The 57,671-nt window shown below is 42.8% G+C and carries 48 protein-coding genes and 3 pseudogenes (1 of these 51 running past the window's edge); 26 read left to right on the top strand and 25 right to left on the bottom strand.

Going from position 1 to position 57,671, the window contains the following annotated elements:
• Window positions 1-193 carry the 3' portion of a hypothetical protein gene (locus ATG66_RS15425; RefSeq protein WP_098416155.1) on the top strand. 755 nt of this gene lie to the left of the window's left edge, so only the last 193 of its 948 coding nucleotides appear in the window; its start codon lies beyond the left edge, outside the window; its stop codon occupies window positions 191-193.
• 111 nt (window positions 194-304) lie between these two features.
• Here the strand turns inward: ATG66_RS15425 and ATG66_RS15420 are convergent, their stop codons facing one another.
• From ATG66_RS15420 to ATG66_RS15410, 3 genes and pseudogenes are all read right to left on the bottom strand, one after another.
• Window positions 305-991 carry a hypothetical protein gene (locus ATG66_RS15420; RefSeq protein ID WP_098416154.1) on the bottom strand — a complete coding sequence of 229 codons (687 nt, stop codon included), beginning with the start codon at window positions 989-991 and terminating at the stop codon, window positions 305-307.
• An 11-nt stretch (window positions 992-1,002) separates the two neighbouring features.
• Window positions 1,003-2,001, bottom strand: a pseudogene (locus tag ATG66_RS15415) (hypothetical protein).
• Between the two features lie 2 nt (window positions 2,002-2,003).
• The gene (locus ATG66_RS15410; protein WP_098416153.1) at window positions 2,004-2,450 is read right to left on the bottom strand and encodes a restriction endonuclease subunit S; all 447 of its coding nucleotides are present in this window, start codon (window positions 2,448-2,450) and stop codon (window positions 2,004-2,006) included.
• A gap of 54 nt (window positions 2,451-2,504) precedes the next feature.
• On the opposite strand from ATG66_RS15410, the pseudogene ATG66_RS15405 reads away from it, so the two are divergent.
• Window positions 2,505-3,583: pseudogene (locus ATG66_RS15405) on the top strand (IS3 family transposase); the annotation flags it as partial.
• An 8-nt stretch (window positions 3,584-3,591) separates the two neighbouring features.
• On the opposite strand, the gene ATG66_RS15400 reads toward ATG66_RS15405, so the two are convergent.
• From ATG66_RS15400 to ATG66_RS15390, 3 genes and pseudogenes are all read right to left on the bottom strand, one after another.
• Window positions 3,592-4,769, bottom strand: a protein-coding gene (locus tag ATG66_RS15400) for an IS3 family transposase (RefSeq protein ID WP_098413858.1) whose coding sequence is annotated in 2 segments (ribosomal slippage) — window positions 3,592-4,511 and window positions 4,511-4,769 — 1,179 coding nt in all. Because the reading frame shifts where the segments join, the coding sequence is not laid out codon by codon here.
• Window positions 4,770-5,092: 323 nt separating this feature from the next.
• Window positions 5,093-6,313 (bottom strand): annotated as a pseudogene (locus ATG66_RS15395) (restriction endonuclease subunit S); the annotation flags it as partial.
• Window positions 6,313-7,803, bottom strand: a complete 1,491-nt coding sequence (locus ATG66_RS15390) for an N-6 DNA methylase (RefSeq protein ID WP_098416152.1) — start codon at window positions 7,801-7,803, stop codon at window positions 6,313-6,315. The gene ATG66_RS15390 and the pseudogene ATG66_RS15395, both read right to left, overlap by 1 nt.
• A gap of 163 nt (window positions 7,804-7,966) precedes the next feature.
• Here ATG66_RS15390 and ATG66_RS15385 point away from each other — a divergent pair, with 163 nt between their 5' ends.
• Window positions 7,967-8,365 (top strand): hypothetical protein, encoded by a 399-nt coding sequence (locus ATG66_RS15385; protein WP_098416151.1) that lies wholly within the window; start codon window positions 7,967-7,969, stop codon window positions 8,363-8,365.
• Window positions 8,366-8,532: 167 nt separating this feature from the next.
• On the opposite strand, the gene ATG66_RS15375 is transcribed toward ATG66_RS15385, so the two are convergent.
• Entirely contained in the window at window positions 8,533-8,682 is a 150-nt protein-coding gene (locus ATG66_RS15375; RefSeq protein ID WP_098416150.1) for a hypothetical protein, read from the bottom strand.
• Between the two features lie 74 nt (window positions 8,683-8,756).
• On the opposite strand from ATG66_RS15375, the gene ATG66_RS15370 reads away from it, so the two are divergent.
• Complete coding sequence (locus ATG66_RS15370; protein WP_098416149.1) at window positions 8,757-9,125, top strand: elongation factor Ts; 369 nt, start codon at window positions 8,757-8,759, stop codon at window positions 9,123-9,125.
• 82 nt (window positions 9,126-9,207) lie between these two features.
• Here the strand turns inward: ATG66_RS15370 and ATG66_RS15365 are convergent, their stop codons facing one another.
• The 4 genes from ATG66_RS15365 to ATG66_RS15350 all read right to left on the bottom strand — a co-directional run bounded on the left by ATG66_RS15365 (window position 9,208) and on the right by ATG66_RS15350 (window position 14,749).
• Window positions 9,208-10,536, bottom strand: a complete 1,329-nt coding sequence (locus ATG66_RS15365) for an MATE family Na+-driven efflux transporter (protein WP_098416148.1) — start codon at window positions 10,534-10,536, stop codon at window positions 9,208-9,210.
• Between the two features lie 3 nt (window positions 10,537-10,539).
• The gene (locus ATG66_RS15360) at window positions 10,540-11,826 is read right to left on the bottom strand and encodes a hypothetical protein (RefSeq protein ID WP_098416147.1); all 1,287 of its coding nucleotides are present in this window, start codon (window positions 11,824-11,826) and stop codon (window positions 10,540-10,542) included.
• 56 nt (window positions 11,827-11,882) lie between these two features.
• Entirely contained in the window at window positions 11,883-14,327 is a 2,445-nt protein-coding gene (gene hsdR, locus ATG66_RS15355) for an EcoAI/FtnUII family type I restriction enzme subunit R (protein WP_098416432.1), read from the bottom strand.
• A gap of 191 nt (window positions 14,328-14,518) precedes the next feature.
• Complete coding sequence (locus ATG66_RS15350; RefSeq protein ID WP_074544459.1) at window positions 14,519-14,749, bottom strand: helix-turn-helix domain-containing protein; 231 nt, start codon at window positions 14,747-14,749, stop codon at window positions 14,519-14,521.
• Between the two features lie 149 nt (window positions 14,750-14,898).
• Here ATG66_RS15350 and ATG66_RS15345 point away from each other — a divergent pair, with 149 nt between their 5' ends.
• Entirely contained in the window at window positions 14,899-15,408 is a 510-nt protein-coding gene (locus ATG66_RS15345) for a DNA repair protein (RefSeq protein WP_257145757.1), read from the top strand.
• A gap of 534 nt (window positions 15,409-15,942) precedes the next feature.
• On the opposite strand, the gene ATG66_RS15335 is transcribed toward ATG66_RS15345, so the two are convergent.
• The gene (locus ATG66_RS15335; protein WP_098416431.1) at window positions 15,943-16,134 is read right to left on the bottom strand and encodes a helix-turn-helix transcriptional regulator; all 192 of its coding nucleotides are present in this window, start codon (window positions 16,132-16,134) and stop codon (window positions 15,943-15,945) included.
• Window positions 16,135-16,233: 99 nt separating this feature from the next.
• Here ATG66_RS15335 and ATG66_RS15330 point away from each other — a divergent pair, with 99 nt between their 5' ends.
• Window positions 16,234-17,421 carry a helix-turn-helix domain-containing protein gene (locus ATG66_RS15330; protein ID WP_098416144.1) on the top strand — a complete coding sequence of 396 codons (1,188 nt, stop codon included), beginning with the start codon at window positions 16,234-16,236 and terminating at the stop codon, window positions 17,419-17,421.
• 938 nt (window positions 17,422-18,359) lie between these two features.
• Here ATG66_RS15330 and ATG66_RS15325 read toward each other — a convergent pair.
• The 3 genes from ATG66_RS15325 to ATG66_RS15315 form a co-directional block, all read right to left on the bottom strand.
• On the bottom strand, window positions 18,360-19,145 hold the full coding sequence (locus ATG66_RS15325) for a hypothetical protein (RefSeq protein ID WP_098416143.1): 786 nt from the start codon (window positions 19,143-19,145) through the stop codon (window positions 18,360-18,362).
• 397 nt (window positions 19,146-19,542) lie between these two features.
• Entirely contained in the window at window positions 19,543-20,178 is a 636-nt protein-coding gene (locus tag ATG66_RS15320) for a hypothetical protein (RefSeq protein WP_098416142.1), read from the bottom strand.
• The gene (locus ATG66_RS15315) at window positions 20,175-21,875 is read right to left on the bottom strand and encodes an RNA-directed DNA polymerase (protein WP_098416141.1); all 1,701 of its coding nucleotides are present in this window, start codon (window positions 21,873-21,875) and stop codon (window positions 20,175-20,177) included. The genes ATG66_RS15320 and ATG66_RS15315 overlap by 4 nt, the downstream gene beginning before the upstream one ends.
• Before the next feature lie 532 nt (window positions 21,876-22,407).
• Between ATG66_RS15315 and ATG66_RS15310 the strand changes: the two genes are divergently transcribed.
• A complete protein-coding gene (locus tag ATG66_RS15310) occupies window positions 22,408-22,647 on the top strand; it encodes a helix-turn-helix domain-containing protein (protein WP_098416140.1) in 240 nt (79 codons plus the stop codon).
• The gene (locus ATG66_RS15305; protein WP_098416139.1) at window positions 22,641-23,969 is read left to right on the top strand and encodes a type II toxin-antitoxin system HipA family toxin; all 1,329 of its coding nucleotides are present in this window, start codon (window positions 22,641-22,643) and stop codon (window positions 23,967-23,969) included. The genes ATG66_RS15310 and ATG66_RS15305 overlap by 7 nt, the downstream gene beginning before the upstream one ends.
• Before the next feature lie 193 nt (window positions 23,970-24,162).
• Here the strand turns inward: ATG66_RS15305 and ATG66_RS15300 are convergent, their stop codons facing one another.
• Entirely contained in the window at window positions 24,163-25,485 is a 1,323-nt protein-coding gene (locus ATG66_RS15300) for a tyrosine-type recombinase/integrase (RefSeq protein WP_098416138.1), read from the bottom strand.
• A 520-nt stretch (window positions 25,486-26,005) separates the two neighbouring features.
• Here ATG66_RS15300 and ATG66_RS15290 point away from each other — a divergent pair.
• On the top strand, window positions 26,006-26,668 hold the full coding sequence (locus ATG66_RS15290; protein ID WP_098416137.1) for a DUF3047 domain-containing protein: 663 nt from the start codon (window positions 26,006-26,008) through the stop codon (window positions 26,666-26,668).
• Between the two features lie 91 nt (window positions 26,669-26,759).
• Here the strand turns inward: ATG66_RS15290 and ATG66_RS15285 are convergent, their stop codons facing one another.
• Complete coding sequence (locus tag ATG66_RS15285; RefSeq protein ID WP_257145756.1) at window positions 26,760-28,064, bottom strand: hemolysin family protein; 1,305 nt, start codon at window positions 28,062-28,064, stop codon at window positions 26,760-26,762.
• A 239-nt stretch (window positions 28,065-28,303) separates the two neighbouring features.
• Between ATG66_RS15285 and ATG66_RS15280 the strand changes: the two genes are divergently transcribed.
• Entirely contained in the window at window positions 28,304-29,491 is a 1,188-nt protein-coding gene (locus ATG66_RS15280; protein ID WP_098416135.1) for a DEAD/DEAH box helicase, read from the top strand.
• 122 nt (window positions 29,492-29,613) lie between these two features.
• Here the strand turns inward: ATG66_RS15280 and ATG66_RS15275 are convergent, their stop codons facing one another.
• Window positions 29,614-31,221, bottom strand: coding sequence for a BCCT family transporter (locus tag ATG66_RS15275; protein WP_098416134.1), 1,608 nt, complete (start codon window positions 31,219-31,221; stop codon window positions 29,614-29,616).
• Window positions 31,222-31,591: 370 nt separating this feature from the next.
• Here ATG66_RS15275 and ATG66_RS15270 point away from each other — a divergent pair, with 370 nt between their 5' ends.
• The 11 genes from ATG66_RS15270 (at window position 31,592) to ATG66_RS15220 (ending at window position 41,341) form a co-directional block, all read left to right on the top strand.
• The gene (locus ATG66_RS15270; RefSeq protein ID WP_098416133.1) at window positions 31,592-33,061 is read left to right on the top strand and encodes a protein adenylyltransferase SelO; all 1,470 of its coding nucleotides are present in this window, start codon (window positions 31,592-31,594) and stop codon (window positions 33,059-33,061) included.
• A 228-nt stretch (window positions 33,062-33,289) separates the two neighbouring features.
• Window positions 33,290-33,907, top strand: coding sequence for a cytochrome c biogenesis heme-transporting ATPase CcmA (gene ccmA, locus ATG66_RS15265; protein WP_098416132.1), 618 nt, complete (start codon window positions 33,290-33,292; stop codon window positions 33,905-33,907).
• 1 nt (window position 33,908) lies between these two features.
• Window positions 33,909-34,577 (top strand): heme exporter protein CcmB, encoded by a 669-nt coding sequence (gene ccmB / locus ATG66_RS15260; RefSeq protein ID WP_098416131.1) that lies wholly within the window; start codon window positions 33,909-33,911, stop codon window positions 34,575-34,577.
• 107 nt (window positions 34,578-34,684) lie between these two features.
• Window positions 34,685-35,434 carry a heme ABC transporter permease gene (locus ATG66_RS15255; protein ID WP_098416130.1) on the top strand — a complete coding sequence of 250 codons (750 nt, stop codon included), beginning with the start codon at window positions 34,685-34,687 and terminating at the stop codon, window positions 35,432-35,434.
• 6 nt (window positions 35,435-35,440) lie between these two features.
• A complete protein-coding gene (gene ccmD / locus ATG66_RS15250; RefSeq protein WP_098416129.1) occupies window positions 35,441-35,647 on the top strand; it encodes a heme exporter protein CcmD in 207 nt (68 codons plus the stop codon).
• Window positions 35,644-36,129: a cytochrome c maturation protein CcmE gene (gene ccmE, locus ATG66_RS15245; RefSeq protein WP_098416128.1), complete on the top strand. Its 486-nt coding sequence runs from the start codon at window positions 35,644-35,646 to the stop codon at window positions 36,127-36,129. Before ccmD ends, ccmE begins: the two co-directional genes overlap by 4 nt.
• A complete protein-coding gene (locus ATG66_RS15240; protein ID WP_098416127.1) occupies window positions 36,126-38,102 on the top strand; it encodes a heme lyase CcmF/NrfE family subunit in 1,977 nt (658 codons plus the stop codon). Before ccmE ends, ATG66_RS15240 begins: the two co-directional genes overlap by 4 nt.
• 1 nt (window position 38,103) lies before the next feature.
• Complete coding sequence (locus tag ATG66_RS15235) at window positions 38,104-38,658, top strand: DsbE family thiol:disulfide interchange protein (protein ID WP_098416126.1); 555 nt, start codon at window positions 38,104-38,106, stop codon at window positions 38,656-38,658.
• A complete protein-coding gene (locus tag ATG66_RS15230) occupies window positions 38,655-39,140 on the top strand; it encodes a cytochrome c-type biogenesis protein (protein WP_098416125.1) in 486 nt (161 codons plus the stop codon). Before ATG66_RS15235 ends, ATG66_RS15230 begins: the two co-directional genes overlap by 4 nt.
• The gene (ccmI, locus tag ATG66_RS15225; protein ID WP_098416124.1) at window positions 39,140-40,357 is read left to right on the top strand and encodes a c-type cytochrome biogenesis protein CcmI; all 1,218 of its coding nucleotides are present in this window, start codon (window positions 39,140-39,142) and stop codon (window positions 40,355-40,357) included. Before ATG66_RS15230 ends, ccmI begins: the two co-directional genes overlap by 1 nt.
• A gap of 210 nt (window positions 40,358-40,567) precedes the next feature.
• Window positions 40,568-41,341 carry an MlaA family lipoprotein gene (locus tag ATG66_RS15220; protein ID WP_098416123.1) on the top strand — a complete coding sequence of 258 codons (774 nt, stop codon included), beginning with the start codon at window positions 40,568-40,570 and terminating at the stop codon, window positions 41,339-41,341.
• Between the two features lie 78 nt (window positions 41,342-41,419).
• Here the strand turns inward: ATG66_RS15220 and ATG66_RS15215 are convergent, their stop codons facing one another.
• The 4 genes from ATG66_RS15215 to ATG66_RS15200 all read right to left on the bottom strand — a co-directional run bounded on the left by ATG66_RS15215 (window position 41,420) and on the right by ATG66_RS15200 (window position 45,891).
• Complete coding sequence (locus ATG66_RS15215) at window positions 41,420-42,718, bottom strand: outer membrane protein transport protein (RefSeq protein ID WP_098416122.1); 1,299 nt, start codon at window positions 42,716-42,718, stop codon at window positions 41,420-41,422.
• A 309-nt stretch (window positions 42,719-43,027) separates the two neighbouring features.
• A complete protein-coding gene (locus tag ATG66_RS15210) occupies window positions 43,028-44,299 on the bottom strand; it encodes an outer membrane protein transport protein (protein ID WP_098416121.1) in 1,272 nt (423 codons plus the stop codon).
• Window positions 44,300-44,591: 292 nt separating this feature from the next.
• The gene (locus tag ATG66_RS15205; protein WP_098416120.1) at window positions 44,592-45,323 is read right to left on the bottom strand and encodes a DUF3379 domain-containing protein; all 732 of its coding nucleotides are present in this window, start codon (window positions 45,321-45,323) and stop codon (window positions 44,592-44,594) included.
• Complete coding sequence (locus ATG66_RS15200) at window positions 45,316-45,891, bottom strand: sigma-70 family RNA polymerase sigma factor (RefSeq protein WP_098416119.1); 576 nt, start codon at window positions 45,889-45,891, stop codon at window positions 45,316-45,318. The genes ATG66_RS15205 and ATG66_RS15200 overlap by 8 nt, the downstream gene beginning before the upstream one ends.
• Before the next feature lie 732 nt (window positions 45,892-46,623).
• Here ATG66_RS15200 and fadI point away from each other — a divergent pair.
• On the top strand, window positions 46,624-47,931 hold the full coding sequence (gene fadI / locus ATG66_RS15190) for an acetyl-CoA C-acyltransferase FadI (RefSeq protein WP_098416118.1): 1,308 nt from the start codon (window positions 46,624-46,626) through the stop codon (window positions 47,929-47,931).
• Window positions 47,931-50,042 (top strand): fatty acid oxidation complex subunit alpha FadJ, encoded by a 2,112-nt coding sequence (fadJ, locus tag ATG66_RS15185; RefSeq protein ID WP_098416117.1) that lies wholly within the window; start codon window positions 47,931-47,933, stop codon window positions 50,040-50,042. The genes fadI and fadJ overlap by 1 nt, the downstream gene beginning before the upstream one ends.
• A gap of 144 nt (window positions 50,043-50,186) precedes the next feature.
• Here fadJ and ATG66_RS15180 read toward each other — a convergent pair whose 3' ends face one another.
• Window positions 50,187-52,964, bottom strand: coding sequence for an insulinase family protein (locus ATG66_RS15180; protein WP_098416116.1), 2,778 nt, complete (start codon window positions 52,962-52,964; stop codon window positions 50,187-50,189).
• A 375-nt stretch (window positions 52,965-53,339) separates the two neighbouring features.
• Here ATG66_RS15180 and sixA point away from each other — a divergent pair, with 375 nt between their 5' ends.
• Complete coding sequence (gene sixA, locus ATG66_RS15175; RefSeq protein WP_098416115.1) at window positions 53,340-53,804, top strand: phosphohistidine phosphatase SixA; 465 nt, start codon at window positions 53,340-53,342, stop codon at window positions 53,802-53,804.
• Window positions 53,805-53,867: 63 nt separating this feature from the next.
• Here sixA and smrB read toward each other — a convergent pair whose 3' ends face one another.
• Window positions 53,868-54,398: an endonuclease SmrB gene (smrB, locus tag ATG66_RS15170; RefSeq protein WP_098416430.1), complete on the bottom strand. Its 531-nt coding sequence runs from the start codon at window positions 54,396-54,398 to the stop codon at window positions 53,868-53,870.
• Between the two features lie 62 nt (window positions 54,399-54,460).
• On the opposite strand from smrB, the gene prmB reads away from it, so the two are divergent.
• Together prmB and aroC are read left to right on the top strand one after the other, a co-directional pair.
• On the top strand, window positions 54,461-55,393 hold the full coding sequence (gene prmB / locus ATG66_RS15165) for a 50S ribosomal protein L3 N(5)-glutamine methyltransferase (RefSeq protein WP_098416114.1): 933 nt from the start codon (window positions 54,461-54,463) through the stop codon (window positions 55,391-55,393).
• Window positions 55,394-55,558: 165 nt separating this feature from the next.
• Window positions 55,559-56,644 (top strand): chorismate synthase, encoded by a 1,086-nt coding sequence (aroC, locus tag ATG66_RS15160; RefSeq protein ID WP_098416113.1) that lies wholly within the window; start codon window positions 55,559-55,561, stop codon window positions 56,642-56,644.
• Between the two features lie 77 nt (window positions 56,645-56,721).
• Here the strand turns inward: aroC and ATG66_RS15155 are convergent, their stop codons facing one another.
• Complete coding sequence (locus tag ATG66_RS15155) at window positions 56,722-57,345, bottom strand: trimeric intracellular cation channel family protein (RefSeq protein ID WP_098416112.1); 624 nt, start codon at window positions 57,343-57,345, stop codon at window positions 56,722-56,724.
• Window positions 57,346-57,671 lie beyond the last annotated feature (326 nt).

Raw genomic sequence — 57,671 nt, 5'->3', positions numbered from 1 at the left:
CGAGGGGAAGTATACTGAAGCTGAGATAGACGAACTCTTTCAACAATATCCAAGCCTCAGCTTAGATTCATCAGAAGTAGATGACTTGGATGAATTTGTCCCATACTTGGTCTCGCTACCGTACCGCGAAATAGTACATGCACACATTCACAACTTAGACCAGTATGAGCTATTCAGGTCAAAGGAAGATTGAGTTGTCTGCTATAAAGCCAATTACTTACCGTCTGTTTCCTTCATGTAATGAACGGATAGTTTGCATCAGGTGGGATATTTTTACATCGACGCTGACACTACTAGTGGAAGTTTAAAATCTGCCGACGAAAGAAACTCCCAGTTTATCAATTTTTTCTAGAGGGTGATAAAGTTGCGCATAATAGTTTTTCTCAGGATCTATTGTTAAATAACTATCATTGTCCACGATTTTAACTTTGTCGATACCTGGGGTACTTAGAGCTGATATATAGCCTATAGGGTAGTCTGGCTCAATACTATAAGCATACCCAGCGTTATCAGTGCAAGATAGGCTTACTATATCAAAAGTGGCTATCATTTTATCTTTCTCGATATTCGATGCTCTGACACCTAGGCGGCAATCTCCCCCATCAAAAACGTGTTCACTTGATGTCGAAGATATTGGAGAAACGGTTGTCACGATCGCAAATGTATAGTCGTGCTCAGTTTTAGCAATGTGCGACTGGGGACTGTTCAGCCATGGCAATGAAAGAAACTTAATCACAGCGGCGGAACTACTTGGAATACTGTAGTTAGATGCTTCCAACTTGGCTAATTTTAAGCGCTTTTCCACAGCACCATCACCTTGTACCGTTACGAGGATCGGCTGCTCATACCCAATAATCTGTTTTATATCTTGCACAAACCGCATCCCCGTATCTTTTGCTTCATAAACATAAGAGGTGGCAGTTAATAGCGCAGCGATAGAGATTACTATTTTGTTTTTGCTAATGATTTCCTTGAGTCTGGTAAAGCCCATTGGTCTCTCCATCAGATATTACTAACTTTTTCTATAACCATGCCACTTTGCTCTGCAAAGTGAATCAATCGAGTGATATTGCTGAGGCTCCACTGGTTGGTGATGGCTATCACTTCATCGTTAGGCAGCGTAATCAGCGTGTCCTCATCACTGTGGAAGCGGCGAATTCTACCTTGAGGGATATTATCCGCTAGGATGGCGATGCGTCGTCTTACTGGTTCGTTAAATGCGTTGAGTACATCATTCAAGCTTTGTGGCTGATGCTTCTCGATCCAGTCAGTGACTAACGCTAGCGCGAGGTGACGCTTTTTATAGGTATGACCGTTATAGCGATACTCTGAGTAATCTTTTTCGCCTTTTTGAACGCTTGTGCGCTGCTCGGCACGCTTCTCGCGGAACTTCACCTGATACTCTTCCACTTCTGGAACAGGGATGATCTGTTCAGCATTAATCAGTACATCTTCTTTGTAGCGATAGGGCGTGAGGCGCACACAACTGATATCGATGCCTTTATCACGCAGCCACAAGACAGAAGTGGTGAGTTCCTTACCGAAGTCTGCTGAGGCTAGAACAATTCGAACATCATTACCAAAGTCATCCAAGCTGTTTTCATCAAGATCGACAAACTCTAGAATGGCTTCGCGGGCATCAATCTCTTGGCCTTCTTTCTTCAGGTACTGGGCATAGTAGTCACATGCTTTATCGAACGTCATGGTAGAGATCATCGCGGCATAGCGCAGCGCTTGAAGTTCCATATGCGCACCGAGTTCATCCCGCTTAAGCTCGATGACGACTAAGTTGGCATTTTTGTCGATGGCTAACAGGTCGATACGGCGGCGGCTGTCTTCCCAATCAGAAAACTCTTCTGATATCACCAAACAATCGGAGCGATGGCATCAATACAGCCTTTCAGCGCTTCTTGTAAATCGTGTCGCTCTTGCAGCCGAGGGCTGCAAGAGTTGCCGATGTTAGCGTGAGAGGTTTTTATTAGAGATATTGTACAGGCTCATAGTTACACCGCTTGTTCAGTCACACTATCAGTAAATTGGAAATGTGCATGCTTTCCTTTTTCTAAAGAAAGTTTGAGCTTATCGCATAGATCAATTAGCTCCTCTACTTTCTTCACAATCAGAGTTTGTTCTCTAATGGGGGGGAGTGGGATTGGTGCCATTTTCAACTTGTCTTGAGATATGTTCATTTGACTTTCTGCCATGCCAGATTTAGCTGATTCCAGATACTCTGAAGTAGCCCCCGCGTTTAGACACAGCGAAACGAAGTTGTTAGACATCCCAAGTTCTATTAGGTGAAAGCGAATAATTTTATCTGAGATCATAAGCTTAGGCCTTGTGGTTTGAACCAAGCAAGATACTCCTACTCTGTTTTTGGGGCCTGCTCTAGTAATCAAAATATCTCCATTCTTTACCTCATATTGAGGTCGAGGTGTAGTGGCATAGTGAATTTGGTCACTTAGTTAGAGGTGATATCATCACCTCATAAGTTAATAGGTGACATTATGACAAAACGTACAAGACGACTGTTTAGTGCCGAATTCAAACTGGAAGCGGCACAGTTAGTGCTCGATCAAAACTACTCCGTAGCTGAAGCTGCTCAAGCCATGAATGTAGGTAAATCTACGATGGATAAATGGGTTCGCCAGCTTAGAGAAGAACGCCAAGGGAAAGCACCGAAAGCTTCACCTATGACTCCTGAGCAAATAGAAATTCGGGAATTAAAAAAGAAGCTGGCTCGCCTTGAAGAGCATAATGAAATATTAAAAAAAGCCACGGCTCTGTTGATGTCGGACTCACTGAACAATTCTTGATAATCAAGAAACTCAAGCAGAGCTACAGCGTAAAAACATTATGCGAAGTCTTCAATGTTCATCGAAGTAGTTATCACTATTGGCTTAAACGCCCAACGGTAATTAATGCTGAAACAGTAAAATTGCGCAGCTTGGTCAGTGAGGCTCACGCTGCAAGTAATGGCTCTGCGGGAGCGAGAACCATTGCAGATATAGTCACAAATCAGGGTGTAAAGCTGAGCCGATACCGAGTAACAAAGCTTATGAGAACGCTTGGTTTAGTGAGTTGCCAAGTGCCAAGACATCGTTACCGAAAAGCTTCACAAGAACATATTGAAGTTCCAAATCACTTAGGTCGTCAGTTTGCGGTTACCGCCCCAAACGAGGTCTGGGCTGGTGATGTGACGTATATTTGGACAGGTAATCGGTGGATGTATTTAGCCGTTGTTATCGATCTTTTTGCCCGAAAAGTGATTGGTTGGTCGATGTCCATATCACCTGATTCTAAGCTAACAGGCAAAGCGCTTTCGATGGCTTATGAGTCACGTGGTAAGCCTAAAGGTGTCATGTTCCACAGCGATCAAGGTAGTCACTATACCAGTCGTAAATACCGCCAATTACTGTGGCGCTTTCAAATAAAGCAGAGTTTATCTCGTCGAGGAAACTGCTGGGATAATGCGCCGATGGAGCGCTTCTTTAGAAGTCTGAAAACGGAATGGGTGCCAACGGTGGGTTATCGTAGCTTTGCTGAGGCTCAACAAGAGATCACTCGCTACATCATTGGATATTACTGTAGTGGTCAACTAAAATTGGCCACGGTTTTAGAGTTTTCCCAATATAATCGTTCTGATTCATTGGGAGTTAGACCTCCGTTATACTGATGTGGCCTGAGTTGGCAGTAATATCCAATGATGTAGCGAGTGATCTCTTGTTGAGCCTCAGCAAAGCTACGATAACCCACCGTTGGCACCCATTCCGTTTTCAGACTTCTAAAGAAGCGCTCCATCGGCGCATTATCCCAGCAGTTTCCTCGACGAGATAAACTCTGCTTTATTTGAAAGCGCCACAGTAATTGGCGGTATTTACGACTGGTATAGTGACTACCTTGATCGCTGTGGAACATGACACCTTTAGGCTTACCACGTGACTCATAAGCCATCGAAAGCGCTTTGCCTGTTAGCTTAGAATCAGGTGATATGGACATCGACCAACCAATCACTTTTCGGGCAAAAAGATCGATAACAACGGCTAAATACATCCACCGATTACCTGTCCAAATATACGTCACATCACCAGCCCAGACCTCGTTTGGGGCGGTAACCGCAAACTGACGACCTAAGTGATTTGGAACTTCAATATGTTCTTGTGAAGCTTTTCGGTAACGATGTCTTGGCACTTGGCAACTCACTAAACCAAGCGTTCTCATAAGCTTTGTTACTCGGTATCGGCTCAGCTTTACACCCTGATTTGTGACTATATCTGCAATGGTTCTCGCTCCCGCAGAGCCATTACTTGCAGCGTGAGCCTCACTGACCAAGCTGCGCAATTTTACTGTTTCAGCATTAATTACCGTTGGGCGTTTAAGCCAATAGTGATAACTACTTCGATGAACATTGAAGACTTCGCATAATGTTTTTACGCTGTAGCTCTGCTTGAGTTTCTTGATTATCAAGAATTGTTCAGTGAGTCCGACATCAACAGAGCCGTGGCTTTTTTTAATATTTCATTATGCTCTTCAAGGCGAGCCAGCTTCTTTTTTAATTCCCGAATTTCTATTTGCTCAGGAGTCATAGGTGAAGCTTTCGGTGCTTTCCCTTGGCGTTCTTCTCTAAGCTGGCGAACCCATTTATCCATCGTAGATTTACCTACATTCATGGCTTGAGCAGCTTCAGCTACGGAGTAGTTTTGATCGAGCACTAACTGTGCCGCTTCCAGTTTGAATTCGGCACTAAACAGTCGTCTTGTACGTTTTGTCATAATGTCACCTATTAACTTATGAGGTGATGATATCACCTCTAACTAAGTGACCAAATTCACTATGCCACTACATACTGCCAACTCAGGCCACATCAGTATAACGGAGGTCTAACTCCCAATGAATCAGAACGATTATATTGGGAAAACTCTAAAACCGTGGCCAATTTTAGTTGACCACTACAAGGTTCCTTGAAGGGACTGAGAACTTTATTTTCATATTCTCTATACTCCATACTCTGAACGGCCGTTGTTTTAAGTACACCCCAAGTTTCGTGGTTTGGAGATGCCTCTGGTGGACAAGCTGGACTCCAACCAGCATCCATTTCACTAATTAATGAGTTCAAGTGACACCACTCCCAGCCACTAGGAAGTTCAAACGGCTTTTCATCTTCACTAATCGGTGGCAGCGCTTTTTGCTTTTTGATTTTCTTATCTTTGACTAACTGTGCCTTTTCTTCCGCAATTCTTTTCAGTAACTCAGCAGCAGGCTCATCGCTTGGATCTTGCGGAACTAGCTTACCCATCACTGCCAGTTGTAGGATGGTTTGCTTAAGCTGGTCGATACTCTCTTCGGTGGTGAATAAGGTATCGAAATGCTCACTGATTCGCGCCCAGTTTTGCATTAACTCGTCAGCATCGGCAGAGTTGGTGAGAGTGTCCAACAGAGTCGTTACCAGCACTTGATGCGCTTCGATACTGTCTTCGGTTTGTTGCTCAAGCTGGTCGCAGAGTGCCATTAATTCATCGACTTTATCAGCAATGTACTCCTGTTCTTCGAGTGGAGGAATCGGAATACAGGTATGTTTTATAGAGTTCAACGATAATTTGGGTTGAGCCATTTGGTTTACCGCATCATTGAACTGTCTCGTTACAAAGCTGGATTGCAAAACAGTTACTAGGTATTTTTTTGAAAGGCCACTGAACACTAGTTTTGCAGCATTTTCTGTTAGACTCATACCATCAAGGTGAGGTGGGATTGTACCAACAGACCCAATCGTACCTGCTATCGTGACGTAGACATCTCCAGTATTAATTGTGTATCGAGATATTTGCTTGAAAACTTCTTCTGAAATATAGCGTAGGTCTGATTCATCTATAGACTGGTTCTTCATGTCAGTAACACGAAGATAAACGAAATCAGTTGGTTGTTCTGAGAGTTTATATCCTTTAGGAACTCGTTTACCTCCCAATACATGCGCTACTTGCCCAACACATATGGTCTCCCAGTGTAATGGGAAGCCTTTTGCCCTATCAGAGGAATAGGTTTCTTTATCTCCACGGATATTCCTTTCTTTGGACAAATTAAATTTTGCAACTATCGCATCTTCAACGTTTTTCTTCGCACTTCCTTTGAAATCTAGGTTTGCCGTGAGTTTCCCTTGTATTGCTAGTTCGATAATGAGTTCACGTAGCTTTTTAATTCCATAAAGCTCCAGTTTCTTGCTGCTACCACGACCAGAGGTCGATCTGGTCTTAACTGCTGAAGTCCAGATATCAATATGCTCGGTGATTAGCTTATTCATAGGTGATTGGTCGACTGCCATTATTGCTCTCCACCTTGCTTTTTACCTTGAATGGTAGAGCTAAGCGCATCACCGAGAATGCCTTTCAGTTGGTCACGCAGTGCTTTGATGTCTTGTTGTTGCTGCTGATAGTTCGCCAGTAACTCTTCAGGATCATGGTTGATTACTTCGTCCTGATACGGGTTTTTAATATCAAGGTTAAAGTTGCGCTCGATAATATCCTCAATCGACACTTTCCAAGCTTGCTTGGTCTCGATGCGGCTAGCGAATCCATCGGCCTCGTTACCCCACCAATCGATCTCTTGCTGGAATTCCTCAAACTTCATCGGTTTGGTTTTGCTGTAGTTCTTCACGCCTTCTGGGTAAGGGTGCTCGTAGAACCACACTTCTTTGGTCGGTTGGCCTTTGGTAAAGAACAGAATGTTGGTCTTAATGCCTGTGTATGGGTTGAACACGCCATTCGGTAAGCGAACAATAGTGTGCAGGTTACACTCTTCCGTCAGCATCTTTTTAATTTTGTTTTTTACACCTTCACCAAACAAGGTGCCATCAGGCAACACCACACCAGCGCGACCCTCTTTATCCAATACTTCGACAATAAGCTGCAAGAACAAGTCAGCCGTTTCACGAGTTTGCATTTCGGCAGGGAAGTTCTTTTCAATCCCGTCCTCTTCGGTGCCGCCAAACGGTGGGTTAGTCGCAATCACATTGATATTGCTATCCCAGTTTGAAAGCGGCTTGTTAAGCGTGTTGCCGTGCTTGATCTGCACAGGGACTTCGATGCCGTGGAGCATCATATTGGTGATGCACAGCAAATGTGGCAGTTGTTTCTTCTCTACACCATGGATTTGCTTTTGCAACGTTTGGTGGTCGGCTGCGCTTGTCACGTAGTTCTCTTTAACGTGATCGAACGAGCAAGCCAGGAATCCGCCCGTACCGCAGGCGGGATCCATAATTTGTTCGCCTAGCTTAGGATCCAGTCTGTTGACGATAAAACGAGTCACCGCGCGAGGGGTATAGAACTCACCTGCATTACCTGCGCTTTGTAGGTCGCGTAGGATTTGCTCGTAGATATCACCAAACAGGTGTCGTTCTTTAGAGTCAGTAAAGTCTATCTCGTTGAGCTTGTTAATCACTTGGCGCAGCAGTGTGCCATTTTTCATGTAGTTGAAAGCATCACTAAAGGCTTCTTTCACCACAAAACCGCGTGGGTTGGTGTCTTTCGGTGCGGTTAGGTTTTTTAACGTCGGGAATAGGTCATCATTGATGAATTCCAGCAGCTCATCACCTGTAATGCCTTGGTTATCTGCCGCCCAGTTGCGCCATAGGTACTTGGCTGGGATGGGTTCGCGGTAATCATCTAACTCGAACTCTAGCTCTTCCTCTTGAGCATCAAACACTTTAAGGAATAAAAGCCAAGACATTTGGCCTAGACGCTGCGCGTCACCATCAACACCCGCATCTTTACGCATGATGTCTTGAATAGACTTGATAACTGAACTGATTGACATGGAGTTCTACTGCTAACTGACTGAAAAAATTGGGGCTGATTATAGCAGAAATGGGTCGAAGAAAATGAACTTATCGCTATGAAACTATGTTTGTAATTGTGGTTTAATAATGAATCAGTGATATAAATGAAATAATAAAAAATATAACTAGGTTGTCTAGAAAATGAAGGTTGAGTGTCCCCATTGTCACACTGACAATGTTATTGAATATGCAGAGAATATCTCGTGTGAGAAGTGTGAAAAAAGCTTCAAAGGCTTTAAATTTAGTAAACGGAAACTGGTGTCTGCCAGTACGGCATTGGTCGTGGGCGTGGTTGGTGGTTATAAGGTGAATGGTGTTTTTGATGAAGAGCGTTACCCATTAGAAGTAGAGTATGCCATCGTTGATACCTGCATAAACTCGTCAAAAAATATGGTGTCGGTGAGTTGGTATGAGAGTAAGCGAGAAACGTGTTTATGCGCCCTTTCACAAACAGAAAAGTCCGTGCCGTATTCCGATTACAAATCTGATCAAAACTTGTTTTTAAGTAACTTCAAGCTGAATGCAAGAAGTTGTTCATAATAGAAAAATGAGGCAGCTAGACTGCCTCATTTATATCTAATGTGTTTAGCGTTTAGGTGTGTTGCCACGACCTTTGCCTGAAGGCTTGCCAGTTGTGCTTGGGTAGTTTGGATTACCTTTCGGCGCAGTCTTTGGTGCAGAACTTGGTTTTGCCATGATGATCACTCCTATTTACCTTGTTTTTGGTTGTGGTCAGCAGCGCGTTGAGCGCGGCCTGTAAAGGAGCCTTTTTCGACTTTTCCGCCATTATTCTTCGCTTCATGTGATTGAATACGAGCAGCGGCTTCAGTGGTCATTGGTGTTTTGTTTTTAGACATAGTATTTTCCTTTTCGTTTATGAATGATTGTCTCCGCTGAGACCATTGCATAGTAACTAGTAGGGTAGGGACAAATGGGGACAACCCAAAAACAAAAGCAAATTCGAACTATGTTGGATGCGTTAGGCTGGAGCCATAAGCAACTGGCCGATGTTCTTTACGAAGAACTTCAGTGTTCTGAATATGAAGACATAGAAGATGCTTCCCCTGACGAAATTCGTAAGTTCAGAGAAGCTCTTAAGAAGCATTTGCAAAGGGACTCTACTCCAGAGAGTCGGCTTGAGCAGTATGTAAAAGTCATTTCAGAGCACCCAGACTTTGTTGCATTGGGGTTGGATGTCGTGGTTCCAAAATACGTTAACCATAGCTGCTTGAGTGACGATTCACTTACAGAGTTAGCAGAGATATCCAGTTGGTTGGATGATAGGGAGCAGGTAGGTTAAAAAACGGCTAAATAGCCGTTCTGTTCTAATTTCTTGAGTTTGTTGGTTGGCCCAGTGAAGTCGAAAGTTAGACAAACTGTTGTCACGATTGGATTTCAGCAGCTTGTATATCATCCGCTTTGCTACGTAGAGCTAGGTACAACACCCAAGTGATTAGCGCATCAGCAGTAATGCCCAAGCCGAACATTATGGCGATTCGTTCAAGCGTAGGTACAAAGATTCCGATTTGATAAAGCACAAAAGCACAACCGTAAAACAAGGTGTTTACGATAAGTGATTGATACAGCATTAAATCCGTGCGTCCAATACCATAAAAGTAACTGTCGATGACATTGTTTAAACTGAAAATCACATAGAACCCAACCATTAGCCAAACTAGACTGGTGATTGATTCTGGGTTCTCTATCCCCATTACATTGGCTATAAAGCTGTTCCAAAGCGGTGCGGTGAGTATCCAAACAGCAATAATTCCTAACGTTATCCAAAGGTAGCCATTGACTCGCTCAGATGTTAATCCATTGTTTGTCGCAGCATCTTGCTTAACCAGTTGCCCTAATGTCAAAACGGGAAGTAGTAGCCAGCCCCAAATAAATTGATTAGCAACCCAGAATGTTCCCGCTTGTTGTACTTGGTTAATAAGCTGAAGAATCATGACAATAAAGGCAGTATTTCGCACGAGTGACTCAAGCCCTGACTTCCATCCAATCTTTGCCCATTCTTTGAGCCATTGCGATTGATCTCCTTTAGAAAACTTGAAGCTCAGAGTGATCCCTGATTTCGATAAATAAATCAGGGCAAATTGTGCGAGAAGACTATTGACTACGATATTACTCAGAGCAATACCATTCACTCCAAACTGAAGGGAGTAAGGTAGTTGACTGACGAAGACGCTGTCACAAAGGACAGTCATGAGCATTTGTACTATTAGGAGACCATACAGCGCCTTTCGTTCATTTCGTAGGACTAGAACCAAAGACAAAAAAGCATAGAAGCTAGAGAGCAAAATAGCGGCAGATTCCAATCGAATGTATTGGATCGTTTGGGTCAATAATTCAGCCTGTTGCTGCATAGCATCTACAAAATTCGGGGCTAGCCACAATACCATTAAGGTCACCACAAAGTAGCAAATTAAGGTAACCAAAAGAGATAGACTGGCTCGTTCGCGAAAAGCTTCATTACTATGAATAACTCTGCCTAGAATAAATGCTAGAGGGATAAGTAATGCTTCGCTGAGGACTTCATATCCTACATTTAGCCATGCAACTTGTGCTGCAATGCTAAAAGTCCATGGGCTAGGGATGCTGCCCAAGAAATGGATTCGTGTAGTTGAGTAGATTAATGGTATTAAGCTTGTCAGAATCAGCACTAGCCACAGTTGGTAGTTGATTGTTTTTATTTGATGATGTTTCAATTTTTAAGCCTTGTTATCTTCACTAGGGATCTCGTGGAGAAAGCGACTCTCCACAGAGAAATAGCCATTACTTTTAATCAGTTGTTTCTTTCTAAGCCGTTCGAACAGTGTGATGAGGTACTGATAAAGTTCAGTATATTGCACTGTACTGATATGAGTTGCTGAGCCTTTAAATACTTGCCATGGGAAGTCAATCAATGTTGTAGCAGCGTGTTTGGGAAGGTAGTTGTGTTTAAACTCACTTAGCAATAAATGTTCTAGCTGAACAGAATAGTGCTGGATGATAGAGCAGTGAAAGTGGTACTTGTAACTGTCGTTGTTAGCGATAAGGTTCGGTAAGGAGCAAAATAAAAAGTAAACCTGAACGGCCAACTCTTTGGCTTGCTTTCGCTCGCTTGTATGTGTTTTGGTAACGGCGTCTAATTGTTCTGCAAGACCAAGTTCACCCTTTAAAATAGTGAAGTGAACGTTGTAGATTTGTGACTCACGATAATAAAGAGAAATGTCAGACAGCGATTGGCCTATAACGATTTCTATAAGCAAACGGTCTTGTGTCCTAAGAGTGATTTTCGACCCCAAAATATCGGTATGAGCCAATTGTTCACCGAACAATCTGAGGAGTCTTTCATGCCAACTCTGAACCGAAATCGATGACTGAATAAATAAATCGATATCGGAGCGCTTTGTTAACTGATTAGCCCCCAAGCTTCCGTAAAGTAGAGCTGTAGGTACGCTTGTATCTGTGCTCAATACTTTATTTAGCTTACTGACCCAAGTGTGTTGAGATAATGGGAAGGCCGCCCAGAAGGCATCAAAGTTATCGGAGAAGTCAAAACAGTAAGACTGCCAAATTTGTCTTTGCCAGTGAGCTTCTAGCTCTGTCGGTATGGTTTTATCTTTCAAAAATCTAATAGTTTCATCAACAGCTTGCAGTTTTTTGTAGGATGATGGGTAAGGGATTTCTGAGTATTTCTCGTCATCAATTGCATTGATGCTCTGCACAATATCTCTAGTGCAACAGATTAATATGCCTGTTTTCCTATCTAATTGATTGGTAAGAAGGCTAGCCGTTTGACCGTATCCTGTAAATTCAACAATCGCGTTTTCCTGTTGTTTAACCGCAGCAAGGAAATGCTCACAAGCAAGTTGCTCACCTTGCTCGGTTCCATCGCCAAAGCGAATTCGATACTCATCTAATGATAAATAAATGAAATCAGGCAAACGTCCTTGTATTTGTTTGCTTAAGGTTGTTTTGCCTGAATTTAGGTTACCAAAAATATAGATATGCATGATGACTTGAGGTCATTAACCAAGCTAAAGAAGCTCTAGCTTGGTTTAGATGGTGATTAGGCAGATTGATAAATCTCAGCTTCCAGTTCAGAAATCGCTTCTAAGTATTGCTCTTTTCCGCCAAAGCACTTTTTGACGATTTCAGCAGGGCGTCCCATCTCGTCAAAAGGCTTAACTTTGAGTACATGAATATTCTCAATCTCTTGAACGCCTTCGTCTGCGTACTTGTCTAGTAAGTTGTTCAACACCTGCTGAGCCGTTTCACCGTACTTAGTGAAGTAGTTGCGCTTTTTGACGTTGTCAGCACGTTCTTTTCTGGTGAGTGCTGGTTGGTCATACACGACATGACAAATCATGTCGAATGGGTCGAGATCTTTGCCGACTTCCAGCTCTAATGCTTCCCAGATGATGCCTTCCTCTGCCAGTTCATCAATGATTGCTTGCTTTTTATCGGCATCTTGCCAGCGCTTAACAAAGTCATCCATTGAGGTGAACTGTTTTGCCATCGTCTTGCGGGTATAGTCTTTGAACGACTCGGTTACGAGTTTACCGTCGGAATCGTAGTATTGAACACGTTCGGCAATGGCTTTCACCGTTACACCGTTGACATGGAACTTTCTAACTCGGTTTTCATCCTGCCAATCATCATCGGAATTGCTACCGTCAGAAGGAGATGAACCTGAGTCGTATGAAGCCTCTGGTTCATGGATGTTTTCAGGGTCTATATCTTCCCCATCAAATGGATCATCTTGTTCAAGCTCATCCTCACCATCGATAATCTCATCGAGTCCTTCAACGGTCTCGAAGTCTTCTGGTTTTGTCTCTTTAACTCGCTCAGGGACACCATCAAAGCGCTCATCAGCGAACAGTTCAGTCGCCTTTTTAAAGTCGAGAATGGTAAACCATAGCTTTCCGTAACGATCATCGATACGAGTACCGCGACCGATAATCTGCTTAAACTTAGTCATCGACTGAATGCCCTGGTCAAGAACAACCAGTTTACACGTTTTTGCATCGACACCTGTTGTCATAAGTTCTGAAGTGGTCGCGATAACAGGGTAAGCCTTTTTGGGGTTGATGAAGTTATCAAGCTGAGCTTTGCCGATTTCATCATCACCTGTAATTTTCATTACGTATTTTTCATTCTTAGCAACTTGCTCAGGATTGCAGTTGATCAGCGCTCGACGCATACGCTCTGCATGGTCAATGTCATTACAGAACACAATGGTCTTAGCCATAGGATCGGTACGCTTGAGGTAACTAGTGATGGTCTGTGCAACAAGCTCTGTTCGCTCATCAATGACCATGGTTCTGTCGAAGTCTTTCTGGTTATAGATCCTGTCTTCGATGACTTCACCATGCTTATCGACTTGCCCTTTGGTCGGCCGCCAACCTAGTAAATCTACATCGATATCCACACGCACAACTTTGTAAGGAGCTAAGAAACCGTCTTCAATACCTTGCTTTAGAGAGTAGGTATAAATGGCGTCGCCAAAGTACTCGGTGTTAGACACGATATCGGTTTCTTTCGGTGTCGCGGTTAGCCCTATTTGAGTCGCAGAACCGAAATACTCAAGAACCTCGCGCCATGCACTGTCTTCAGCGGCACTGCCACGATGGCACTCGTCAACGACAATAAGATCAAAGAAATCAGGATCGACCTGTTTGTATGCTTTTTGGTGCTCTTCTGGGCCAGTCAGAGCTTGATATAGAGCTAGGTGGATTTCGTAAGCTGGATCGACTGTTCGACCAGTGACTTTGGTCATAGCGGTGCCAAACGGCTGGAAGTCGTTGGTTTTAGTTTGATCGACCAGAATGTTTCTGTCCGCCAAAAACAGGATGCGTTTTTTGGCTCGGGACTTCCATAGTCGCCAAATAATCTGGAATGCAGTGTAAGTTTTGCCCGTACCCGTTGCCATAACCAACAGTACACGGTTTTGTCCTGCTGCTACCGCTTCGACGGTTTTGTTTATCGCCTGTAGCTGATAGTAGCGCGGAGACTTACCGCTACCATCATCATGGTAATCTTGAGTAATGACTGGAAGGTGCTCGGTTTTGTAGCCTTTCCAAACGCAGTATTTGTCCCATAGTTGCTGAGGTGTTGGGAAGTCTTCAAGTCGAATTTCAGTTTCGAGCTGAGCAGGGTTGGTTTTGTCGTGGAAGATAAAACCGTCGCCATTTGAGGCAAAGACAAAAGGGACTTCAAGTAAGTTGGCGTAGTCTAGTCCTTGTTGCATACCTTTGCCGACTTCATGCTTATTCGCTTTTGCTTCGACAACTGCTAGAGGCATGCTCGGTTTATGGTAAAGGACGATGTCCGCAGATTTGACCTTTTTCCTCGCTGCTGCCTGACCACGAACAATGACCTTACCGTCACGCAATTTAACCTCTTGACGGATTTGAGACATATCATCCCATCCCGCATCTTTGATAGCAGGAAGAATGAATTTCGTGATGATGTCGGTTTCAGATAGCTTTGATTTATTTATTGTCGATTCCATGCGATTAGCCAGCCCAGTACAAATGCATTTCATGACTATACCAAAGGATGCATAAAAGCAGAAAAGATACTGACTTATCAGTGAAGTGGATGGTGTTTTTCTAAAATAGGCAAAGAAACTACACAGGTAGAAATCTACACTGCGAGAGCAGTGTAGTTTTTCGTGAAAAAGCTTAAGGGCTTAAGCCTCATCTATTCTAACAAGTCTGGACGGTCTACTGGTAAAAGATCAGTTACCTCACAATCGAGAATTCGAGCTAGCTGATAAAGCTTTTCAATTGTGATTCTGACACCATCTTTCTCAACTTTACTTAGGTAGCTTCTGCTAAATCCCGCTTTTAAGCTTGCTTCAGTGCTTGATAAACCACATCTCTGTCTCTGAGCTGCAATGTTTTTTGATATTTCTTTTGCCAGATTGTTCATTTCTTATTCTTTTTCATTACTACTTTATCAAGTGTACATAACTCCATATTTATACGCTATCTAACAACTGATTGACCAAATAATATTGGTATAATATATTATACCAATATTTAAGTGACAGCAGGTGTTTATGTATGAGAGTTGGGACAATGCAGTTATACAAAATCGGCCTCAAAAGCCTTAAGTCTTTTGAGACTGACGAATATTTTGACCTGTATAGCTACCAAGCACTGCTTAAACCGATGCTTGATGAGTATTACTGTACTGATGAACAAATTGAGAGATTTAATAATCAGTCTTATCGAATTTTGAAAATACTCGAACAAGAAGGAAAGGTTGTGCGATTAAGCCCTCCTCGAATAAATAACGCTCAATTTGTTGCAATTGGAGGCACAAAAGTCACACAAGAAAAGCATAGAGTCGACCAAGGTTATTCAGAGCCAGAGCCTGTTAGTGAAGAGCGACAATATCAAGAGCAGTTGAATGCTCAGCTTGTTGAACTTCGTAATCAAATAACTGCTCATAAAGAACTGTTGGAGCTATTCCCTGGTCACAGTGGACATTTGAACAACGAAATAGAAAAGTTAGAGCGTGAAGTATTACTTACTGAATATAAGAAAGAAATTATGGGGAAGATTATTAATCAAGAGAAACGCTAAGCGTACATACACATAAGGGTGGTTCTCGACTTGCGGTCCGTACTTTAGGAACTAGAACCAGGTTCGGAATTTGTCGTCATTCCCATGCGTGGGAATGAGCCAGCGGTTTGATAGTGATTTGTGAGATGCTATGGGATCTTGCTTTAGTTTTTGGGGTAATTTCCCCAACTTTCAATAACTAAGCTATGTTCGGCTGCAAACTCTTCGAGAATTGAGTCGATGATGTCGACGTAGTGGGAATAGCGACAGAAAAACGAAATATGAGTCTTCTCGCTGTTAATGATAGCGCGAACATTGTTCATTCCATTGTCTACATAAAATTGACCTTTTTGATCGCACTGAACAGCATTCTGTGCATTAAACTTCGTCCTAGATAAAACATTCAATATTTCGCTTGTGTTCATCTGTGGAGTAATGACTATAGATTTATTGCAGTATGGCATCGTGAATTCCTAGGATCTCAATCGACCAAGATATCATATCCATTCCCAATAATGGGAATGGTTCATCGTGATCTAGAGTTACTTACGCCTGTTAGTACGGTAGCTCTGTTGTTTGTTCTTCGAGCCATAATTCAATCGTCTCTCGTTTCCAGCCCACAACTCTCGGACTGATTGCACAAGCTGCAGGGAGACGTCCTTCTTTCCGCCATCGCCAGACTGTAACCTTGCTTATGTTTAAGTAAGTCGCCAAGTCATTAATTCTTATGAAATTTCTATCTATCATTTTTATTATTCTCATTTTTATGTTTCTGTTTGATGTAATCGTATGAAAACAAACGCAAGTGTTGTAGATTAAAGAAAAGACACAATAGGGTTTACACCAATGGATAAAGTGGCTGCGGTAGTACTTGAAAAACAATTAGAGGAAAACCTAAAAAAACTTGAAGCACGATCTAGAAGTGAAAACAAAAAGCTTACTCAAAAGAAGAGTCCCAAAGGTATATCTGTTATTGAAGCATTTGATGTTGATTTAGAGTTAGAAGTGTCTGAAGTGTTAATGTTAAACCTTCGTTTTCTTAAGACTTTTGCAGATCGAAAGCCGACTACCATTAAAGAGTTCGTTCGATTTGTCGGAGGGTTGTCTGCATCAATCGATAAACTTATTAACTTCAGAACCCCAACATCGAATCTCTCACCAAAAGGATTACTTCAAGATCAAAATGATGAAGTTATCGAATACATTGATGTGATTGAGCAAATGCTCGTTAAAGCGAAGGGATTGACACCTCAAAGGCCGTCGTCAGACAAGGTTTCAAAAACATATTCAGCTTTGGCTTTGCCGTTTTGTGCTTTGTGCTACAAACGTGTAAACCAATCCTCTTACTACTGTCGAGAACACCATTCTTCTCGAAATGCCTTAGCATATAAGAAAGCTACACGAAGGTTGGTCTCTGCTGTTTATCGATACTCCAACGACAAATCAGAGAAATGTAATCTGAATGACTATAAGAGAGGGGAACTGACACTTACAGCAGAGCTACTATACCGATGGTTAGCTTTATTTTCAGTGCAACCTCGGATAGCAATTAGTCGGTTAAATCAAGTGGATAAAACTGAACCTGATTGGACATGTTACGCAAAAGTGATTTTAGAGTTTAGCAAAAGTTATTACCCCAAAGCCTATGAGATGATTAAAGATCTCGAAATTAATAGGGCTAGTTACGAAGATTGGATTGTCGAAATTGCTAGATCTTTAGGTGGAGAAATTGAAGGCAATTTATGGAGATTGAAAGATGCCGACATTTGGTTAGAAACATCTAGTAATATGCAAAAGTCGATGACGTTATTGAATTGTATTAGCAGATACGAAGCTTTTATGGTTGTTTGTTCATATCCAATTGAAACGGGAGTTATCAAAGGAACAAATATGGATATTGAGAAACGTGATCGTCTAAATGCGTTACTTGAAGAAAGAAAAGTAAACCCCAACATAACAATGAATGAGATTGCGAAAGCCCTGGGTATATCTCGCACGGCTGTTTATAAATTAAAAAATAAAATATGTGGATAGTTGAGATTTAATTGGTGTTATTTTGTTAATGCATGCTATTAAAATAGCATGCTTGTTCGTGACAATATGTTATGAGTTAATAGTAGGGGTTTAGTACTCTTTCGGTATGATTTATTTATATAAAATCTACTTTCACATTCTATTGTCATGCAAGGACCTAATTAAATCTACATTCCCTCAAAAAAATATGTTATAACTATTATGACTGTTATAACTATTATAACGGTTATAGCTTTAATATAAGGAGCAAGACTGAAAAATTAAAAACAAATGAGCAAAACTTGCTCTTGTTGATTTTTTTTCGTTGTCTCAGGGCGCAATTGCTGTGTCGCAAAAGACAGTTTTAGTGCTTCGTGTGACATTTTTTATTTCTTCGCACGTAGCACAAGCTTTCGTGCATCGAAAAAATTTGCTTTGTGATTCAATGCTTTTTTCTGGGTCACTGTAGCGGTTTTATGCTTCCAGAAAGCCTTGATCCTGCCGATCGATTTGTATTGTTTTGGGGGATATAAAGGTTAAACTCAGGACTAAAATTTTCAGAACAGTGTTCAAACATAACTTATCTTTTCATATTTAAAAAAACAAAAAACAAAAAACAAAAAACAAAAAAATTAATGTAGTTATGAATTTACGAGAACAGTGTTCTTGATAATACCGATAACGATTTAATTTGGTATTGATCTCACTAGAAGCCCTGTAGTGCCTATTTCCCCACTCTGTTCAGAGTTACCCATCCATCTATTGGCGCAGAGTTAGCTAGGCTACAGAGCTTAGCTCTGTAGCTTTTCTATTAAGAGTGAACGTTTCTCTACTTCGTTAGTCTGTTAATCCTAGCCTAGATCCAACTCGTGATTGGACTAAGGCACGTTAGAGTATGGATTTTAACGTGCTAGATTTGGATTAGAAAAAATATCATGAAACCATAGTCGTTTGTTATTTTAATATTCAGTATCTTTCCTTAGAATAAACCATTGAGCTAAAATAAATAAAAAGAGTAGACAAGCTAGCCTAACATAGTTTTGTAGTATTAAAAGCTCACTATATCCCTCATGGATATCTTCATACATTTCGAGCATTTCATACGAAGTATTGGTGAGTTTCTCAATGGATTCAAAAGATTTATCGTTCAAAAATGGTGTATGAGAGTTACAAATATCAAAGTACGTTTCTTTAAACTTAGGAAGTGGATAAAAATACATTTTATCCATTTCACTCGTGATAGCATTAACTTTATTTAATTGTTTTCGACTATCGGCTATTACTGAACCATAGCTTTTCAAATGTTTTTTATACTCGTCCCTCTTTTCAGCAGAGATGTACAACAATGACATAGCCTTGTTTACAAAGTTTGAGTCAACATACTCCACCATACTTTCAAGGTCTTTTAAAATGTATGCTGAAACGTGAAATTGAGACTTTGAAATAAGTGAAAAATCTCTCATTTCATAGAAATAATTACGATATTTCGTAAACTCCGCTGCATCTTCAGGAACCGAATCTGCACATATTGATATTTCTCCAGAACTAACTTTATTCAGTATTTCCCTATTGCGAACGTTCAACTCATATGACCACATATCAAGTTGATAATTGTATGTAGAAGATTTATCTTCTTCCATTTTCTCTGATTTAGGAAAAACAAAATATTGAGCAACAACAAATAAACAAGAAAATACAAAGATTGCTGCTGTTATTGGAAATTTTTTTAAACTTTTATCTTCCACAAACCTCACCTATTAGCCGACAAATTGTCGTTTTTTCTATTACATAATGCGATCTTAGCTACATTTATTCAAATGATAATCAATAGGTTAGTTCATTAAACGGGATGCTGCGCTGCAAATGTCGCCTAACAACGGGAACGCTAAGTTTTCATCTCAATCGGATAAATGTGAATAGGTCAAATTCAGATTAATAAGATATAAATGAGTAAAAGTTCTGATTTCTGCATTACACCTCTCGCCAGCACGAAACTGGACACTTTTGAGTTACAAATGGGGGCTATATGTACTCTTCTCAGATGAAGAAAATATAGCCCCCCCCAGTACTAATCACCTACTTTTATATATAAAAAAGCGTCTGAAACTAAGGGTGATTTCATTGCCCATATTCATAAAATATCTAGTGATAATGATCCTTATAGGCATTATCAAAACTGATTAAAGCATCAGGAAATTTTTTATTAATATTTTTTAAAATTTTATTATATTTTGGAGGGACAATTATTTGCTTGTTAGGATTAACTGGGTCTTTTTTAACTTGGTGTTCCATTTTATTTCTCTCACCATAAAGATGGTCCATGATACTTCCTGCTTTATGAGCTTTAACTCCTTGACGGTTAATCTGTATATACCTTGATCTTTCCTTTCCTTTCCCATCTTGTGCTATTGGTTCTTCATTAAGAACCTCTTGAAGATAATGTATTACAATACAATCAACCGTTCTAATGGCACTTGAAAGCCAGTTTTGTAGTTTAATATTTGGCTCTAACTTAGAAAAATCGCTAAATATCTTGATGCAACAATCTGCATGACCTTGTGCTAAACCATATGATTCTCCGAGCTTTGACTGAAAATCAAAGATATCTTCTCTAGAACTTATATTTTTATAAAAATAGTCAAAGGGATCTTCCTCAGCATTTTTCACAGCACGTTCATTTTCAATTAATTGTATAAGAATTATTTTATGGTTAGCCTGTAGATCAGAACTAGCTTCAACTTTATCCTTCATTTCAATTAGTGTATCCAAATAGCTCATTTTAAAAACCACTCCTTCAGACTTTCTATTGAAACTTGAGTATTTTTATAATGAACTGAACTCAATATAGCTTGCTTTACATATTCATTACTCTCATTTTTTAACACGCTGCTATAACTAGAAAAAAGGTCTGAATTTTCTCTTATTGATTCTACTAGAACACTATAATAACCTAAACGAACTAACGGGCTTGGTTCGTGTTTCAATTGATTAATAGCTTCAGAGTGCTTTTCATAATTATTGGGGTAAACCTTGTAAAATACACTCAAAAGCTGATACTTCACCCACTCAAATCGTTCGAAACTTCCTAAAATGCGTTCATATTCACTAGAGTAGTTTTCTAGTGAGTCATAAAGGTTTAGGTTCCAAACCATAGAGTTAGTTTTCCAGAATATATTTTCAATACCAAATAGCCATACTTCTATAAGATCGTTATTCGGAGTATATTTCCCTTCAGCTTTAAGTGCAGATACCAGACTTCTCCATCTTTGTGATAGAGTTAGAAATTTTCTAATCACATCCGTAGGTATAGAAGCCCCTTCATCAAGGTCTTTATTAAGATGAACTAACTCCATTAAATCAGACTCTATTAATGTAACAATTAATGATGATAATTGTGAGCAATGAGTAGACGAAAAACTTGAATTTGTTCTATTTTTAAGTTGGGTTTCGTCTTGTAAGATAAGATCCTCTTCAGCAGCTTTATCAATATTTAATTCCTGTTTATCTTCTATATATTGATGTTCCCAATCTAACATATCATCATCAAATGGAATACCAGAGCCGTCTAGGACTAAGTCCTCATCATTATTTTTAGAATCAACAACTTTAATTCTTGTCTTGCTAGCATTCAAACTTAGAGAGTGACCTTTTAAATACCGATCAATATCAACTAATATATCTAATAATTTTTCTCTGCTTGAAGAGTAAATTCTGATATCATCCATAAACCTGAAATAACTAAAGTCTTTAGATATTATTTTATCATCTAACTCATCTAGTAATATATTTGCCAATAAAAATGAAGCTGAAGGTCCTTGGGGTATTCCTACATTTAAAGTAATACTATCTCTTGTTCCTGACCAGGTATTCAAACATATAGCAAGTAAATCAATTACTCTTTTATCGATACCATACTCAAATAACCTAATCAGAAGTACTGAATGTGGTATACAATCGAAGAAACCAGTAATGTCCGTTTCCAGTTTATACTGAACTTTTCCTGACTCAATTGTAGAGCCAATACCTTCAATAAATCTATTATATAAACTTACATAGTATTCGAAAAAGTAAAAGTCAGGTTCATCATCTTCAAGTATGCTAACACCTTTACTTACATTTTCATTTAATACACTACCATAAACAAATTCATTTCTCTGAGAAAGTTTGTTATATAGAAGGTAACCTATTTTATCTGCTATTGCCTGATAAATGATTGCATCTTTAATATTTAGAACAGTTTTTGTTCTTTGAGTTCCACATTTTTTAGGTTCGAAATATTTGAATGGCTTAATTGGAATGTAATTATTCTCATCTAGTTCTTTAAATATTTCTTTAAGATAAAATGAAATGTTACTATTAAAAACATTTATACCAAAGTAGTCTTTTACATCACTGCCTACGCTCGCACAAACTCGCTCCCATGCCAGTTCAATGTCATCTTCAGAGAAGAGGCCTTGAGTTTTAACTTGTTCCATACTTGTCCTAATACAATATAAAGAATACTTAGCTCAAATTATCATTACTTCCGTTTATTGCAAGCTGGTTGGCAGCTCCTATCAAGCGAATCCACTATCTGGCCACCGAAATGAAACTTCACTCATAGTAATGTATTAGATAAATTGGGGCAAATCGGAATGATTCGGAATATTTTGATCAAAAATGCTAGGAGGAAAAGGGGCAAAGGTGATTTAGGCAACCAAGAAGGCTCTCTTCTGAGTTGCGAACCATAGTGCGCTCTTGAGTTTTAGTATTACACCAGATATCGAAAACAATGTAGTTGACCTATTTACGACTGGTCTATTTCACTAAGTTATTTTACTTGAAACTCTTGGATGATATGTGCTCTGGACAGATTTCTGACTAACTTCTGCTTATTTACTGAACAGAGTATAAAATATACTCTGTTCAGTAAATAATTTTCATATACTCCATAGAGTATATGTGCATTATATACTCTATGGAGTATATAATAGACACTATCTCCATATCTAACTAAGGATATCATAAATGCTAGTTAACACGCCGACAGCTCTTGGCAATGCACTACGCGAAGCGAGAAAAAAAAACGGGTTAAAGCAAACAGAGCTAGGGATTCGACAAGCAACGGTATCGAGTTTTGAAAGCAATCCTGAAAAATCAACAATAGAAACACTATTCAAGCTCCTAGCCGTTAATGGGCTAGAAATGCATATTGTACCAAAAGGCACAAACATTACTGAGACTAAAGGAGTTGTTGACGAATGGTGAATCGACTTCATGCTTACATGAATGGCATAAAGGTTGGTGTACTTGAAAAGCGACCAAACGGCGCACATGTTTTCACTTACGATTCTGACTGGATTTCAGCTCCAAATGGCCGTCCTATCTCGCTTTCTATGCCTCTCAGGAAAGATGCGTATACTGGGAGTGAGGTTATTAACTTCTTTGATAACTTATTGCCAGATAATCAGCAAATACGAGATAGAATAGCCGCTCGCTATAAAGCAGACACTAAACAGCCATTCGATCTACTAGCTAAGGTTGGTCGAGATTCTGTAGGTGCTATCACGCTAGTTCCAGAAGGCGTTGACGCAGAGGATCATCGAACCATAACCGCTAAGGCGTTATCCGAAGAGGAATTAGTTAGAATACTACAAGGATATATGGAGGACGCACCTCTGGGTATGCTGAAAGAGGAAGATGATTTTAGGATCTCGATAGCGGGTGCGCAGGAAAAGACAGCCCTACTATTCCACAATGGAAGATGGATGCTGCCACAGGGAATGACTCCAACTACGCATATTATCAAGCTGCCAATAGGTGAAATTGTTTCTCAGAACAATGTTATTGATTTGTCTGCAAGTGTCGATAATGAGTTGATTTGTATGAGACTAGCAAAGGCGTTCGGTATTGAAACGGCAAACTGTGGCATTATTCAAGCTGGTAATGTTCGTGCCTTGTCTGTTGAGCGATTTGATAGAAAGTTATCTTCTGATAGTGGCTATTACTTGCGCTTGCCTCATGAGGACTTTTGCCAGGCAAAAGGGATTCCATCGGCTAGAAAATATGAAAGCGATGGTGGTATCGGTATAGAAGAAGCTGTTGATATTTTGCGGTACTCATACGAAATCAATGATACCGTTACTTTTGCGCGTTCTCAGATATTGTTTTGGCTACTAGCTGCCATTGACGGGCATGGAAAGAATTTCTCTGTGAGTATAGCCGCATCTGGTCGCTATCAGCTTGCACCACTGTATGACATTATTTCGGCACATCCGCTTACGGGTGGTCGTGGTTTGAGTGAGCGTAAGATCAAGATGGCAATGAGCTTACGTGGCACTAGTGGGCGAAAATGGAAGTGGCACCAACTTCAACCGCGCCATTTCGAAGATACCTTTCACACTATGAACGTCCCGAACATAAGGCGAGAAAAGGTTCGCTTATTGCTTGATGAGTTTGAATCGACGGCAAGAGCGGTGATTGATTCTGTCGGAAACTCTCTACCACCTGATATCAACGAAAGCGTAAGAGATAAGATATTTAACGGTGTCTTAAAGACCGTCAAGAAGATTCAATTGACAAAAAAATAAATCAGTATTTAAAGAAAAGCCTCACAGTCGTGCAAGTTATTGCATCACTGTCTTGATATTTTTGGGGGTGGTCAAGCTACCGCTCGCTTTGTTAGTTGTCAGCCGCACCTGCAACTCGAAAAGGGCAAAGTCTTGGTACAGTGACTGAGCTATCGAGTCTTTCTAGGCAGTTTCGTAGATAAAATTAGTTGTATTAAGAGGTAAGGCTCTCCTTCTTCCAAGGAAGCTCTCTCTTAAAAAATACTAGCTTATAATCTTCAAGGCGTGAATTGAGCGCCTTTTCCCATAGTTCAAGTCCCAATCGTTTTTCATCAATGTACTCATACATATCATAGTGCCTACCAGATACATCATTGATAGCATGCCCCTGTATTCGATCACGGTACTCTTTGGGAATCTTGATTTCCCCTCCCAATGTTTTTACTGTTCTCCGAAAGTCCCTAGCGACAAAAGGCCTAATTTTTGTAACTTTTTTGTAAGTTAGCAGTGCTTGAGCGATAGTGTTGGTAGGCATATGTTCATTTGAATTTGTTTTCTTAAAGAAAACAAATGGGCTACCAATAGTAGCCGTTTGTTCTCTGATTTCTTCTAGTATTTTGATTGCAGAGTTAGTCAGAGGAACCATGTGATTTTTCTTTGTTTTTTGGAAAGCTTCGCTGACAAGAACAGTTTTTTGATCAAAATTTATGTGCGACCATTTGATCGTTACCACTTCGTGAGGTCTTTGCCCTCCCAGGTAAAAACAAAGCCTTAGCACTTGTCTGGTTGGGTATGCAAGGTTTAAATCATCAAATCTATGTTCCATGTCATAAAGTAATTGGGTTACTTCATTCCAAGATAGGAAGTGTGAACCAATTTTTTCAGGTTGTTTTGGTATTTTCGATATCGGATTGTGGTCAAGAGCGAATTTGGTTTCTCTTTTTCTGAATTTAGGGTTATTTTCGTACCCTAAAGCGAAGTTGAATGCCGCATGCAGAATGGAGCGAATTTTATTACTTTTGTCCACAAATCCTTCTTCAATTGGGATTGCTAATATGTCCAAAAAATCTTCAGTTTCAAAATCTTTCGCCTTTCGATGTATGTCGAGATGAGGGAACACATTTTTCACTATGAGCTGATATTCGTCTTCGTGACTACGATTTCCATTATCTTGTTTGTTCTGCTTATGGAACTCAATAAGTTGCTCAAAGGTGCCTAATTGATCTTTTTCACGTTCTGCTGTTTTCTTCTCTTCAGACTGCCTTTCTAGCTCATTTTTTGGATCTAATCCTTTAGAGAGCATTTCACTGTACTCGTTAGCTAGATCACGTGCTTTAGATAAAGTTAGAGCAGGGAACTTACCCAAAGCGATGAAAACTTCTTTCTTCTCTTTATGGTATTTGAACTTGAAGATCTTAGAGCCAGCAGGAGTGACTTGGACAGTTAAGCGGCCTGTGCCTCGCTCACCTGTATTGTCTGGCTTGTAGTAAGCGGTTTTTTTGGCAGGAAGCGCTTTGATTTGATTTACAGTTAACATATGGGTCACCTTGGATGAACCGCTACTAGCTATATTTTGTAGTCGGCTACGTAGTCGGGTTACTGTTTAGTCCAGTGTAGCTAAATGTAACTATAAGTGATACAGTTATCTCATTGCTCATCATCAAGTTGTTGATTTTAAATGGTAATGTAACTTTAGGTAATTGAGTGTAATTATGTAACCATATCACTTCTAAGGATGTGGTCGCAGGTTCGAATCCTGCAGGGCGTGCCATTTATTTCAGGGCGTAGCAAGTTAATACTTGCTACGCCCTTTTTCGTTTCTGCTATTTTTTGGTAGAAACCATGAAAAATGGACTAATGTTATTCCACATATTTTTAATATGTCGCCCAATGAAACCGAAATAGAGAATATTTAAGAGTGATTCACAACGCTGGACGCTCTCGGTTCAGGTTGAATCTTTCGTGTGCGGTGCAATGGTTTAAGTTAGGTGCCAGCGTTGCCATTAGCTTAATGCAGCACTATTACAACAAGTTAAGTTTGGCAGGAGGCTGAACTCATGGGCAAGCTCCTCTTTCTCACATTATCGATGCTTTGTTTTTTTGCTAATGCAAATATCAATGTGACTTCATTCGATACAACAGGCATTGGTGCATGGGATAAACAGCTATTTTCAGGTGAAACCGTATATGAGTTAGTTTCATTTGAGGGTGAGAAAGCATTAAAGGCGTTGAGTCATGGCAGTGCTTCGGGGCTTGCTTTAAAAACGCGAATTGACTTGCTGGATACACCGTATATGAGTTGGCGTTGGCGAGTGTCCCAAATGCTCCCTATGTTAAATGAGCATAGTAAAAATGGGGATGACTATGCTGCAAGAATTTATGTCGTCATTGAAAAGGGTTTTATGGGCTTAAGCACGAAAGCTCTTAATTACGTTTGGTCGAGTTCGCAAAAGGTTGGTAATGTCTGGGATAATGCTTATGCTGGTTCGAGCGTTAAGATGATCTCAGTTCGTGGACATCGGTCAAATGTAGACACTTGGTACTATGAAAAACGTGATGTGTATAAAGACTTGATTGATTACTTCGGTGATATGGGAAGTATAGAAGAGAACGTAGAAGCTTATCGTTATATAGATATTATTGCTGTCATGACAGATACCGATAATAGTGGTGTGATGGCGGAGGCTTATTATGGTGATATTTATTTTAGCTCCGAGTAGTGTTGTTATAACAAGAGACAATGGATCCATTACTAATCTCTGGCGATATTGTGGAAGCTGACCACCTAACGTGACGAGATAGGACAAGTGTTTATTCTATATCTTTACTATTAGTTGGATCTTCAAGCTCTTTTCGTACTCTGACTTGCATGATGCGATGTTTTTTTATATGGAGTATTTCAAACCGCCAGCCTTGGTACACAATATGCTCACCAGCGTTTGGTACTCGGCCCGCAAGGCAGGTCAAAAGACCATTCAGAGTTTGAAAGCCTTCGCGTTCTTCGCCTTCAATACTGCCAAGTTCAAGTTTATGCTTGAGCTCATTGAGTGGGATCAAAGCATCCATTAACCAACTGCCATCTTTCTGTTGCTTTGCCCATACTTGCTGTGGTGCCATGCCTAATTCGCCTGCAATGGACTTCAACAAATCATAAAGAGTAACTAAACCTTGTACATCGCCATACTCATCCACAATGAATACCATTTCGGCACTGGTTTGCTGCATATAGTTAAGCAGGGGCAGTCCTTTCATTGATTCAGGAACAAAACGGGGGCGTTTAAGTTGCTTGGCGAGTGTCCCGATAGAGAGATTCTCGTATTCATCCAGCAATACTTTGGAAGAGATGGTGCCAATGATGTTGTCTAAACCGCCTTTACAGACAGGCCATACCGAATGCTGAGTTTGGCGAAGGTGGATGAGAATGGCATCAATGGGCAGGTTTGCGTCTAGATAGTGAATATCACAACGTGGTGTCATCAACGATAGAGCTAAACGATCGTTGAGGTGCAATAAGTTACGAATCATCAACTGTTCTTGTGGTTCAATGGCTCCAGAGACAGAACCCTCGCTAACGATTGCAAAAATATCATCTTCCGTGACGATTTCTCCGTTGTTGTCGTTTTGGCGGAATAACTTGAGGAAGGTATCTGTCGAAAAGGTTAATAGGAAAACAAAAGGAGTGGTGAGTTTGGCTAACCAATGAATCGGGAAAGCCACAATAGTAGCGATGTTCTCAGCATTATTTTGGGCGAAACGCTTGGGCACCAATTCGCCGACGACAATAGCAAAATAGGTGATCAGCAATACCACGCTCGTCGTTGATAACACCGTGGCGATTTCTCTTTCTAAGCCTTGAGTTACTAACCAGTTCTCGAAGGGCACGGAAAGTGCCGCTTCGCCAAAAATGCCGCTTAATAATCCAATAACAGTGATGCCGATTTGAATGGTTGAAAGAAACTGAGTGGGATTATTTTTGAGCTCGAGGGCTAAGGCGGCAGCGGTATTGTGTTCTGCCATTAACTTCAAGCGTCCACTTTTCGCTGCAACCAAAGCGATTTCTGACATTGCAAAGGCGCCATTGAGTGCGATTAATCCAACTAGCAATAAAATGTCCATAAAGCCTTCCAGTAATGTGCACATTAGCAGCATAGCGAGATTCACCTGCAAGAAATGTGACGTTGCAAATAAACCGTATACCCAAATGACGTTAAGAGGCAGCTTAAGAGCATTGTCACGGAAGCACGCGTCTTACGGTTATTGGGTTATATTCAAATAGCCTTCGCGAGTGAATCCTTCTGTTACTTAATTCGGATTCTGATACACTACGCGCCCATTTCCTCAGTTGAGACCTTTCTATGCCATTTTCTAAGCTTGGTTTAAGCGCGCCCATTATTGATGCAGTAAAGGCGCTAGGCTATGAAAAACCGACTTCTATCCAACAAAAAGCCATTCCAATTGTATTACGTGGTAGCAATTTAATTGCTGCAGCACAAACAGGGACAGGTAAAACGGCTGGTTTTGTTCTGCCAATCTTAGAAAAGCTTAGCCAAGGGGAAGCACAACGCAAAAAACGTGCGCGTGCAATCATCTTGACACCAACACGTGAACTGGCACTTCAGGTTCACCAAAGTATTGAAGCATACGGCAAAAAGCTATCACTGCGCTCAATGGCGATGTTTGGTGGCGTAGACTATGCGCCGCAAAAACAAGCACTGATTGATGGCGTTGATATTGTGGTAAGCACGCCGGGACGCTTGATTGATCTGTACGGCCAGCGCGCGATTCACTTTGATGAAGTGGAAATGCTAGTGCTGGATGAAGCAGACAAAATGTTGGATATGGGCTTTATCGATGCGATCGATAAAATTGTGGACTGCATGCCTGAGGATGTACAAAGCTTGTTGTTCTCGGCAACGTTATCAAACCCTGTCCGTGATTTGGCGAAGAACGCGATTGTGGACCCTGAAGAGATCACGATTGCGAAACACAGTGCATCGAAATCAAACATTAAACAGTGGATCACGACGGTTGATAAAGACCTGAAGTCTTCGTTACTCAGTCACATGTTGAAAGAGAATGACTGGTCACAAGTGCTGGTGTTTATTGAAACGAAACACGGTGCAGCGAAGTTAGTCAGCCAGCTTGAAAAACGCGGCATTGTCGCGGAGGCCTTTCATAGCGGCAGAAACCAGCGTGTTCGCCAGGAACTGATTGAGAAGTTTAAAGCGGGTGAGATCCAATATTTAGTCGCCACGGGTGTTGCGGCGCGTGGTATCGACATTGATAATCTGCCGGTCGTAATTAACTATGATTTGCCATTTCCTGCCGATGAGTATGTACACCGTATTGGTCGTACTGGTCGCGCTGGTGCACAAGGTGAAGCGATTTCTTTGGTATCGAAAGATGACTTTAAAAACCTTTGCATGATCGAAAGTCGCTTAGGGCACTTATTAGAACGTGTTGAAATCGAAGGTTTTGCCCCAAGAAAGCCCGTTCCCATTTCCATTCTAAATTACATGCCTAAAAATAAACGCAAGCCATAGGATGAGAGGCGACCGCGTTGAATAGTACCGTGAACAATACGCAGTTGTGATAAATAGTCGTTCAAAAAAGAAGCCGCAATAAATGCGGCTTCTTTTTTGGTTTATTTCAGCAAGACGAGCGTTTAATTCGTTTTCACTTTAGCCAAACGCTGCTGAACGAATTGAGGTTCAGTTCGCATCCCCATGACCAAGCTGACACACATCACCAGAAGAATGATGGTGAACGGCAGACCTGTCGAAATGGTGCCGGCTTGTAACGCTTGTACGGCTTCCGTACCACCAACCCAAAGTAATACCGCAGCAATTGCGCCTTCTATTGAAGCCCAAAAGATGCGTTGTGGGACAGGGGCGTCGACTTTACCACCGGCAGTGATGCTATCTATAACGAGTGAAGCCGAATCAGAAGACGTGATAAAGAAAACCATGATCAACACGATTGAAATAACAGAGAGTACGGTACTCATTGGCATTGCTTCATAAGCATAAAATAGCGAAAGTGTAATATCAGTGAGGCCGTTAGTACCCAGCTCGCCGACTTGGTTCACTACTTGCTCAATAGCGAGACCGCCAAAGGCTGACATCCAAACTACTGTAATTATCGTTGGTATGAGAATGACCGCGGTTAAGAATTCGCGAACAGTTCTTCCCTTCGATACGCGAGCGATAAACATACCGACACATGGTGACCAAGAAATCCACCATGCCCAGTAGAAGACAGTCCAACCGTGCATCCAAGCTTCATCTTCACGTCCATGTGGATTGCTTAATGGAATAATGTTTTCAATGTAGCCCATTAGCGTGGTAGGTATCGTACTTAGCGTAATGGCTAATCCAGCGACAATGACAAAGACAAGCAACGCAAATGCGACCACTAAGTTTAAGTTACTCAGTACTTTGACTCCGCCATTAATCCCTCGGATAACAGAGACTACCGCCAGGATCGTGACAAACGTGATCACGGCCAGCTGCATTCCAATACCCGTTTCGATGCCCAGCACATGCCCAATACCACTTGCCGCCTGTTGAGCCCCAAGGCCAAGAGACGTAGCCAAGCCAAATAGGGTGGCAATGACTGCCATTACATCGATAGCATGACCAAATTTACCCCATGTCCGATCGCCAAGAAGAGGATAGAATGCGGAACGCATAGACAGGGGCAGGCCTTTATTAAAAGCAAAAAACGCCATAGAAAGTGCGACAACAGCGTAAATGGCCCATGGGTGCAAACCCCAATGGAACATGGTGGCGCCAAGTGCTAACTGTTTCGCTTGTTCGGTGAAGGGTTCCACACCCAGCGGTGTTTCATACCAACCGGTAAAGTACGCGACAGGCTCTGCTACCCCCCAGAACATCAGCCCTATGCCCATCCCTGCAGCGAATAGCATCGATACCCACGACAGGTTGGAGTGTTCTGGGCGAGCTTGTTCACCGCCGATTCGGATCTTACCAAAAGGCGAAAAAATAAGCCCAATGCAGAAGAGCAGAAAGATATTTCCCGCCCACATGAAGAGTGCATCAAATGAGCCGATGATCTGCCATTTGATACCGTCAAGTGCTGCTTTTGCCGTTGCTGGGTCGACCATTAAAAGTGCAACTATAAAAAGAATCATCAGACCCGCGCTAGCACCAAAAACAGGGTTGTGAACGTCAAAACCCCACTTCTGCACATTGTCTTGCCCGACCGTATAATCAGTATTTTCAATACTGTATTTATCCTTATTTGTAGACATCATCCCTCTCAAACTAATTAGAGTACAAACTATTTTGTCGGCGCGAACTATAGCAAAGGTCAGATTAAATGGCTAATTTAATGAGTTTTTGGTCATTTGCATTGCTATTTATGCATGTCAAATACAATGAGGACGAAGTATATTCTCAAGTTATCAGGCGGTATAAACCGCTCAATAGAGAAGCGTGAATCACCGCTAAAAAGTTTCACAAAACTGGCGTCAAGAAACGTTAATAAGGCGCTATTCATGGTGCAGTCTTGTAAAGTAAAATCATGTCATACGCGAATAACCATGCACAATTTATGGCTGAACTGGAGGCGGATTCAGACGTATACTCAGGATAGAACGTCTTTGATACAAGGAACCCAATATGTCCATTTGGCAACGGGTCAATTTTACCCATCGATTCAGCGACCTACCATCCCCATTCTTTACGCGAGTTGCGCCCCAATCGTTAACGAATACACGTTGGGTGGCATGGAATAGTGAGTTTGCCGAGCAGTTTGGCTTGCCCAAGGTTCACAATGACGAGTTATTGCAGGTTTTTTCTGGCCAATGTGACTTTAATGGCTTTTGTCCACTGGCGATGAAATACGCAGGGCATCAGTTTGGCGTTTACAACCCAGATTTAGGCGATGGACGTGGGCTACTGTTGGCTGAAATTCAACACCAACAGGGAACTTGGTTCGATATACATTTAAAGGGCGCCGGTTTAACGCCATATTCGAGAATGGGGGATGGCAGAGCCGTACTGCGTTCAACAATTCGTGAATATCTGGGCAGTGAAGCCATGGCCGGCTTGGGTATCCCAACGACCAGAGCGCTTGGGATGATGGTGAGTGATACTCCGGTATATCGTGAAAAAACCGAATTTGGCGCATTACTCATTCGAATGGCCGAGACTCATATTCGCTTTGGTCATTTTGAACATTTCTTTTATACCAATCAATTAATGGAACACAAGCTTTTAGCTGACAAGGTGATCGAATGGCACTTTCCTGATAGTGCCTTAGCAGAAAAACCTTATGCCGCCATGTTTGAAGCGATAGTCAGCCAAACAGCGGAGATGATTGCCTATTGGCAGGCTTATGGCTTTGCTCACGGGGTTATGAATACCGACAATATGTCGATACTTGGACAAACTTTCGATTACGGGCCATTTGGGTTTCTGGATGATTATGAGCCGGGGTACATTTGTAATCACTCGGACTATCAAGGTCGTTATGCGTTTGATCAGCAACCGAGAATCGCACTATGGAATCTCTCAGCATTGGCGCATGCTTTGTCGCCATTGGTGGAACGTGAAGACTTAGAAGCCGCATTAGGTCAGTTTGAAGTACGTTTAAGTCAGCAATTTAGTCAGTTAATGCGCAATAAGCTTGGCTTGAATACCAAAGTGGCGGAAGACGGACGCTTGTTTGAAGCGATGTTTGAGCTTCTTCATCAAAATAAAACGGATTACACCCGTTTCTTTAGAGAATTATCCAACCTTGATTGGCAATCCTGCCAAGTGGTTATAGACCTATTCATTGATCGAGACGTCGCTCGTGCTTGGCTCGATTTGTATTTGGCGCGCTGTGAGTTAGAAGTCGCTGAGAGTGGCGATGCAATTTCTGCAGAGCAACGTTGTGAGCAGATGCGTAAAGTAAACCCAAAGTATATTTTGCGTAACTATTTGGCCCAGTTAGCCATTGATAAAGCAGAGCAGGGCGATTTTAGCGAAGTGCAACGCTTAGCTGAACTATTAAAGTCTCCGTTTGATGAGCAACCTAATTTTAATGATTACGCCAAGTTGCCACCTGAGTGGGGCAAAAAGATGGAAATCAGCTGTTCCTCATAATGGGGCACTTTTCACCCATGAAGTGCTTCTCTCTGTCTGTTTATTCCTTGGGGTGATTGTTTAAAACCAAAATGAAAGCTTATAACTACTTATGGTTAAATTTATTAAAGTGTGACTGTTAATTAACAAAAATACATGAACTTACAGACATCCCAACGCTCTTATCCTGTTTTGTCATAACTAAGCTGTGTTAACATAGCGTTTCGTTCATTATTTAGTTGAATCTCTATGTTAGAAGTGTCTAACCTGACAGCGATCCGTGACGAAAGGGTTCTGTTTGAAAATTTGCAATTTGAAATTAAGCCGAGTGAGTTAGTCCAGATTGAAGGACGTAATGGTACAGGTAAAACCACGTTGCTGCGTATCGTAACAGGGTTAGGCGATAGAGAAGAAGGCATTATCAAATGGAAGGGCGTTGAGGTTGAAAAGTCCCGTGATATTTTTCATCAAGATTTGCTTTTTCTAGGGCACCAAACTGGGGTAAAACGAGAACTTACTGCGCTCGAAAACTTACGTTTTTACCAATCGATCCAAAATAACCGTTCTTCTGATGAAGAAATCTTTACTGCTTTGACCCAAGTAGGCTTAGCTGGCCGAGAAGATGTGCCTGTAGCACAGCTTTCTGCGGGACAACAGCGAAGAGTCGCCCTTGCTAGGCTATGGCTCAGTAAACAGATTTTATGGATTTTGGATGAGCCTCTTACTGCCATTGATAAGCAAGGTGTCAAAGTGCTTGAAGCGTTGTTTGCCAGCCATGCAGAAAATGGTGGGATTGTGATTTTGACCACGCACCAAGATATGTTTGCAGACCACTCGACACTTAGAAAAATAAAGCTGGGTGATTGATATGATTTCGTCCATGACCACTATTATCCGTCGCGAACTTTTGATCGCGTTTCGTCGTCAAGCCGATATTCTGAACCCGCTTTGGTTCTTTATTATTGTTATTACACTGTTTCCACTAAGTATTGGACCTGAACCAAATTTGTTAGCACGTATTGCAGCGGGCATTGTTTGGGTTGCCGCATTGCTATCTGCCTTATTATCATTAGAGCGTTTGTTCCGTGATGACTTTCAAGACGGTGCATTGGAACAAATGATGCTGATGCCGATTCCTTTGCAACTTGTGGTGATGTCTAAGGTCATCGCACATTGGCTGTTAACTGGGCTGCCGCTTATCTTAATTAGCCCGTTACTGGCGGTTTTACTTTCTCTTGATTTCAGTACTTGGTTGTCTATTGTACTGACATTAGTGGTGGGTACGCCAACGCTGAGTTTTATTGGTGCCATTGGTGTTGCACTAACGGTGGGTCTACAAAAGGGTGGTGTGCTTTTGAGTTTGCTTATTCTTCCGCTCTACATCCCAATTCTGATTTTCGCGACATCGGCAATTGATGCCGCCGCGCTCGGTATGACGTATAACGGTCAATTAGCGATTTTGGGGGCGATGTTGATGGGAGCGATGACGTTAACGCCTTTTGCCATTAGTGCAGCACTGCGAGTTAGTGTTAACTAACTCAATAAAGTATCGACGAACCGACGCTCGATCAAAGAATCATTATTAAAGCACTGCTACGGTCTCAACCTTTTAGCAGTGTCCCTGAAGTAAGAGTGAGAACTAACATGTGGAAATGGCTACATCCTTATGCCAAGCCAGAAGCCGCTTATCTTTTGAGCGGTAAGCTTCTGCCTTGGTTTGCTGTATCGGCCCTCGTATGCTTATCGGTTGGTACGGTTTGGGGGCTCGCATTTGCGCCTTCAGATTATCAACAAGGAGATAGTTTCCGAATCATTTATATCCATGTCCCGTCTGCTATCTGGTCCATGGGGGCGTACATGTCGATGGCGATTGCGGCGTTTATTGGTTTGGTATGGCAGGTGCGTCTATCAGACATGGCGGCGCTTGCGATGGCACCGATTGGTGCGGTTTTCACCTTTATCGCGTTATTGACAGGGGCCGTTTGGGGTAAGCCAATGTGGGGCACTTGGTGGGTATGGGATGCTCGCCTGACTTCTGAACTCATTCTTCTGTTTCTTTACTTGGGTGTTATCGCGCTTTATCACGCATTTGATGAACAAAAAACAGCAGCGAAAGCGGCGGGTATTTTGGCCATCGTGGGCGTTGTGAATTTACCGATTATCCATTTCTCTGTTGAATGGTGGAACACACTTCATCAAGGTGCGACGATTACGAAATTTGAACAGCCTTCTATTTCATCCGATATGCTTTGGCCGTTGTTGTTGAATATCTTTGGTTTTGCGTTCTTTTTTGGCGCTGTGACGATGGTGCGTTTTCGTAATGAAATCATCAGTAAGGAAAGTCACCGTCCATGGGTTCGTCAACTCGCTACTGAAAAAAACTCAGTGAGGTAATTGATTATGCATTTTGAATCTCTGAGCGACTTTTTGGCCATGGGTGGCTACGCATCATACGTATGGAGTGCGTTTGGTATTACTTTCTTATCCATGCTGATTCTTCTGATCACTAGCCTTCGCCGCGGTGATGCATTACTAAAAGAAGTGAAAGCAAAAATTGACCGTCAAGCGCGTATTGACGCTGCGAAGAATATGGAGAACACCTTATGACCCCGAGACGTAAAAAGAGGCTCGGCATTATCCTAGCTATCTTTATCGGTATTAGTACCACCATTGGTTTAATACTTTATGCGCTTAACCAAAACATGGACCTGTTCTATACCCCAACAGAATTGGTTAATGGGAAACCTGATGGCACTAAGCCAGAAGTTGGCCAACGTCTACGGATTGGTGGCATGGTGGTTGAAGGCTCAGTGCGTCGTGATCCTAACTCTTTAAAAGTGAACTTTGACCTGCACGATGTCGGCCCAAAAGTCACGATTACTTATGATGGTATTCTTCCGGACTTGTTCCGTGAAGGGCAAGGTATTGTGGCTCAAGGTGTTTTAAAAGACGCGACGACAGTTGAAGCCTTTGAAGTCCTTGCAAAGCACGATGAAGAATACATGCCGCCAGAAATTGCTGAAGCGATGCAGAAAACGCATCAACCATTGCAATACAGTACAGAACAGACAAAAGGAAGCGGCCAATGATTGCTGAAATCGGTCACTTTGCTCTCATCCTCTCGCTAGCAATGGCAGTATTGCTAAGCGTATTACCATTGTGGGGAGCATCGAACAACAACACCATGCTCATGAACACGGCACGACCGCTTTCATGGTCCATGTTCATCTTGCTGTTGTTTTCTTTTGTGATTTTATGTTGGGCGTTTTATACCAATGATTTTACGCTGCAATACGTTGCGGGTAACTCAAATAGCCAACTTCCTTGGTACTATCGTTTAACCGCAGTATGGGGCGCCCACGAAGGCTCATTATTACTTTGGGTGTTGATCCAAGCCGCATGGACCGTTGCTGTTGCCACTTTCAGTCGCGGGATGCCGCAAGAATCTGTCGCGCGAGTGTTGGCGGTGATGGGGATGATCTCGGTGGGTTTCCTACTGTTCATTATTATCACGTCTAATCCATTTTTGCGTACTTTGCCATTCTTCCCGGTCGATGGTCGAGACTTGAACCCGCTTCTGCAAGATCCGGGGTTGATCGTACACCCTCCAATGCTCTACATGGGGTATGTAGGTTTCTCGGTCGCCTTCTCATTCGCGATTGCATCTTTAATGACGGGTCGCCTTGATACGGCGTGGGCGCGCTGGTCTCGCCCATGGACAACCGCGGCTTGGGTCTTTTTAACGGTAGGTATCGCACTCGGTTCTTGGTGGGCTTATTATGAGCTTGGCTGGGGCGGCTGGTGGTTCTGGGATCCCGTTGAAAACGCATCGTTCATGCCATGGCTAGCTGGTACGGCGCTAATGCACTCACTAGCGGTCACTGAGAAGCGCGGTACATTTAAAGCATGGACGGTACTGCTGGCCATCTCTGCGTTCTCATTGAGTCTGTTAGGTACTTTCTTAGTTCGTTCCGGCATCTTGATCTCGGTACACGCATTCGCGTCAGACCCATCACGCGGTATGTTTATCCTAGGTTTCTTGGTCTTTGTCATCGGTGGTTCTCTGCTGCTATTTGCGCTGAAAGGTGCATCGGTGCGAGTGCGAGGCAGCTTCAATTTAGTGTCGCGTGAGAACGCGCTACTAGGAAACAACGTGCTCTTGATTGCTGCGCTTGTGGTTGTCTTGGTCGGGACGTTACTACCATTGGTTCATAAGCAATTGGGCTTAGGATCAGTCTCTATTGGTGCGCCATTCTTCGACATGCTGTTTGCGTGGTTAATGATACCATTTGCATTTCTACTTGGGATCGGCCCTCTAATACGTTGGAAGCGTGATAACCTGTCAAAACTCGTTAAGCCAATGCTCGTTTCTGGCGTGCTTTCTTTCACGCTGGCAGCGATTTGTATATTCCTATTTGCAGACTTCTTCTCAACGATGGCTTACATCGGTTGGGTAATGTCAATCTGGATCATTTCAATGCATGGCTTCGAATTATACGAGCGTGCGACACACCGTCACCGTTTTATTGAAGGTGTTGGTAAATTGCAACGCAGCCACTGGGCCATGATGTTGGGTCACATCGGCCTTGCTGTCACGGTGATTGGTATCGCTATGGTGCAGAACTACAGCATCGAGCGTGATGTTCGTTTAGCGCCGGGGGAGAAGTTCCAGATCCAAGGTTACGATTTCTATTTCTCTGGTCTGCGTGATAAAGATGGCCCTAATTATGATGGGTACATCGCGGATTTTGAAGTGACACACAATGGCAACTACGTCAACACACTTCATGCTGAGAAGCGTTTTTACCGCACGGCCAATTCTATGATGACAGAGGCTGCCATTGATCGAGGTATTAGCCGTGACCTTTACATTGCCATGGGGGAGCGCTTGGATGACAACCGTTCTTGGGCAGTACGTATTTACTACAAACCGTTTGTTCGTTGGATCTGGGCTGGTTCTTTAATTATGGCTCTAGGCGGAGTATTAGCGATTTCAGATAAGCGCTACCGCTTCCGTAAATCCTCAAAGAAAAACGCAAAGTCAAAAGAGCAGGAGGCGTAATATGAATAAGAAAATCTTGTTTATCCCGCTGATCGCTTTCATGGTTTTAGCGGCTATCTTCGCCACCCAGTTGGTACGTAACCAAGGCGGCGATGATCCAACGAAGCTGGAATCAGTATTGGTTGGGAAACCGGTTCCGGAGTTTCACTTAGAAGATTTGGCGGAGCCTGGTAAGCAATACGATCAATCGATCTTTAAAGGTGAGCCTTTGCTTTTAAACGTTTGGGCGACTTGGTGCCCAACTTGTTACGCTGAACATAAGTATCTAAATGAACTGGCGAGTGAAGGCGTAAAGATCATCGGTATGAACTATAAAGATGATCGCAACAAGGCTATTGGTTGGCTAAACGATTTAGGCAATCCGTACTTGATAAGTTTGTTTGATGGTAGCGGTATGTTAGGTCTTGACCTTGGAGTTTATGGCGCGCCAGAGACTTTTATTATCGATGCAAATGGCGTTATCCGATACCGCCATGTGGGAGACGTAAACTCGCGTAATTGGCAGGACACGCTAGCACCGCTTTACAACCAATTGGTTGAGGAGGCGAAGCAATGAAAAAATTGATCCTTGCCGTTCTCGCGGCAATGACGTTATCACTTGCGGCTCACGCGGCAATTGAAGTGTATGAGTTCGAGAACCTAGAACAAGAGCAGCAATTCAAAGAGTTAAGTCACACGCTGCGCTGCCCTAAATGTCAAAATAACACGATCTCGGACTCCAACGCTGAATTAGCGCAAGATTTACGTCATAAAGTCTATGAAATGACCAAAGACGGTAAGTCTAAAGAAGAGATCGTTGATTATATGATTGCGCGTTATGGTAACTTCGTGACTTATAACCCACCCTTTACCGTCGCGACGGCAATTTTGTGGCTTGGCCCGCTGGCTGTTGTATTGGGCGGTTTTGGTTTGATTGTACTGCGCAGTCGCAAGTCTAAAGTTAAAGCCGTTACGAGCAGTAGCGAGCAATGGGACGAGCAAAAAGAAGCGCGTTTAAAAGCACTGCTTAAAGAAGAGAACGACGGAGATAAGAAGTAATGACACTATTTTGGATTTCCACCGTTGTTCTAACGCTAATAGCTTGTGCATTAGTGGCATTACCACTAATAAAACAGAAAGCGAACAACGATGAGATGTTGCGCGATGAGCTTAATAAAGCGTTTTATAAAGACCGTTTGTCTGAGCTTCAAGAAGAGACGGAAGAAGGCTTGGTCGAGAGCCAAGAAGATTTGATTTCTGATCTCAAACAATCTCTGTTGGATGATATTCCAGGAGATCAAGAGAGTAAGGAAACAAAAATTTCTCCTATTGCGGTATTAGTGCCTTCAGTGGTTCTCACGGTCGTGTTGAGCTACGGACTGTATTATAAGTTTGGTGCGTCGGACGATATTGTAAAATGGCAAGGCGTATCCGCAAGCCTGCCTGAACTGTCGAAAAAGTTGATGTCAGCATCCTCTGAACCATTAAGCGATGAAGAAATGCAAGATCTGACGTTGGCGCTGCGTACTCGTCTGCATTACCAACCGGAAGACTCAACGGGATGGTTGCTACTGGGTCGTATAGCGTTGGCAAATCGTGATGTGACGACGGCTATCGACGCGATGGAAAAGTCATATCGTCTACAGCCAACAGATCCTGATGTCATGTTGGGTTACGCACAAGCTTTGATGTTGTCTCAAGAGGAAATGGAACAAGCAACAGCACGCTCGTTACTGGGGAAACTAATGCAACAGGATTATGTTGACCTAAGAGTCTTTTCGTTGTTGGCCTTTGATGCGTTTGAGCGTCAAGATTTCCCAGCGGCGGTTAAATATTGGGGCATCATGCAACAAATGATTGGCCCTGAAGATAGCCGTTATGAAATGCTGTCTCGCAGTATTGAGAGTGCTCGCAAGCAAATGGGCCAAGCGGTTGCCCCAGGCAAGAGCGTTTCAGTGACCATCAATGTAGCGCCAAACGCACAACTTGACCCCAATGCAGTGTTGATTGTGTCTGTTCATCAAGCGGATGGTTCGCCAATGCCTATTGCTGCGGCTCGTTATCCACTCGGCACCTTTCCTCGTACGGTAGTACTGGACGATGGCAATGCCATGATGCAGGGTCAAAAGCTATCATCACTAGAAAAGCTCATTGTACGTGTACGAATCGATTCAGATGGTAACGTAGCAACGCGTGATCAAGATTGGCACGGGGAAAGCGAGGTTGTTGAATTTGGTCAACCTGTTGAGGTGAGTATTGACCAACAATATCAATAATTAACCCTTGCCTCTGAATCATAACCTCGGGTTAGAATCAATCGCCTTCAGTGGTATGATTTTAAGCGTTCGAGTAGAATGACCAAGGCCAGCATTAGCTGGCCTTTATTTATTCCCATACCTAAGCCATCTTTATAAGTGCATTGCTTAACATACGTACACAGTTAACTGGGTAACTTAGGTACATTAATAGTCGTTATGGAAAAGAAAATGTATAACAAAGGTAAATCCATCTTCTTGTTACTGTTAGCCGTTGGACTGGTTGGCTGTTCAACTGCTCCGGATGAAGCAGCAAGCGGAGAAGAAACAAATCAAGCGACTTCTGATGTGTATGATCCGTTGGAAGGCTTTAACCGCACGATGTGGGATATCAACTACGATTATTTAGATCCGTACTTAGTACGCCCAGTATCACTGGCGTATGTGAACTATACGCCAGTACCAATCCGTACTGGTATCGCCAATTTTTTATCCAACCTAGATGAGCCATCTAGCATGGTGAATAATTTAATCATGGGAAACGGTACTAAGGCGGTGGATCATTTTAATCGATTTTGGATTAACTCGACGTTTGGTATTTTCGGTTTGCTTGATATCGCAACGGCAGCGGGAATTACAAAGTACGATGAAAAAGCATTTGGTGATGCCGTCGGCCACTATGGGGTCGGCAATGGCCCATTTTTTATGCTGCCAGGTTATGGTCCTTACTCTTTGCGTGAGGTGACTGATACCGTCGATGGTATGTATCTCCCTCTTTCTTATCTGAATTTTTGGGCTAGCTTAGGGAAGTGGGCGTTTGAAGGTATGGAGAAGCGTGCATTGCTCGTTCCGCAAGAGGCGCAATTAGATTCCTCACCAGACGCATACATTCTAACGCGTGATGTTTATATTCAGCGCCAAAACTTTAAAGCAGAAAGAGAGACTGTTGAAAAAATAAACGTTGAAGAAGAAGCTTACTTAGATGAATATTTAGAAGACTTTTAAACGCGTTTGTGCACGTAATAGCAAGATATAAAAAAGGCTTAGCAGCAATGCTAAGCCTTTTCTGTATTTGTTGCTTGCTTAGAAGCGGTAGTTTGCTTGAACACCAATTAGCCAAACATTACCTGTCGTTTCACCAACGAATTGACCGCCGACTGCTTCTGCAGCGTCGTCTGACGAGTAGCCACGAGATTCAACGATTGGCGCATCTTTCGCGATGATGTATGTGAAACCGGCGTCTAGGCTCAGATCTTTATTCCAATCATAGGTTGCGCCGATGCTTAGCCATGTACGGTCAGTTTCTGGGATAGTGATCGTACGGTTTTTATCGCTTACCGCAGACGTATCATAAGCAATACCAGTACGTAGCGCTAACTTTGGTTCAAGTTGGTAAGTAGCACCAACAGCAAAGCGATAGTTGTCTTCCCAGTTTTCTACTTTAACCATATGCGTGCCAGCGGTATCTAGGTGTGCTTCCAACTTTTCGAACGAACTCCAGTCCGTCCAGTTGAAGCTTGCATGTAGCGCCAGTTGGTCTGTTACTTGGTGGAAACTTGCCAACTCAGCCGTTGCTGGCAGGTTTAGGTACATATAGCCGTTGTCACGCGTCTTATTTGGATAAACGGTACCAAAGCCAAATCCAAGACCTTCAGCATGGCCTTCAAGCTTCAGTTCAACTTCGGATTTGTATGAGAAACCGATACGGTTATTGTCATTGATCTGCCATGCTGTACCAATTTGCCAGCCCCAAGCGGTGTCATCACCTTCCATGTATTTTAGAGCAGTACCTTGAGGTTGGTTTAGTGCGTTTATTTGTGGGGTTGTCGCACCAAAGCTGCCTTCGCCGAGGATGTAACGGATACCACCACCAACGCTGATTGATTCATGAATTTTGTAAGCGGCGTTTAGGTTCGCTTCCATTGTGGTTACGCTTGCTTCGTTACCGAAGTGTGAGGCACCAAAGCCTTTACCTAAATCGGTTTCCATGCCGTAGTTGGTGCCAAAAGCCAAACCAATCGCGAATTTGTCATTGTATTGATGGGATAGGTAGAAGTTTGGAATGATTGCATCATGGGCGAAATCATCTGAAGATGCAGAAGAAGTGCTACCGTTGAAATTGACATCACCTTTCACATCAATGTTTGGGTTTACATAGATTGCACCAACGGACACTTGAGTGCCTTCCAAATAAGTTAGCATGGCAGGGTTACGCCATTGTGCACTTGCGTTGTCAGCCATTGCTGCTTCACCAGCGTATGCACGACCTAGGCCTGTTGCTGAATATTCAGCAAGTTGGAAACCTGCTGCGTTAGCCATGCTTGTAGTGCCAAGTAGGCTCAGTGCCACTGCTGTAGATAGAAGAGTCTTATTGGTTTTCATTCTTATGTTCGCTGATTTGTTTATAACGTGGGGACAAAGTTTACGTTTAGAGTGATCACTTTAAAAATGAAAATCCGATAAAACAGTGTTTTTAGTTGAATTGTCTGTCCATGAGATTTTATCTAGTGGATTTATCCAACTGTAAAAACACTGTGAAGGCATTTCAGCGAACAGTTGTGCGTCATAATTGCCAATTTTAGTACAGGTGTTCACTCAAATGAAGCAGACAGTAAATGGTAGATAATAAAAAAGACTGGAAATCCAGTCTTTTATGTTGAGTGTTTTTTCTATTCATTCACTACTGCGAACTTAGAAGCTACGGCTGTATTGTAAGCCAAATAGAATTGCATCCGCGCGTGTCGTTGCTTGGATATTGCTTAGTTCAACACCTGAAGCGGGGTTTCTTTCATTGACTAAAACATCGTCACCCATCAGGTAAGTAAAGCCAAAGTCAACGTTTGACTTGTTATTAAGATGGTATGTGAAGCCTGATGAGAACCATTGACGATCTGAGTCCGGTACAGAAATCGACGTTACCTTATCCTGCGCGCTGGTATCGTACATATAGCCCGCACGTAGGGTCCAATCGTTGTTTAGGTAATACGTACCACCGATTGAGTAATGCCAGCCATCTTGCCATTGGTACTGTTTGTCATACGTTGAACCTAAAGGTGAACCTTTTAGGTTCGAGAACTCAATTTGATCAAAGGTTTCCCAGCCAATGTATTGGAGGCTGTAGTGCACGGCAAAGGGAGTGTCTTGGATTTTGTGGAAACCTGAGAACTCGGCCATATCTGGTAGCGGCAAAGCTATCTTTTGGCCTTTATCGTCTTTCGCTTCCATTTCTGGGCTGTGACGGTATGCAAGACCAAAGCGGTTGTTTTCATCGAGTTCATATACAGCACCAACATTGAAGCCTACCGCCCAACCATCAGCTTTATCGACATCAATAAGAGGGGTACCTGCACTTGGTACTGGTCCAACGTTACTTGATGGAAAGCCCTTACCAGCCATACGCTTCATAGTGCCTTGACCGTAGATCAGGTCTACGCCTGCACCGAAGCTCCATTGATCATCTAAACGGTAAGAACCAGCAAGACCAAAGTTGAAGCTTTTTACGTCAGTAATTCCGCCGTATTCTGCAGCTACATAACTTTCAGAAAACTCAGTTTTTGTGCCGAAGTTGGAGTAAGCATTCACACCCCATGCGAATTTATCGTTCACGGGTACTATAAGGTGGATGTTTGGGGCAATTGATGTATCACCGACGTCATCAGTATTTGCAACATTTTGGGGGCCAGTAAAGGTTCCTGAGTATGTAACATCTTTCACTTCAATCATGGAAGTAATGCTTTCAAAACCAAGCGACAGTTCCATTTTATCAAATAGCGCCATGGCTGCTGGGTTACGAGCCATTACAGAGGCGTTATCTGCGATTACTGCATCACCAGCAAATGCACGGCCGATGCCTGTTGCTGACTGGGCGTTGATTTGGAAACCTGCGGCCATCGATTGACCTGAGGCAAAAGCTACCGTGACGGCTAGGAGAGTCTTTTTAAACAGACGCGTGTTCTGAGTCATTTATTTTTCCTTATTAGATTCGTCTCTTTGGACGATAAATTGAGCTTTTGCTCAGTTGCGCAGATAGTAGTATCAACAAGGAGTTAGACAAATCCGACCATTGGATAAAAGTGAATAAAAATTGCAGAAATGATGTCTAAATGAAGGGAAATTGCTCTCAAATTGCATAAATTAGAGCTTTAGCTCTAAATGTTAAGGGTTAATGAGTGAATGGTTTATCATGGATAAAAAACCGCCAAATAGGAACATTTAGCGGCATTTCTTAGAGATTATCTTGGTATCATCGAATGTCTTACATGGGCTTGATCATTGGGGCAAGGGTGTTGGCGATAGCATCGACATCTTCACTGCCTTCTCCAATTAAAATGAGACTAGAAGTTCCGATGGGATGGACGACTCCTGTCATACCGTCTTGGTTAAAGTCGACACTTTGTTTACTCGAAATACCAGTCATAAATAGCGTAACCTTACCTTTTGGGCCTTGGAATACCATGTGCACGGCATTAGAGTCCCCAAAACCGCAGTGATTTAAATAGTAAACGTGATATGGGAAGTTCTCGCTAAACTGATAATGAAACGGAGACATTTTGGCGTTAATTTGCGAGCTTGGAACGCTTTCATTTATATGTCGGATAAATGGTTCTTCATGAATCACGTGTTTAATTGCGGTATCTGCAAGGCTTGCTTGCGCCGGAGAAACAAGGACGTTGCCCCAATTTATTTGGCCAACCAGTAATCCAGCGGTAAAAGCAACAGAAGCCGCAAGCGCCATCACTTTGCGCACAAAGTTTGGTCTAACCACCTTCTTGTCATCAAGCACGCTGGATGTCTGACTGAACAGAATCTTATCAGCAAGATCTTCAGGAACATCCACATTCATGGCTTGCTTAATCTTTGTGTCGAGACCCAAAACGTCATCAGCAAACTTATTATTGGCCTCATTGCCAGCTAAAGCTTGCAGAATCTCCTCATCCTTTTGTTTTGGATCCGACAAAATACGACGACGAAATTCTAAATCATCCATTTTTTTGTCCTCTTTTAGTATCTTGAGAATCCAACATCTCTTTCAGTTGATTGCGAGCACGAAATAGTCGAGTCATCACCGTATTTTTATTCAAATCGAGGATGCCTCCAATTTCTTCTCCGCTAAAACCTCCTACAACTTGCAGAAATAACGGTTCACGGTATTCAACGTCTAATTTCATGATTTGTGCTTGCAGCCACTCTTGTTGATGGTGAGGGTCATCGCTGACCTTAGCATCGTTGCCATAATCATCGATATCCACTAAATCAAATTGTTTGCGTTCGAAGCGGCGCGCATTTTCTCGTCTTAGTATGGTAATAAGCCAAGATTTGGCAGCTTTTTCATCTTGAAGACTATCGAGAGACTTCCAAGCTCTAAGGCAGGTTTCTTGAACCAAATCTTCGGCTACGGCTTTATTTTTGCACAGCCAGTATGCGTAGCGGTACAAGTCTCGGTGATAACCCCGGACGAGCGCTTCGTATTTTCTTTGCTTGTCCATATCAGAGTTGACCGGACTGTTGGACTTTTTCTTTCCAAACATTGTTAATATGGCCACAGGAGCCTCCATCCTTGCTCTGCGAATTTATCGATCTTGTGAGCAGATTTCCTCACTGCCCAATATCGCTGAGGCAGCATTGGGTGATATATCAAGTTTATACGCAAAAGCCACCAATAGGCATGCGTGCGATGGTAATAGGTGTTAATAATATCATTATCTATTTATCAATGACTTAGTTAAATGAGTATGAGTTACGATTTATCAACGATTCATATGACTACGGGGTCATACCGCAACGCATCTTGAAGAGGTATCCGCGAAGTGCGCGCTTAGCCATTGCTCGGAGAGCTGAATGATTCGTGTATAGATGCATTCAATGATCATAAAATCACTATAAAATTGATCTATTTCAAAATATCGAGCCGTGAAGGGGTTATAGTACATCTTGTCATCTCGTTAGTCATTGCGACTAGCATGTTGAGCAAGATGACACTTCCTTTTGAAGGCTGACTTTACTTTCTCCTAATCAGGAAACTGATTAATTTTCAATTGGCGTAAGTTAATTGTTTTATAGATATTCCGACCACACAGTTTTGTGTGGTTTTTTTTTGCCTCAATTTTATCTTAAGCGCACTTCCCGTCGTTATTATTCTCTATAGTTAATCAGGTTATATTGCAAAATAATCAATGCACTAGGGTGATTGATCTACTTGCTTCACGTTTATTTAAACGCACGTTTGATAAATTTAACAACTTGGTTACAATGAATCAGGTCAGACCTCTTGTATTTAAGGAGAAACAATGGGCAAGCAGGAAGTAAAAACACGTAATGGTGAACGTGTTGCTATTGTCGCAGGGCTTCGAACGCCCTTTGCTCGTCAAAGCACGGAATTTAGCCAAGTGCCGGCGGTGGATTTAGGTAAAATGGTAGTAAGCGAAATGCTTGCTCGCACAGATATTGATCCAACGTTAATCGAACAAGTGGTATTTGGACAAGTGATACAAATGCCTGAAGCACCGAATATTGCACGAGAAATTGTGCTTGGAACGGGGATGAATGTCCACACTGATGCTTATAGTGTGACGCGCGCGTGCGCCACTAGTTTCCAGGCGGCGGTAAACGTTGCAGAAAGCATCATGGCAGGAAACATTGATATTGGCATCGCGGGCGGTGCGGATTCTTCTTCCGTGCTGCCGATTGGTGTGTCAAAGAAACTTGCCGCTAACCTACTTACTCTGAGCAAGACAAAAACGCTAGGTCAAAAACTTAATATCCTAAAAAACCTGAGCTTCAAAGATTTAATGCCCGTACCACCTGCGGTAGCTGAATACTCTACTGGTTTGTCAATGGGGCAAACGGCTGAGCAAATGGCCAAAACGCACGGTATTTCCCGTGCGGATCAAGATTCATTGGCACACCGTTCCCATACTTTAGCATCGCAGGCCTGGAAAGAAGGCAAAATCCAAGGCGAAGTGATGACGGCGTTCCCAGAACCATACAAAAAGTGGATTGCAGAAGACAATAATGTCCGTCATGACTCAACGGTTGAAGGGTACGCAAAATTGCGTCCGGCATTTGACCGTCAGTATGGCAGTGTTACTGCGGCGAATAGCACACCGTTAACCGATGGTGGCGCGGCAGTGATGTTAATGCGCGAGGGAAGAGCGAAAGAGCTCGGTTTAGAGGTATTAGGTTATATCCGAGGTTATGCATTCTCTGCAGTTGGTGTTGAAACCGACATGTTGATGGGGCCTTCTTACGCAACGGCGAAAGTGTTGGAAAATACGGGTCTAGAGCTTTCTGATCTGACGCTGATCGACATGCACGAAGCGTTTGCTGCCCAAGCCTTAGCGAATATGAAGATGTTTGCTTCAGATAAGTTTGCTCAAGAGAATCTAGGCCGTTCGAAAGCGATCGGTGAAATCGACATGGATAAGTTCAACGTGCTGGGTGGCTCAATCGCTTATGGTCACCCATTCGCGGCGACAGGTGCGCGCATGATGACGCAAACCCTACGTGAGCTGAAACGCCGTGGCGGCGGTATTGCATTGAATACCGCATGTGCAGCGGGTGGTCTTGGCGCGGCAATGATTCTGGAGGTTGAGTAATGAGCGAGCAAAAAGCATTTAGTCTAAAAGTTGATGAGCAGAACATTGCTTGGTTAGCGATTGACGTACCTAATGAAAAAATGAATACGCTGCAGGCAGCTTTTGCTGATGAAATGAAAGAAATCTTTGCTCAGCTAAAAGACGCCAGTGGCATCAAAGGGATGATCATCCATTCCCTAAAACCGGACAACTTCGTCGCGGGTGCCGATGTTCGCATGCTAGAAGCGTGCACCACCGCAAGTGAAGCAGAAGCACTAGCGAGGCAAGGTCAAGAGCTATTCCAGCAGCTATCAGACTTACCATATCCCGTGGTTGCTGCGATTCATGGCCCGTGTTTGGGCGGTGGCTTAGAGCTGGCTCTTGCATGTGATTATCGTGTTTGTACGGATTCAGATAAAACGCGTTTAGGCCTACCAGAAGTACAGCTTGGCTTACTGCCAGGTTCTGGCGGAACTCAGCGCCTGCCCCGTTTGATTGGCTTGTTACCTTCATTGGACTTAATTCTGACGGGTAAACAGCTTCGTGCAAAGAAAGCCAAAAAGCTGGGTGTGGTCGATGCCTGCGTACCTGATACTATTTTGCTTGATGTTGCGAAGCAATTTATCGAAAAAAGTAAAAACAAAGACAAGAAAAAGCAGTCGACCAAAGAAAAAGTGATGTCGGGTAGCCGGTTAGGGCGCAAGTTTGTGTTTGAACAGGCAGCGAAGAAAACTAACCAGAAAACCCGTGGTAACTACCCTGCAACGGTCGCGATTTTAGACGTTATTCAGCATGGTTTAGAGAAAGGTTTCGCCCAAGGTCAAGAGCTTGAAGCGAAACGCTTCGGTGAGCTTGTGATGAGCTCTGAATCAAAAGCGCTACGTTCGATCTTCTTTGCGACAACGGAAATGAAGAAAGAAAATGGTACGGATGCGAAACCTGCGCCAGTTCATAAAGTTGGCGTGCTGGGCGGCGGCTTGATGGGCGCAGGAATCAGCCATGTGTCTGTTGCAAAAGCGAAGGTGCCTGTTCGCATCAAAGACGTCAGCAACGATGGCGTTCTAAACGCACTCAACTACAATCACAAGTTATTTGAGAAACAGCGTAAACGCCGTATTCTATCCAAAGCCGATCTGCAAGCGAAAATGCTGCAACTGTCTGGCGGTGTCGACTTTACCAGCTTTAAGCATATTGATGTCGTAATTGAAGCGGTTTTTGAAGACTTAGATCTTAAGCAAAAAATGGTGGCGGATATTGAAGCGAATGCCAAACCAGAAACTATTTTTGCGACCAATACTTCTTCGTTGCCAATCCACAAAATTGCAGAAAAAGCCGAGCGTCCAGAAAACGTCGTTGGTTTGCATTACTTCAGCCCGGTAGAAAAAATGCCGTTGGTGGAAGTGATTCCGCATGAAATGACGTCAGATGAAACCATTTCAACAGTCGTTGCACTTGCTAAGAAGCAAGGTAAAACTCCGATCGTAGTGAAAGACAAAGCGGGCTTTTACGTGAACCGCATTCTTGCGCCATACATGAACGAAGCGGCGCATATTTTGCTGGCTAACGAACCGATCGAAAAGATTGATACGGCGCTGCTTGATTTTGGTTTCCCTGTCGGCCCGATTACCTTGCTTGACGAAGTTGGTGTCGATATTGGCGCGAAGATCATGCCGATTTTGGTCAACGAGCTAGGTGAGCGGTTCAAAGGACCTGACGTGTTCGATGTCTTGTTAAACGATGGACGTAAAGGCCGAAAGACTGGTAAAGGTTTCTACACTTACAAAGGCAAGAAGAAGGAAGTTGATAAGTCCGTCTACAAGCTGCTTAAGCTCGAGCCTGAATCTAAGCTGAGCGATAACGATATTGCGCTGCGCTGTATACTACCAATGCTGAATGAAGCGGTACGCTGTTTGGATGACGGCATCATTCGATCGCCACGTGATGGTGATATTGGCGCGATATTTGGTATCGGTTTCCCTCCATTCTTGGGCGGTCCATTCCGTTATATGGATCAGTTTGGCATTAAAGAACTGGTCGAGAAAATGAACGAGTTTGCATCCAAGTATGGCGATCGTTACGCACCGTGTGATGGCTTACTCACTCGAGCTGGTGAAGGGACCACGTTCTGCTAAACATTGCTTCGGTAAAGAAAAAGGCTTGCACTGGCAAGCCTTTTTTATACTTAAGACGTAGTTACTTCTTCTTGTCTTGCTTATCTTTTCTTGCTCTCAGTATTTCCTGCACTATGACTGAGAGCTAACTTAAGCTGATTAGCCTTACCCTAAACCACAGTCTTTTGGTCTGAGTTGAAACTCTTCAATAGAACCTATTTCTTGACCTAAGTGAATGCGAGGTGCGTCTAAATGCGCTTGACCCTGAGAGTGCATAACCAACCGATTCGCTGTACGAGGCTTAAGTTCATTAACAACAAAGCGAATCATGTCTGCTCTTGTCAGTTTCTTAAGCTCAGCCAGAACTTTTTCTCGTTGATTAAACTCAGTATCTTTATTACCAATTGCAACCCAAAGACGCTGAGCACGCCCACGGAGTGTTGTATCCGGTGTTGATATTTGGTTCCATAACCCGCGTTTACTGCTGTGCCATTGATAATCGTTGAGTTCTAAAAGCACCATGTAAAAAGCATTTAAAAACTCATCGATGGACGTGACCAGTTCAGACGGCGCGGCATTGGGAGACTGCACATAAAGTACTATGCCCGGATGGCGATTGAGTGGCATATTGCCCGTTCCCACCATATAACCAAGTTGTTGTTTGGTGCGGATCTCATGAAAGAACGTCGCGGACATTAAGTGGTTCGCCAATGAGTAAAGCGCAATATTGCGTGGTTCAATATCTTCGCATTGGTGGTAAATCACAACCGCTGAGTCTTGTTGTTTACAGTGCACTTCACGCTGGAAGCTACCATTTTGACCAAGCATTACGAGTGGACGTAGCGCTTCTTCATAGCGTTGCTCTTTTACTCGTAACGCATCTTTTAATGTTTTTGCCATAGCGTGCGCTTGCTGACGTTGCCAATCACCGTACACGAACATTTCGACGTGTAACTCAGCAAGAATCGATTGGACGAAAACCGAGAGTGAATCGACTTCAATGTCTTCTAATGCTTCTGCTAATGTCGCAAAAGGAGGGTTATTGGGCTGAAGTAGCCCCGTGAGGGCATTAAATAGTTGGGAAATAGGACGATCTTGCGAGGCATTGCGCCAGTTACGCAGTAGCTGCTGCTTGATAGTCTCAAAGCGAGTAGGGCTGAACTCCCGAGCAGCGAAGCGATGCAGGATCATTTCTAGCAGCTGAGGCAGTTTTTGGCTGAACCCAGAGAGAGTCAAGGTGACACCACCTTGATGAGCGTACATGTTGTAGCCCATTCCTGCTATCTCGGCTTGATACGTTTCTTTTGCGAGTGAGTCCAAAAACATTTCCACACAAAGACGCGTTTTGACAATGTTTTTTGGGGACGCAACGGCGTGAGGGCTATCAATGGCAATGTATAGAACACCTTTTGGCACGCGGAATTCATCATCTTGTAAATGCCATAGGCGAAAGCCGTCGAGAACTTCGATTAACTCCGGCAGTGAACTGCCATTTTCAAATGGCATTGGATCTAAGCCATAACAAATATAAGGGTTCTTATCAGGTAAGAGGAACTGCCAGCCAGGATCGATTTGTTGGTAGAAGCGGCGTTGCTCTTGACTAAAAGGCGTGACGGAATACGGAGTAAAGTACCACTCGGCAGTGCGATTGTATTCCAACCCTTTTGCAATCAGTGTTACGCGAACATTGTCGATGGTTAAGTATTGCAGCAACGCACGTTGTAGTTCTTCATCATAGCCAGCCATTTTGTAATCACCATAAATAGTATCTTCTGGACGATAGTGCTGCATGTTGATAACAAGGTGACTGACCAAGTCCATTGGGCGCAAAGGCTCTTGAAAGCGAAATGCTGATTCTAATACAGCTTGTTTTTCAAGGTAGCGCCATTCGTCCATGCCATCTTGTTTTATCATGGAGAGGTATTGAAAAACCGCCTGAATGATATCGTCAACATGGTCGAGGCCGTTTGGCGTTAATGTGCAGCTTACGGTGAAGTCACGATAGTTGCTGCCGCTCGCCCCGCCACCTGCAGAAAGCGAAGTAATCCACCCTTCGTTTTTTAGTTGGATCATTAAGCTACCCTCACCTTCATAGCCTAATAAATGCGCAAAGTAGGAGAGCGGTTTAATGCCGTAATATTTATCCATACCTGGCATCGGGAAGGTTAAGATTAACTTGCGAAACTCTTTAATTGGTTCAACTTGAACTAAAATCCCGGTACTGTCGTTGGTACTAATCGGTACATCAATCGATTTACCACGTAAATGATGATTTGGGATTTGCGAAAACATGGTTTCTACCCACGCTTGCTGTTCATCAAGCGATTGTGGACCAAACAGTGTGAGCGTCATGAGATCGGCAGAGTATTGAGAATGATGGAATGCGACAATTTCATCACGAATGGATTTTCCGTCTCTATCACCTAGGGTTTCGAGATTCCCAACCGAAAATTTAGAGAATGGATGGGCGGGGTTGATGACTTCTTTATTGACCTGATATAAGCGGCGAGCGTCATCATTGAGTTTGAGTTTGTATTCCGAGTCAACGGCCAGACGCTCTTTGTCTAACGCTTCTTCGTTAAATAGTGGTGCGGTAAAGAATTGGCTGAATCGGTCTAAAGCATTTTCAAAGGCACTGGGGGCGACGTCAAAAAAGAAACAGGTGTGTTCTGTCCCCGTCCAAGCGTTATTTGTTCCCCCATGTTGGCTAATATAACTTTGAAATTCGCCCACTTTAGGGTATTTTTCCGTACCCAAAAAAAGCATGTGCTCTAAATAATGTGCCAGACCTTGGCGTTCATTGGGGTCGTCGAAGTGTCCAACGTTCACTGCTAGAGCCGCTGCTGATTGTTGAGCAGTATCGGAATGAATCAGCAGTACGCGCAGATCATTGCTCAACGTAATGTAGCGGTATTGATTTGAATCGTTAGGACTTAGATGCACGACGCGTCTCCAGATTTCGCATTACAGTAATTATGAATCCCTAGTGGGGTTGTGCAAAGTTTGCGTTTTGATAAATACGGCTTGCCGCGTTTTGGTCTTTGTAAGACTTTTGCACAGGCCCATGCATTTGCATATGGGAATAGAACGGTTTGTGTTGAACGCACCAAGTTCATGAAATGATTAATGACAATGATAAACTCGGTATATTCTTTTTGATAGATTGTTAAGAAAGTCGCTATCTTTAACAAGCGAATTGGTATAATGAACAGATAATTATATCAGTATTTTTGTTTCGTCATCATTAAATTAGCCTCGTTTATCTTATAAAGGTAGCACTCAACCTTTTGGTAGCGTTAGCTATCCCTAGGAAATAACATGAAAATATTCATTATGCGTCACGGCGAAGCCGAGCATTTTGCAGATTCAGACGCAGCAAGACAACTGACCCAAAGAGGCAGACTAGAGTCAGAAGCCGTAGCCCGAGCTTGTAAAGAGCAAGGGGTTGCTCAATTTGGCAAAGTACTGGTGAGCCCGTACCTGCGAGCTCAGCAGACATGGGAGGAGATCAGCGCCCACTTCGACGCAAAAAGCATCGACACTTGTGAAGATATTACGCCATATGGTCAATCTGAGCATGTATTTGATTTTGTGAGTGCATTGATTGAAGTAGAAAAGCTAGAGTCGTTACTGCTTGTTTCTCACTTGCCGCTTGTCGGCTATCTCACATCAGAGTTTGTGCAAAAAATGACGCCCCCGATGTTTCCGACATCCGGTTTGGTGTGCATTGAATACGAACCGCAAACACAACGCGGTGAAGTACTTTGGCACATAACACCGTAAGTCAGAATGTCATGCAGCGAAACAGAAGGCAGGATTATCCTGCCTTTTTTGTTTTGACGTGAATTATTTCTCTGGTATCGAGAGTAGGACCAACAAGGCACCATTACCACCAAACTCAAGAGGCGCTTGGTGAAACGCCATCACGTCTGGGTGCTGAGCCAACCAGAGCGGTGCTTTCTTTTTTAAGATATGTTTACCAATCCCGTGTTGAACACACGCACAGTGAATTTCGTTTTTGACGCAATAAGCGATCATCGCACCGAGTTCACGTTTTGCTTCTTGTTGCGTCATGCCGTGCATATCGAGAAACACGTCAGGAGTATACACGCCACGACGTAGACGTTTGACTTCATAGGTGGAGACGTCGTCACGAGCATAACGAGTCGGACCTTCTTCATTTAATCGAGGAACAAACTCGTCGGAAAAATAAAACTCAGAGTCACTCGCTTCACGGTTGGAGCGCTTGATTTCTTTTTGTTTAGTATTTTTTTTTGGTCGCTGGATTATGGTATCCTGTCGCAACTTTTTTACGCCCTGTACTGCTTCCTGAAACAAGGCGAAATCGTCATCGTATTCGGTGTCTTTTTTGCTCATTAGGTAAACAATTTCATTCATAAACTTAATTAGCAGTATTGTAGCGCTTTTCGGAGGCAATTTTGGATAAGATTTTTGTAGAAGAGGCGGTGTCAGAGCTGTATACCCTTCAAGATATGATTCGTTGGACGGTAAGTCGCTTTAATGCAGCGAACCTGTTTTACGGTCATGGTACTGATAATGCGTGGGATGAAGCGGTGCAGCTTATTCTACCAACCTTATACTTACCGATTGATGTGCCTCCACATGTCTTGAACTCTCGTCTCACCACTAGCGAGCGTATGCGTATTGTCGAGCGTGTTGTTAAGCGTATTAATGAACGCACCCCAACCGCTTACCTTACCAACAAAGCGTGGTTCTGTGGTCTGGAATTCTTCGTCGATGAGCGTGTACTTGTGCCTCGTTCTCCAATTGGTGAATTGATTCAAGCTGAGTTCCAACCTTGGTTGATAGAAGAGCCTGCTCGCATCATGGATCTGTGTACAGGTAGCGGTTGTATCGCGATTGCATGTGCTCACGCATTCCCAGAAGCAGAAGTCGATGCAATTGATATTTCTACAGGTGCGTTGCAAGTGGCTGAGCAAAATGTTCAAGACCATGGTATGGAGCAGCAAGTATTCCCAATCCGTTCAGACTTGTTCCGTGACCTACCAAAAGAGAAGTACAACCTGATTGTGTCTAACCCACCATATGTGGATGAAGAGGACATGAACAGCCTACCAGACGAGTTCACCCATGAGCCAGAGCTTGGCCTTGCTGCCGGGACTGACGGTCTGAAATTGGTTCGCCGTATTCTAGCCAATGCTCCGGATTACCTAACTGACAGTGGGATTTTGATCTGTGAGGTTGGTAACTCAATGATTCACATGATGGAACAATACCCACAAATTCCATTTACTTGGATCGAATTCGAGAACGGTGGTCATGGTGTATTTATGCTGACGCGAGATCAACTAGTGGAATGTGCAGAAGAGTTCAAACTGTATAAAGATTAAAATATTGTGAGCGAAATATCGAAACACCGAGCCCTGTGCTCGGTGTTTTTTTATGCGTATTTATTCTTTACATCAAAACGTAATAAAGCCACTATGAAACCATGAAGAATTGAAAGCAGTTGCGCCTTGGCTTGACGGGCGTAGCGAAAAAAACTTGAGGAAGTAATGGCAGGAAACAGTATCGGACAACATTTCCGAGTGACGACATTCGGGGAAAGTCACGGTATCGCACTGGGATGTATCGTAGACGGATGTCCTCCGGGATTAGCAATTACAGAAACAGATCTGCAAACTGATCTTGACCGTCGTCGCCCCGGCACGTCACGCTACACCACACAACGTCGTGAACCGGACGAAGTAAAAATTCTTTCTGGCATTTTTGAAGGTAAAACCACAGGAACTTCAATAGGACTCTTAATCGAAAATACCGATCAAAGATCTAAAGATTATTCTGAGATCAAAGACAAGTTCCGCCCAGGGCATGCTGATTATACTTATCATCAAAAATACGGCATCCGTGATTACCGTGGAGGCGGGCGTTCGTCTGCTCGTGAAACCGCAATGCGTGTCGCGGCCGGTGCGATTGCGAAGAAATACTTGAAAGATGAGTTCGGTGTGGAAATTCGTGCATACTTGTCACAAATGGGTGACGTTTCTATCGATAAAGTCGATTGGAATGAAATCGAAAACAACGCGTTTTTCTGCCCAGACGTAGACAAAGTCGCGGCGTTTGATCAACTCATTCGTGACCTGAAAAAACAGGGTGATTCTATTGGTGCCAAAATTCAGGTTGTCGCAACCAATGTGCCTGTAGGGTTGGGTGAACCTGTATTTGATCGCTTAGATGCGGACATTGCACATGCCTTAATGAGCATCAACGCAGTAAAAGGCGTAGAGATCGGTGACGGCTTTGATGTCGTCAACCAAAAAGGCAGCCAACACCGTGATCCACTTTCACCACAAGGATTTGGTAGTAATCACGCGGGCGGCATTCTTGGAGGGATCTCTACTGGGCAAGATGTCATCGCAAATATTGCGCTTAAACCGACGTCAAGTATCACCGTTCCGGGTGACACCATCACAAAAGAAGGTGAAGCAACTCAGTTGATTACCAAAGGTCGTCACGATCCATGCGTTGGTATTCGTGCGGTGCCGATTGCGGAAGCGATGCTCGCGATAGTCGTGATGGATCACTTGTTGCGTCACCGTGGTCAAAACCATGGTGTCACAACAGAAACGCCGATGATTTAAATTTAGCTGTGAATTTCACCAAAATAAAAGGCTGCTCAATGAGCAGCCTTTTAAGTCTTGGATAATATAAAAATCACTCAGTGGATGGAACCTTCAGTTTCTAGATGGAACGAAGGTAAACGCCATTTAAAGCGAACTGCCGCCATACGCAACATATAACCAGTAACAAGCGTGATGCTGGTGGCCGTCACATCGGTTACGTTAAACTCTAAAAGTGTTAAGTACAGACCAGATGCAATAAGAGCGACGGACGCATAAAGCTCTTCGTGCAATACCAACGGCGTTTGACGACAAATTAAATCTCGAAGTAAGCCTCCAAATACACCGGTGACGAGCGCAGACACCATGCAGATCCCGAGATGCAAGCCCATGCCCATAGCAATCTTAGTACCGATAATACTAAATACGATCAAACCAAGTGCATCAAGGCGGATAAATAAGCCTTTAAACTTGATGACCCACTTAGCCAAACCGGTCGTTAGCACGCCAGCAACACACGTAATTGCCAAAAACTCTGGGTTCTTTACCCAACCAAGAGGATAATGCCCTAATAAGATGTCTCGCACAGTGCCACCACCAATAGCCGTCGCACTTGCCACTAACATGACACCAAACCAGTCCATCTTTCTTCTACCAGCGCTTAACGCACCTGTCATGGCTTCAGCCGTGATACCAATGATATACAACACACTTAGCAACATATCGGAACACTCAAAGTAACAATGACCACGTTCTACAAAAGAAGGGTAGAAGCAGTAACAACACTTACAAAAGGCTCTATCATTCTTAAAAAGTGATAAAAAGCCACAACATGCCTATAGTCAAATTACTTATAAAACAGCAGCTTGAGAGGCATTAAAATAAAGCGAGAGTGTAGTGGTAAATCGGTGCGCTGACGAATGAGAAATTATATGGATAAAGCGACATTCAGATAAATTCAACTAATAACCAAAACTGTGGTACAGCCTTTACCTTATAAGTAAAAACAGTAACAATATGCAGCGAATGTCAAATTGAAGTACAGACT

It is taken from the genome of Vibrio sp. ES.051 (assembly GCF_002563795.1).
Taxonomy (GTDB): Bacteria; Pseudomonadota; Gammaproteobacteria; order Enterobacterales; family Vibrionaceae; genus Vibrio.
Note: the sequence above shows the minus strand (reverse complement) of the source record. Positions and strands in the feature narration are given on the sequence as shown.

Coding starts and splice junctions, on each gene's coding strand:
- fadI (WP_098416118.1), top strand. CDS start 46,624: ATGGGCAAGCAGGAAGTAAAAACACGTAATGGTGAACGTGTTGCTATT.
- ATG66_RS15205 (WP_098416120.1), bottom strand. CDS start 45,323: ATGGATGATTTAGAATTTCGTCGTCGTATTTTGTCGGATCCAAAACAA.
- hsdR (WP_098416432.1), bottom strand. CDS start 14,327: ATGGAATCGACAATAAATAAATCAAAGCTATCTGAAACCGACATCATC.
- ATG66_RS15235 (WP_098416126.1), top strand. CDS start 38,104: ATGAATAAGAAAATCTTGTTTATCCCGCTGATCGCTTTCATGGTTTTA.
- ATG66_RS15385 (WP_098416151.1), top strand. CDS start 7,967: ATGAAGGTTGAGTGTCCCCATTGTCACACTGACAATGTTATTGAATAT.
- ATG66_RS15275 (WP_098416134.1), bottom strand. CDS start 31,221: ATGTCTACAAATAAGGATAAATACAGTATTGAAAATACTGATTATACG.
- ATG66_RS15315 (WP_098416141.1), bottom strand. CDS start 21,875: ATGGAACAAGTTAAAACTCAAGGCCTCTTCTCTGAAGATGACATTGAA.
- ATG66_RS15305 (WP_098416139.1), top strand. CDS start 22,641: ATGGTGAATCGACTTCATGCTTACATGAATGGCATAAAGGTTGGTGTA.
- ATG66_RS15390 (WP_098416152.1), bottom strand. CDS start 7,803: ATGTCAATCAGTTCAGTTATCAAGTCTATTCAAGACATCATGCGTAAA.
- ATG66_RS15240 (WP_098416127.1), top strand. CDS start 36,126: ATGATTGCTGAAATCGGTCACTTTGCTCTCATCCTCTCGCTAGCAATG.
- ccmI (WP_098416124.1), top strand. CDS start 39,140: ATGACACTATTTTGGATTTCCACCGTTGTTCTAACGCTAATAGCTTGT.
- smrB (WP_098416430.1), bottom strand. CDS start 54,398: ATGAGCAAAAAAGACACCGAATACGATGACGATTTCGCCTTGTTTCAG.
- ccmA (WP_098416132.1), top strand. CDS start 33,290: ATGTTAGAAGTGTCTAACCTGACAGCGATCCGTGACGAAAGGGTTCTG.
- ATG66_RS15300 (WP_098416138.1), bottom strand. CDS start 25,485: ATGTTAACTGTAAATCAAATCAAAGCGCTTCCTGCCAAAAAAACCGCT.
- ATG66_RS15280 (WP_098416135.1), top strand. CDS start 28,304: ATGCCATTTTCTAAGCTTGGTTTAAGCGCGCCCATTATTGATGCAGTA.
- ATG66_RS15320 (WP_098416142.1), bottom strand. CDS start 20,178: ATGAGCTATTTGGATACACTAATTGAAATGAAGGATAAAGTTGAAGCT.
- ATG66_RS15255 (WP_098416130.1), top strand. CDS start 34,685: ATGTGGAAATGGCTACATCCTTATGCCAAGCCAGAAGCCGCTTATCTT.
- ATG66_RS15330 (WP_098416144.1), top strand. CDS start 16,234: ATGGATAAAGTGGCTGCGGTAGTACTTGAAAAACAATTAGAGGAAAAC.
- fadJ (WP_098416117.1), top strand. CDS start 47,931: ATGAGCGAGCAAAAAGCATTTAGTCTAAAAGTTGATGAGCAGAACATT.
- ATG66_RS15420 (WP_098416154.1), bottom strand. CDS start 991: ATGGGCTTTACCAGACTCAAGGAAATCATTAGCAAAAACAAAATAGTA.
- ATG66_RS15285 (WP_257145756.1), bottom strand. CDS start 28,064: ATGGACATTTTATTGCTAGTTGGATTAATCGCACTCAATGGCGCCTTT.
- ATG66_RS15230 (WP_098416125.1), top strand. CDS start 38,655: ATGAAAAAATTGATCCTTGCCGTTCTCGCGGCAATGACGTTATCACTT.
- ccmE (WP_098416128.1), top strand. CDS start 35,644: ATGACCCCGAGACGTAAAAAGAGGCTCGGCATTATCCTAGCTATCTTT.
- ATG66_RS15360 (WP_098416147.1), bottom strand. CDS start 11,826: ATGCATATCTATATTTTTGGTAACCTAAATTCAGGCAAAACAACCTTA.
- ATG66_RS15375 (WP_098416150.1), bottom strand. CDS start 8,682: ATGTCTAAAAACAAAACACCAATGACCACTGAAGCCGCTGCTCGTATT.
- ATG66_RS15210 (WP_098416121.1), bottom strand. CDS start 44,299: ATGACTCAGAACACGCGTCTGTTTAAAAAGACTCTCCTAGCCGTCACG.
- ATG66_RS15155 (WP_098416112.1), bottom strand. CDS start 57,345: ATGTTGCTAAGTGTGTTGTATATCATTGGTATCACGGCTGAAGCCATG.
- ATG66_RS15335 (WP_098416431.1), bottom strand. CDS start 16,134: ATGATAGATAGAAATTTCATAAGAATTAATGACTTGGCGACTTACTTA.
- ATG66_RS15215 (WP_098416122.1), bottom strand. CDS start 42,718: ATGAAAACCAATAAGACTCTTCTATCTACAGCAGTGGCACTGAGCCTA.
- ccmD (WP_098416129.1), top strand. CDS start 35,441: ATGCATTTTGAATCTCTGAGCGACTTTTTGGCCATGGGTGGCTACGCA.
- ATG66_RS15345 (WP_257145757.1), top strand. CDS start 14,899: ATGCAGTTATACAAAATCGGCCTCAAAAGCCTTAAGTCTTTTGAGACT.
- ATG66_RS15220 (WP_098416123.1), top strand. CDS start 40,568: ATGTATAACAAAGGTAAATCCATCTTCTTGTTACTGTTAGCCGTTGGA.
- ATG66_RS15200 (WP_098416119.1), bottom strand. CDS start 45,891: ATGGAGGCTCCTGTGGCCATATTAACAATGTTTGGAAAGAAAAAGTCC.
- ATG66_RS15370 (WP_098416149.1), top strand. CDS start 8,757: ATGGGGACAACCCAAAAACAAAAGCAAATTCGAACTATGTTGGATGCG.
- ATG66_RS15350 (WP_074544459.1), bottom strand. CDS start 14,749: ATGAACAATCTGGCAAAAGAAATATCAAAAAACATTGCAGCTCAGAGA.
- sixA (WP_098416115.1), top strand. CDS start 53,340: ATGAAAATATTCATTATGCGTCACGGCGAAGCCGAGCATTTTGCAGAT.
- ccmB (WP_098416131.1), top strand. CDS start 33,909: ATGATTTCGTCCATGACCACTATTATCCGTCGCGAACTTTTGATCGCG.
- ATG66_RS15310 (WP_098416140.1), top strand. CDS start 22,408: ATGCTAGTTAACACGCCGACAGCTCTTGGCAATGCACTACGCGAAGCG.
- aroC (WP_098416113.1), top strand. CDS start 55,559: ATGGCAGGAAACAGTATCGGACAACATTTCCGAGTGACGACATTCGGG.
- ATG66_RS15290 (WP_098416137.1), top strand. CDS start 26,006: ATGGGCAAGCTCCTCTTTCTCACATTATCGATGCTTTGTTTTTTTGCT.
- ATG66_RS15270 (WP_098416133.1), top strand. CDS start 31,592: ATGTCCATTTGGCAACGGGTCAATTTTACCCATCGATTCAGCGACCTA.